Origin of the sequence: Pseudomonas sp. PNPG3 (genome assembly GCF_023093815.1) — a bacterium.
GTDB lineage: Bacteria > Pseudomonadota > Gammaproteobacteria > Pseudomonadales > Pseudomonadaceae > Aquipseudomonas > Aquipseudomonas asiatica.
Genome location: NZ_JALLKV010000001.1, coordinates 57,672 through 111,549, shown reverse-complemented (window position 1 = coordinate 111,549; position 53,878 = coordinate 57,672). Strand labels below are relative to the sequence as shown.

General features: G+C 64.2%; 60 protein-coding genes (1 of these 60 running past the window's edge). 31 read left to right on the top strand and 29 right to left on the bottom strand.

Annotated features, from left to right (window positions below; all coding sequences use genetic code 11):
* The 3 genes from MJ643_RS00555 to MJ643_RS00545 form a co-directional block, all read left to right on the top strand.
* Window positions 1-853 carry the 3' portion of an MFS transporter gene (locus MJ643_RS00555; RefSeq protein WP_013972442.1) on the top strand. The gene continues 455 nt to the left of window position 1, outside the view, so only the last 853 of its 1,308 coding nucleotides appear in the window; its start codon lies off the left edge, out of view; its stop codon occupies window positions 851-853.
* A 145-nt stretch (window positions 854-998) separates the two neighbouring features.
* Window positions 999-2,648 (top strand): VRR-NUC domain-containing protein, encoded by a 1,650-nt coding sequence (locus tag MJ643_RS00550; RefSeq protein WP_038409575.1) that lies wholly within the window; start codon window positions 999-1,001, stop codon window positions 2,646-2,648.
* A complete protein-coding gene (locus tag MJ643_RS00545) occupies window positions 2,645-4,906 on the top strand; it encodes an ATP-dependent DNA helicase (protein WP_247726578.1) in 2,262 nt (753 codons plus the stop codon). Before MJ643_RS00550 ends, MJ643_RS00545 begins: the two co-directional genes overlap by 4 nt.
* 49 nt (window positions 4,907-4,955) lie before the next feature.
* Here the strand turns inward: MJ643_RS00545 and MJ643_RS00540 are convergent, their stop codons facing one another.
* A complete protein-coding gene (locus MJ643_RS00540) occupies window positions 4,956-6,137 on the bottom strand; it encodes an NnrS family protein (protein WP_038409578.1) in 1,182 nt (393 codons plus the stop codon).
* A gap of 213 nt (window positions 6,138-6,350) precedes the next feature.
* Here MJ643_RS00540 and MJ643_RS00535 point away from each other — a divergent pair, with 213 nt between their 5' ends.
* From MJ643_RS00535 to ureG, 9 genes are all read left to right on the top strand, one after another.
* Complete coding sequence (locus MJ643_RS00535; protein ID WP_038409584.1) at window positions 6,351-7,265, top strand: tyrosine-type recombinase/integrase; 915 nt, start codon at window positions 6,351-6,353, stop codon at window positions 7,263-7,265.
* Window positions 7,266-7,851: 586 nt separating this feature from the next.
* Window positions 7,852-8,685, top strand: coding sequence for an urease accessory protein UreD (locus MJ643_RS00530; RefSeq protein WP_013972447.1), 834 nt, complete (start codon window positions 7,852-7,854; stop codon window positions 8,683-8,685).
* Window positions 8,686-8,694: 9 nt separating this feature from the next.
* Window positions 8,695-8,997, top strand: a complete 303-nt coding sequence (locus MJ643_RS00525) for an urease subunit gamma (protein WP_003256923.1) — start codon at window positions 8,695-8,697, stop codon at window positions 8,995-8,997.
* Window positions 8,998-9,016: 19 nt separating this feature from the next.
* Window positions 9,017-9,334, top strand: a complete 318-nt coding sequence (locus MJ643_RS00520) for an urease subunit beta (RefSeq protein WP_015270155.1) — start codon at window positions 9,017-9,019, stop codon at window positions 9,332-9,334.
* Complete coding sequence (gene ureC / locus MJ643_RS00515; RefSeq protein ID WP_038409585.1) at window positions 9,331-11,034, top strand: urease subunit alpha; 1,704 nt, start codon at window positions 9,331-9,333, stop codon at window positions 11,032-11,034. Before MJ643_RS00520 ends, ureC begins: the two co-directional genes overlap by 4 nt.
* A gap of 10 nt (window positions 11,035-11,044) precedes the next feature.
* Complete coding sequence (gene ureE, locus MJ643_RS00510) at window positions 11,045-11,548, top strand: urease accessory protein UreE (RefSeq protein WP_024087024.1); 504 nt, start codon at window positions 11,045-11,047, stop codon at window positions 11,546-11,548.
* Window positions 11,549-11,565: 17 nt separating this feature from the next.
* Window positions 11,566-12,111, top strand: coding sequence for a HupE/UreJ family protein (locus MJ643_RS00505; protein WP_023663411.1), 546 nt, complete (start codon window positions 11,566-11,568; stop codon window positions 12,109-12,111).
* Window positions 12,111-12,785 (top strand): urease accessory UreF family protein, encoded by a 675-nt coding sequence (locus MJ643_RS00500; protein WP_013972452.1) that lies wholly within the window; start codon window positions 12,111-12,113, stop codon window positions 12,783-12,785. Before MJ643_RS00505 ends, MJ643_RS00500 begins: the two co-directional genes overlap by 1 nt.
* An 11-nt stretch (window positions 12,786-12,796) precedes the next feature.
* Entirely contained in the window at window positions 12,797-13,420 is a 624-nt protein-coding gene (gene ureG, locus MJ643_RS00495; protein ID WP_010953755.1) for an urease accessory protein UreG, read from the top strand.
* A 145-nt stretch (window positions 13,421-13,565) separates the two neighbouring features.
* Here the strand turns inward: ureG and MJ643_RS00490 are convergent, their stop codons facing one another.
* The 11 genes from MJ643_RS00490 to mcpP all read right to left on the bottom strand — a co-directional run bounded on the left by MJ643_RS00490 (window position 13,566) and on the right by mcpP (window position 25,469).
* Window positions 13,566-14,294, bottom strand: coding sequence for a thioredoxin family protein (locus tag MJ643_RS00490; protein ID WP_023660795.1), 729 nt, complete (start codon window positions 14,292-14,294; stop codon window positions 13,566-13,568).
* Window positions 14,295-14,388: 94 nt separating this feature from the next.
* Window positions 14,389-16,590 carry an LTA synthase family protein gene (locus MJ643_RS00485; protein ID WP_024087026.1) on the bottom strand — a complete coding sequence of 734 codons (2,202 nt, stop codon included), beginning with the start codon at window positions 16,588-16,590 and terminating at the stop codon, window positions 14,389-14,391.
* Window positions 16,591-16,725: 135 nt separating this feature from the next.
* Entirely contained in the window at window positions 16,726-18,006 is a 1,281-nt protein-coding gene (locus MJ643_RS00480) for a transporter (RefSeq protein WP_024087027.1), read from the bottom strand.
* A 46-nt stretch (window positions 18,007-18,052) separates the two neighbouring features.
* A complete protein-coding gene (locus MJ643_RS00475; protein WP_023660798.1) occupies window positions 18,053-18,805 on the bottom strand; it encodes a hypothetical protein in 753 nt (250 codons plus the stop codon).
* A gap of 46 nt (window positions 18,806-18,851) precedes the next feature.
* Entirely contained in the window at window positions 18,852-19,532 is a 681-nt protein-coding gene (locus MJ643_RS00470) for a C39 family peptidase (RefSeq protein WP_013972457.1), read from the bottom strand.
* Window positions 19,533-19,594: 62 nt separating this feature from the next.
* Window positions 19,595-21,046, bottom strand: coding sequence for a hypothetical protein (locus tag MJ643_RS00465; protein WP_024087028.1), 1,452 nt, complete (start codon window positions 21,044-21,046; stop codon window positions 19,595-19,597).
* A gap of 48 nt (window positions 21,047-21,094) precedes the next feature.
* Window positions 21,095-21,673: a hypothetical protein gene (locus MJ643_RS00460; protein ID WP_013972459.1), complete on the bottom strand. Its 579-nt coding sequence runs from the start codon at window positions 21,671-21,673 to the stop codon at window positions 21,095-21,097.
* 1 nt (window position 21,674) lies between these two features.
* Window positions 21,675-22,109: a hypothetical protein gene (locus tag MJ643_RS00455; protein ID WP_013972460.1), complete on the bottom strand. Its 435-nt coding sequence runs from the start codon at window positions 22,107-22,109 to the stop codon at window positions 21,675-21,677.
* 298 nt (window positions 22,110-22,407) lie between these two features.
* Window positions 22,408-22,977, bottom strand: coding sequence for an AAA family ATPase (locus tag MJ643_RS00450; RefSeq protein ID WP_013972461.1), 570 nt, complete (start codon window positions 22,975-22,977; stop codon window positions 22,408-22,410).
* Window positions 22,974-23,540: a nicotinamide riboside transporter PnuC gene (gene pnuC, locus MJ643_RS00445; protein WP_013972462.1), complete on the bottom strand. Its 567-nt coding sequence runs from the start codon at window positions 23,538-23,540 to the stop codon at window positions 22,974-22,976. The genes MJ643_RS00450 and pnuC overlap by 4 nt, the downstream gene beginning before the upstream one ends.
* Before the next feature lie 294 nt (window positions 23,541-23,834).
* Window positions 23,835-25,469: a methyl-accepting chemotaxis protein McpP gene (gene mcpP, locus MJ643_RS00440; protein ID WP_013972463.1), complete on the bottom strand. Its 1,635-nt coding sequence runs from the start codon at window positions 25,467-25,469 to the stop codon at window positions 23,835-23,837.
* Window positions 25,470-25,768: 299 nt separating this feature from the next.
* Here mcpP and MJ643_RS00435 point away from each other — a divergent pair, with 299 nt between their 5' ends.
* Both MJ643_RS00435 and MJ643_RS00430 read left to right on the top strand, forming a co-directional pair.
* Complete coding sequence (locus tag MJ643_RS00435; protein WP_003258998.1) at window positions 25,769-26,599, top strand: undecaprenyl-diphosphate phosphatase; 831 nt, start codon at window positions 25,769-25,771, stop codon at window positions 26,597-26,599.
* Window positions 26,592-27,005 carry a DUF1294 domain-containing protein gene (locus tag MJ643_RS00430; protein ID WP_023660800.1) on the top strand — a complete coding sequence of 138 codons (414 nt, stop codon included), beginning with the start codon at window positions 26,592-26,594 and terminating at the stop codon, window positions 27,003-27,005. The genes MJ643_RS00435 and MJ643_RS00430 overlap by 8 nt, the downstream gene beginning before the upstream one ends.
* A gap of 121 nt (window positions 27,006-27,126) precedes the next feature.
* Here MJ643_RS00430 and MJ643_RS00425 read toward each other — a convergent pair whose 3' ends face one another.
* Together MJ643_RS00425 and MJ643_RS00420 are read right to left on the bottom strand one after the other, a co-directional pair.
* Window positions 27,127-27,486: an MmcQ/YjbR family DNA-binding protein gene (locus tag MJ643_RS00425; protein ID WP_038409588.1), complete on the bottom strand. Its 360-nt coding sequence runs from the start codon at window positions 27,484-27,486 to the stop codon at window positions 27,127-27,129.
* Window positions 27,479-28,381 (bottom strand): LysR substrate-binding domain-containing protein, encoded by a 903-nt coding sequence (locus MJ643_RS00420; RefSeq protein WP_013972466.1) that lies wholly within the window; start codon window positions 28,379-28,381, stop codon window positions 27,479-27,481. The genes MJ643_RS00425 and MJ643_RS00420 overlap by 8 nt, the downstream gene beginning before the upstream one ends.
* A gap of 133 nt (window positions 28,382-28,514) precedes the next feature.
* On the opposite strand from MJ643_RS00420, the gene MJ643_RS00415 reads away from it, so the two are divergent.
* Window positions 28,515-29,126 carry an FMN-dependent NADH-azoreductase gene (locus tag MJ643_RS00415; RefSeq protein ID WP_003258995.1) on the top strand — a complete coding sequence of 204 codons (612 nt, stop codon included), beginning with the start codon at window positions 28,515-28,517 and terminating at the stop codon, window positions 29,124-29,126.
* 165 nt (window positions 29,127-29,291) lie between these two features.
* Here MJ643_RS00415 and MJ643_RS00410 read toward each other — a convergent pair whose 3' ends face one another.
* From MJ643_RS00410 to MJ643_RS00400, 3 genes are all read right to left on the bottom strand, one after another.
* Window positions 29,292-30,494 (bottom strand): NAD(P)/FAD-dependent oxidoreductase, encoded by a 1,203-nt coding sequence (locus MJ643_RS00410; protein WP_208209332.1) that lies wholly within the window; start codon window positions 30,492-30,494, stop codon window positions 29,292-29,294.
* Between the two features lie 69 nt (window positions 30,495-30,563).
* Window positions 30,564-31,163 carry a cupin domain-containing protein gene (locus MJ643_RS00405; RefSeq protein ID WP_015270174.1) on the bottom strand — a complete coding sequence of 200 codons (600 nt, stop codon included), beginning with the start codon at window positions 31,161-31,163 and terminating at the stop codon, window positions 30,564-30,566.
* Window positions 31,164-31,202: 39 nt separating this feature from the next.
* Window positions 31,203-33,155 (bottom strand): FAD-dependent oxidoreductase, encoded by a 1,953-nt coding sequence (locus tag MJ643_RS00400; protein WP_013972469.1) that lies wholly within the window; start codon window positions 33,153-33,155, stop codon window positions 31,203-31,205.
* A gap of 176 nt (window positions 33,156-33,331) precedes the next feature.
* Between MJ643_RS00400 and MJ643_RS00395 the strand changes: the two genes are divergently transcribed.
* The 6 genes from MJ643_RS00395 (at window position 33,332) to MJ643_RS00370 (ending at window position 37,364) form a co-directional block, all read left to right on the top strand.
* Window positions 33,332-34,375: an ABC transporter substrate-binding protein gene (locus MJ643_RS00395; protein WP_013972470.1), complete on the top strand. Its 1,044-nt coding sequence runs from the start codon at window positions 33,332-33,334 to the stop codon at window positions 34,373-34,375.
* 23 nt (window positions 34,376-34,398) lie between these two features.
* A complete protein-coding gene (locus MJ643_RS00390; protein ID WP_038410432.1) occupies window positions 34,399-35,154 on the top strand; it encodes a class II aldolase/adducin family protein in 756 nt (251 codons plus the stop codon).
* 146 nt (window positions 35,155-35,300) lie between these two features.
* Complete coding sequence (locus tag MJ643_RS00385) at window positions 35,301-36,185, top strand: EamA family transporter (RefSeq protein WP_023663280.1); 885 nt, start codon at window positions 35,301-35,303, stop codon at window positions 36,183-36,185.
* Window positions 36,186-36,264: 79 nt separating this feature from the next.
* Window positions 36,265-36,585 carry a YbjQ family protein gene (locus tag MJ643_RS00380; protein WP_038409594.1) on the top strand — a complete coding sequence of 107 codons (321 nt, stop codon included), beginning with the start codon at window positions 36,265-36,267 and terminating at the stop codon, window positions 36,583-36,585.
* Between the two features lie 138 nt (window positions 36,586-36,723).
* Window positions 36,724-36,912 carry a hypothetical protein gene (locus tag MJ643_RS00375; protein ID WP_023663279.1) on the top strand — a complete coding sequence of 63 codons (189 nt, stop codon included), beginning with the start codon at window positions 36,724-36,726 and terminating at the stop codon, window positions 36,910-36,912.
* A 140-nt stretch (window positions 36,913-37,052) separates the two neighbouring features.
* Window positions 37,053-37,364: a hypothetical protein gene (locus MJ643_RS00370; protein ID WP_023663278.1), complete on the top strand. Its 312-nt coding sequence runs from the start codon at window positions 37,053-37,055 to the stop codon at window positions 37,362-37,364.
* Between the two features lie 46 nt (window positions 37,365-37,410).
* On the opposite strand, the gene MJ643_RS00365 is transcribed toward MJ643_RS00370, so the two are convergent.
* Both MJ643_RS00365 and ampC read right to left on the bottom strand, forming a co-directional pair.
* The gene (locus tag MJ643_RS00365; RefSeq protein ID WP_013972474.1) at window positions 37,411-37,743 is read right to left on the bottom strand and encodes a hypothetical protein; all 333 of its coding nucleotides are present in this window, start codon (window positions 37,741-37,743) and stop codon (window positions 37,411-37,413) included.
* A gap of 301 nt (window positions 37,744-38,044) precedes the next feature.
* On the bottom strand, window positions 38,045-39,187 hold the full coding sequence (gene ampC / locus MJ643_RS00360) for a class C beta-lactamase (protein WP_038409596.1): 1,143 nt from the start codon (window positions 39,185-39,187) through the stop codon (window positions 38,045-38,047).
* Window positions 39,188-39,306: 119 nt separating this feature from the next.
* Here ampC and MJ643_RS00355 point away from each other — a divergent pair, with 119 nt between their 5' ends.
* Window positions 39,307-40,299 (top strand): bile acid:sodium symporter family protein, encoded by a 993-nt coding sequence (locus MJ643_RS00355; RefSeq protein WP_023663275.1) that lies wholly within the window; start codon window positions 39,307-39,309, stop codon window positions 40,297-40,299.
* A 62-nt stretch (window positions 40,300-40,361) separates the two neighbouring features.
* Here MJ643_RS00355 and MJ643_RS00350 read toward each other — a convergent pair whose 3' ends face one another.
* Window positions 40,362-40,955, bottom strand: a complete 594-nt coding sequence (locus MJ643_RS00350; RefSeq protein ID WP_024087033.1) for a DUF4157 domain-containing protein — start codon at window positions 40,953-40,955, stop codon at window positions 40,362-40,364.
* Complete coding sequence (locus MJ643_RS00345) at window positions 40,942-41,505, bottom strand: TetR/AcrR family transcriptional regulator (RefSeq protein WP_038409597.1); 564 nt, start codon at window positions 41,503-41,505, stop codon at window positions 40,942-40,944. The genes MJ643_RS00350 and MJ643_RS00345 overlap by 14 nt, the downstream gene beginning before the upstream one ends.
* An 89-nt stretch (window positions 41,506-41,594) precedes the next feature.
* Between MJ643_RS00345 and MJ643_RS00340 the strand changes: the two genes are divergently transcribed.
* Both MJ643_RS00340 and MJ643_RS00335 read left to right on the top strand, forming a co-directional pair.
* Window positions 41,595-42,326 carry an SDR family oxidoreductase gene (locus tag MJ643_RS00340; protein WP_038409598.1) on the top strand — a complete coding sequence of 244 codons (732 nt, stop codon included), beginning with the start codon at window positions 41,595-41,597 and terminating at the stop codon, window positions 42,324-42,326.
* Window positions 42,327-42,357: 31 nt separating this feature from the next.
* Window positions 42,358-42,969 (top strand): 2-hydroxychromene-2-carboxylate isomerase, encoded by a 612-nt coding sequence (locus tag MJ643_RS00335; RefSeq protein WP_038409603.1) that lies wholly within the window; start codon window positions 42,358-42,360, stop codon window positions 42,967-42,969.
* A gap of 94 nt (window positions 42,970-43,063) precedes the next feature.
* Here the strand turns inward: MJ643_RS00335 and MJ643_RS00330 are convergent, their stop codons facing one another.
* The 4 genes from MJ643_RS00330 to MJ643_RS00315 all read right to left on the bottom strand — a co-directional run bounded on the left by MJ643_RS00330 (window position 43,064) and on the right by MJ643_RS00315 (window position 46,563).
* Complete coding sequence (locus tag MJ643_RS00330) at window positions 43,064-43,609, bottom strand: cupin domain-containing protein (protein WP_003248033.1); 546 nt, start codon at window positions 43,607-43,609, stop codon at window positions 43,064-43,066.
* Between the two features lie 81 nt (window positions 43,610-43,690).
* A complete protein-coding gene (locus tag MJ643_RS00325; protein WP_038409604.1) occupies window positions 43,691-44,896 on the bottom strand; it encodes an MFS transporter in 1,206 nt (401 codons plus the stop codon).
* Window positions 44,897-44,980: 84 nt separating this feature from the next.
* Window positions 44,981-45,514, bottom strand: coding sequence for a cytochrome b (locus MJ643_RS00320; protein WP_013972482.1), 534 nt, complete (start codon window positions 45,512-45,514; stop codon window positions 44,981-44,983).
* A complete protein-coding gene (locus tag MJ643_RS00315; RefSeq protein ID WP_038409605.1) occupies window positions 45,511-46,563 on the bottom strand; it encodes a catalase family peroxidase in 1,053 nt (350 codons plus the stop codon). Before MJ643_RS00315 ends, MJ643_RS00320 begins: the two co-directional genes overlap by 4 nt.
* Before the next feature lie 124 nt (window positions 46,564-46,687).
* Between MJ643_RS00315 and MJ643_RS00310 the strand changes: the two genes are divergently transcribed.
* Window positions 46,688-47,209, top strand: a complete 522-nt coding sequence (locus MJ643_RS00310; RefSeq protein WP_013972484.1) for a sigma-70 family RNA polymerase sigma factor — start codon at window positions 46,688-46,690, stop codon at window positions 47,207-47,209.
* Complete coding sequence (locus tag MJ643_RS00305) at window positions 47,206-47,952, top strand: anti-sigma factor (protein ID WP_038409606.1); 747 nt, start codon at window positions 47,206-47,208, stop codon at window positions 47,950-47,952. Before MJ643_RS00310 ends, MJ643_RS00305 begins: the two co-directional genes overlap by 4 nt.
* Before the next feature lie 107 nt (window positions 47,953-48,059).
* On the opposite strand, the gene MJ643_RS00300 is transcribed toward MJ643_RS00305, so the two are convergent.
* Window positions 48,060-49,067: a GlxA family transcriptional regulator gene (locus MJ643_RS00300; protein ID WP_013972486.1), complete on the bottom strand. Its 1,008-nt coding sequence runs from the start codon at window positions 49,065-49,067 to the stop codon at window positions 48,060-48,062.
* 160 nt (window positions 49,068-49,227) lie between these two features.
* On the opposite strand from MJ643_RS00300, the gene MJ643_RS00295 reads away from it, so the two are divergent.
* Window positions 49,228-49,698 carry a hypothetical protein gene (locus MJ643_RS00295; RefSeq protein ID WP_013972487.1) on the top strand — a complete coding sequence of 157 codons (471 nt, stop codon included), beginning with the start codon at window positions 49,228-49,230 and terminating at the stop codon, window positions 49,696-49,698.
* Between the two features lie 110 nt (window positions 49,699-49,808).
* On the top strand, window positions 49,809-50,021 hold the full coding sequence (locus MJ643_RS00290; RefSeq protein WP_013972488.1) for a PLDc N-terminal domain-containing protein: 213 nt from the start codon (window positions 49,809-49,811) through the stop codon (window positions 50,019-50,021).
* Window positions 50,022-50,065: 44 nt separating this feature from the next.
* Here the strand turns inward: MJ643_RS00290 and MJ643_RS00285 are convergent, their stop codons facing one another.
* On the bottom strand, window positions 50,066-50,389 hold the full coding sequence (locus tag MJ643_RS00285; protein ID WP_015270192.1) for a hypothetical protein: 324 nt from the start codon (window positions 50,387-50,389) through the stop codon (window positions 50,066-50,068).
* Window positions 50,390-50,600: 211 nt separating this feature from the next.
* Here MJ643_RS00285 and MJ643_RS00280 point away from each other — a divergent pair, with 211 nt between their 5' ends.
* Together MJ643_RS00280 and MJ643_RS00275 are read left to right on the top strand one after the other, a co-directional pair.
* Window positions 50,601-51,011, top strand: coding sequence for a RidA family protein (locus MJ643_RS00280; protein WP_023663024.1), 411 nt, complete (start codon window positions 50,601-50,603; stop codon window positions 51,009-51,011).
* Between the two features lie 108 nt (window positions 51,012-51,119).
* On the top strand, window positions 51,120-51,992 hold the full coding sequence (locus MJ643_RS00275) for a DMT family transporter (RefSeq protein WP_038409607.1): 873 nt from the start codon (window positions 51,120-51,122) through the stop codon (window positions 51,990-51,992).
* Here MJ643_RS00275 and MJ643_RS00270 read toward each other — a convergent pair.
* Window positions 51,989-52,708, bottom strand: a complete 720-nt coding sequence (locus MJ643_RS00270) for a TorF family putative porin (RefSeq protein ID WP_023663023.1) — start codon at window positions 52,706-52,708, stop codon at window positions 51,989-51,991. The two genes, MJ643_RS00275 and MJ643_RS00270, sit on opposite strands and share 4 nt — an antisense overlap.
* 81 nt (window positions 52,709-52,789) lie before the next feature.
* On the bottom strand, window positions 52,790-53,041 hold the full coding sequence (locus MJ643_RS00265) for a hypothetical protein (protein WP_013972493.1): 252 nt from the start codon (window positions 53,039-53,041) through the stop codon (window positions 52,790-52,792).
* 122 nt (window positions 53,042-53,163) lie between these two features.
* Here MJ643_RS00265 and MJ643_RS00260 point away from each other — a divergent pair, with 122 nt between their 5' ends.
* Window positions 53,164-53,823, top strand: a complete 660-nt coding sequence (locus MJ643_RS00260; RefSeq protein WP_013972494.1) for a VIT1/CCC1 transporter family protein — start codon at window positions 53,164-53,166, stop codon at window positions 53,821-53,823.
* Window positions 53,824-53,878 lie beyond the last annotated feature (55 nt).

The window sequence follows — 53,878 nt, the reverse complement described above, 5'->3', positions numbered from 1 at the left end:
GCTGTTCATGGTCAACTTCGGCTGGCGCGGCATGTTCATCATCACCGGTGTGATCGGCGTGGTGCTGGCGCTGTGCTGGCTGACCTTCTACAAAAGCAAGGCACGTTACCTGGCGGAGCTTGCTGCCGAGGGCAAGCCGTTGCCGAGTGGGCAGCAGGTGCCTGCAGCCACTGCACATGCGCCGAAGGCCTCGTACTTCGCCGGCTGGCTCGACCTGTTCAAGCACCGCAGTACCTGGGGCGCGGTGCTCGGCTTCATGGGCGTGATCTACATGCTCTGGCTGCACCTGACCTGGCTGCCTGGCTACTTCGAGCGTGAGCACGGCCTGGACCTGTACAAGACTGCCTGGGTAGTGTCGCTGGCCTATGGCTTTGGCGCAGCGGGCACGATCGTTGCCGGGCGCTTCTGCGACTTGCTGGTCAAGCGCGGCATGAGCGTGCTGGCCAGCCGCAAGTTCAGTGTCATCACCGGCCTGGTGCTGGCGGCGCTGTTCACTTTGCCGCTGTCGTTCGTCACCGGCCTGACCGGTTGCATCATCCTGCTGTGCCTGGCGCTGTTCAGCATCAACATGGCCAGTGCCACCGCCTGGATGATTGTCAACACCATCGTCGACAGCCAGCGCGTGGCCTCGTTTGGCTCGATCCAGAACTTCGGCGGCTACATTGCCGGCTCGGTGGCGCCGATCGTCACCGGCTTCAGCATCCAGTATTCGGGCTCGTTCACCACGGCGTTCATGATCAGTGCGGTAGTGGCGCTGTGTTCGGCGGTGGCCTACTTCCTGCTGCTGCAGGCGCCGATTGGCAGTGCCAAGGTCAAGGCGGCGGAGATAATCGGGGCGACGGAACAGGTGTGAATTCCGGGGGGGCGCTTTGCGCCCCAATCGCGACGCAAGGCAGCCCCCAAGCCGATAGCCAATTGTTGAGCGACCCACGGCACTTGCCAGGCATACTGGTCTGTATGTATAACCAGTATCCATTCCAGCCGCCTGACCCCAGCCCGTGATCGCCCATTCCGTCGACGACCCGTTCTACTACCTGCACAACTTCCGCCAGGTGCTGCTGTGGGTCGAACAGCGCTACGAAGACCTGCTCGACGACCAGGAACTCGCTTTCATCCGCACCTTCGGCCAACTGGACGCCCCGGCACAGGCCCTGATGGTGCGCATGGTCATGCGCAAGGGCGAGCTGTTTCGCAGCGACCGCCTTGACTATGCCGAAATCGGCGATACCGGGCAGGCCCTGCAGCCGTTGCTGGCCCTCGGCTGGGTACGGGAGCCCGCGCAACTGGAACTGGAGCAACTGTTCGCCCTGTTGCGCAAGGACGAATTTGCCCGTTGTTTTGCCCCACAGCTGAGCCGCCCTCGCGCCGCCAAGCATGACCTGCTTGCACAGCTGCAACCTCTGGGCCTGCAAGCCCGTTCACTGGTCGAGTGGTTCCCGGACAGCGGCATGCGCATCCTCCATTGGTGCCTGCAACCCTTGTGCGACCGCATGCGCCTGCTGTTCTTCGGCAACCTGTACCAGGACTGGTCGGACTTCGTCCTCGCCGACCTTGGCTTGTTGCGCTACGAACAGGTGCCGTTCAGCCCCGATTCGCGTGCCCTTCAACAACGTGCCGAAGTCGACCTGGCCATGGCCTTGCACAGTTGCGCCGAGCGCCTTGAGCAAGGCGACGACCCGCAGGCGATCCTGGCAGCCATGCAGGGCCTGCACAGCGACAACCCATGGCTGGCCCGGCGCCATGCGCGCCTGCAATTCGCCTTGGGCCAGCAATGCGAGCGTCTGGGCGACTGGGCGCAGGCCATGGCTGTGTACACGCAGTGCAGCCACGCCCAGGCGCGCATCCGCCAGGTGCGGGTGCTGGAGCGCAGCGAGCAGTGGCACCAAGCCCATGCGCTGGCGCTGCAACTGGCCGCGGCACCGGCCAACGCCCTGGAAGTGCAGGCGCTGGAACGCATGTTGCCACGCCTGGCACGCAAGCTCGGTGGCCCGCCACAGCGGCGCCAGCGTGTCGCGCCGCTGGAACTGATCGAGCTGGAGCTGCCCCGGGAACAGGCAGCGCTGGGCGTGGAGGAGGCGGTACGCCAGTACCTGGCCGAAGCCGGTGGGCCGGTGCATTACGTGGAGAACACGCTGTTCAACAGCCTGTTCGGCCTGCTGTGCTGGGAGGCGATCTTCGCCCCGGTGCCTGGCGCCTTCTTCAACCCATTCCAGGCCGCCCCGCAGGACCTGCACGACGGTGATTTCCAGCAACGCCGCAGTGCTCTGTTCGACCGTTGCCTGGGGCGACTCGACGATGGCAGCCATCACAGCGCGATTCTCGACTGCTACACCGCCAAGCAAGGCCTGCAGTCGCCGTTCGTGTTCTGGTCCGTGCTCAGCGAAGAGTTGCTTGAGCAAGCCCTGGCCTGCCTGCCGGCGGCCCATTTGAAACAGTGCTTCCTGCGCCTGCTGCAGGACATCCGAAACAACCGCGCCGGCATGCCCGACCTGATCCAGTTCTGGCCCGAACAGGGCCGCTACCGCATGGTCGAGGTCAAGGGGCCCGGCGACCGCCTGCAGGACAACCAGCTGCGCTGGCTGGAGTTCTGCCGGGCGCACGGTTTGCCTGTCGCGGTGTGCCATGTACGCTGGAGCGAAACGCCTTGAGCTATAGCGTGGCGGTACGGGCCTTGTGCGAGTTCAGCGCCAAGGTAGGCGACCTGGACCTGCGCTTCACCCCATCACCCACCGCTCAGGAGGGGATCGAAGGGCATCGGCGCGTGGTGGCGCGACGCGCCGCGGGCTACGAGTCGGAAATTACCCTCGAAGGCCAGTTCGAAACCCTGAAAGTGCGTGGCCGCGCCGACGGTTACGACCCCACCTGCAACCGCCTGGAAGAGATCAAGACCCACCGTGGCGACCTGTCGCGCCAGCCGGCCAACCATCGCCAGTTGCACTGGGCGCAGGCCAAGGTCTATGGCTGGTTGATGTGCCAGGCTCGGCAACTGCCGGACATCGAGGTGGCGCTGGTGTACCTGGACGTGGACAGCGATGGCCAGACGCTGATCAGTGAACACTGCACGGCAGCCGAACTGCAGGCCTTCTTCGAAACCCAGTGCCAACGCTTTCTGGCTTGGGCACAAGAGCAGGAGCAGCGCCTGGCCGAGCGTAACCAGGGCCTGCAAGCGCTGGGCTTCCCCTATCCGGCGTTCCGCCAGGGCCAGCGACAACTGGCGGAAACCCTGTACAAGGCCGTGAGTACCGGCCGTTGCCTGATGGCCCAGGCCAGTACCGGAATTGGCAAGACCCTCGGTACCTTGTTCCCCCTGCTCAAGGCCATGGTGCCGCAGCAACTGGACAAGCTGTTCTTTCTCACCGCCAAGACCCCGGGCCGGGCCCTGGCCCTGGATGCCATGCGCCAGATCACCCATGCCACGCCGCAGCCGGCCTTGCGCACGCTGGAGCTGATCGCCCGCGACAAAGCCTGCGAGCACCCCGACAAGGCCTGCCATGGCGAATCCTGCCCCTTGGCCGCAGGCTTCTACGACCGCCTGCCGGCCGCGCGCGCTGCGGCGGCAGCGTTGCCCATGCTTGACCGCGCCCAGCTGCGCGAAGTGGCATTGGCGCACCAGGTATGCCCGTATTACCTGGGCCAGGAGATGGCGCGCTGGGTAGACGTGCTGGTGGCTGATTACAACTACTACTTCGATGCCCATGCCTTGTTGTTCGGCCTGACCCAGGCCAACCAGTGGCGGGTCGCGGTGCTGGTGGATGAGGCGCACAACCTGGTCGAGCGCGGCCGCGGCATGTACAGCGCCAGCCTCGACCAGGGGCAGTTGCAGGCCCTGCGCCAGAGCAAACCGCCTGGGCTGGTTAGTGCGCTGGACCGGCTGAACCGGCAGTGGAACGCCCTCTACAAGGAGCAGCGCGCGCCGTACCAGGCCAGCGAGTCGCTGCCAGATGCTTTGCTGCGTGCCCTGCAGCAATGCATCGGGCTGATCCAGGAACAGATGAACCAGGCACCCGCGCAAATGGACCCGCAGGTGCTGCAGTTCTTCTACCAGGCGTTGCAGTTCAGCCGGGTCGCCGAGCTGTTCGACGAGCACTTCCTGTTCGACATCAGCCAGCGCCAGGGGCCACGCAAGCGGCGGCTGGCGACCCTGTGCCTGCGCAATGTCACCCCGGCGCGCCTGTTGGGCTCACGCATGCAGGCGGCGCGCAGCGTGACGCTGTTCTCCGCCACCCTGAGCCCACGGCATTTCTACAGCGACCTGCTGGGCATGCCGGTCGATACCGCCTGGCTGGAAGTGGCCGCGCCGTTTCGCGCCGAACAGCTGGAGGTGCGCATTGCCAGCCACGTATCCACCCGCTACCAGCAACGCCAGGCTTCGCTGGCGCCGATCGTCGAGCTGATTGCCCGGCAGTACGAGCGGATGCCGGGTAATTACCTGGCGTTCTTCAGCAGTTTCGAGTACCTGCAACAGGTGGCCGGGCTGCTGGCCGAGCGGCATCCACAGATACCCATGTGGGCCCAGGAACCGGGCATGGACGAAGCGGCCCGCCAGGGCTTTCTCGATCGCTTTGTGGCGGATGGCCGTGGGGTGGGCTTTGCGGTGCTGGGTGGTGCATTCGGGGAGGGGGTGGACTTGCCGGGCACACGGCTGATCGGCGCGTTTGTCGCCACCCTCGGGCTACCCCAGGTCAACCCGGTCAACGAGCAGTTCAAGCAGCGCCTGGGGCGGCAGTTTGGTGCGGGGTTCGATTACGCCTATCTCTACCCGGGCGTGCGCAAGGTTATCCAGGCGGCAGGCCGGGTCATCCGGGGCGACCAGGACCGTGGAGTTCTGGTCTTGATCGACGAGCGCTTCGCCGAACCCCGAGTGCAGCAGATGTTCCCGGGGTGGTGGCCGGCGCCGGGAGGTTAACGCGGCCCCGGCGATGGGCCGCAAAGCGGCCCCAATCTAGGCATCAAGGCTAGCCCGGCATACCGTCAGCCCGTGGCCGCAGCAGGATGGGCAGGTAGTGGCGCAGGAACAGCAGCAGCGCCAGGCTCCAGCACACCACCGAAAGGCTCACCCCCAGCGGCGTGAACAGCGGCAGCACCACCCGCGCCAGCGTCGCCAGTTGGATCAAGGCAAAGGCCCAGGCAATGCTGGTCGGCACCTGCAGCGGCCTGCCGGTGTGGCCCAGGCTGACCCGTGCCATCATCGCCAGGATCAAGCCGCTCATGGCGCCCACGGTCAGGGCGTGGGTCACCAGGCTCGGGCCCAGCGCCACCCCGGCATGCCACAGCGCCATGCCCAGGCAGGCAATGGCAATCCAGGCATAGGCCAGATGCAGCGACCACAGCAGGGGCACACGCCACAGGCCGCGGTCATGCCACAAGGCCAGGCGGGCTGTATGCAGGGCAAACAAGGTGCCGAACAGCACGGCCAGGCCGATACGCGGCGTATCGGCCAAACCCGAAGCAAAGGCCAGCGGTACCGCCACGCTCAGCAGCAGGCAGGCCCGGTCCAGCCAGGGGCGGGCAGGGGCCGGTGCCATGTTGCCCAGGCCGCGCCGGGTAAAGAACGGGATCACCCGCCCGCCAAGCACGGTCATCATCGCGGCCACCAGCCACAACCCGGCAAACACCCCGCGGCGCTGCCACAATTCGTCCTGGCGCAGCCAGCCGACCAGGGTCAGCCACTGGCAGGCGGCGATCAACAGCACCAGGCCGACGATCGGGTAGTTGTTACGCAAGCGCCGCTGCACGATCGGCCGTGCCAGCGCCAGCCCCACCAGCGGCAGGAAGCTGCCCTCGATCACTACCAGCACGCTGCCCGGTAGTGGCAGGAACCAGCTCACCCGGCCCAGCAGCCAAAGCAGGAACAAGCCCTGTAGCGCGCGCCCGTTCAAGCCTGGGATGCCGCTCCAGTTCTGCACGGCGGTCAGCAGGAAACCCGCGATGATGGCGGCAGCAAAGCCATAGAGCATTTCGTGGCGGTGCCAGGCGAGCATGCCGCCGGGGGGCGTGGGCTCCAGCGCACCGGCCAGTACGCCGCCCCACAACAGCAAGGCGAGCAGCGCAAACAAACTGCCACCCAAGAAGAATGGGCGGAAACCCAGGCCCCAGACGGCCTGGCGTGGGCGTGAATCGATCGGCTGCACAAGCATGGCTGACCTTCGTTCGTTCAGTGGGCTCAATTGGGGTAAGATCACGATCCGTGCCAGCTCCGAACCCCTTGTATATCAAGGTGATGGCACTTCTCCGGGTCCGAATGACATGTGTATTCCGCTGTTATTTGGACCTGTTTGTATGTCGTATTGACTTGCTTCAGGGTCTGGCCGGTTCGCCGCTGGCCAACGCTTCGCTACAGGATTCACGTTTTGTCCGACCTCTCGAAAAATCCGCTGCTGCAGTACATGGCCCGCCTGGCCCCATCCAGCCAGCAAACCATGCGCTACATCCTTCAGGACGCCGCCGATCGGCTGGGTTTTGTCGACTGCAATATCGTCGATGTGCCCTGGCATCGGCTCGAGCCCGGCCATGTGATCGCCCTGGTGGCGGCGCTGCGTGCGGATGGTTACGCCCCCAACAGCTCGTCGCTGTACGTCAACGCCATTCGCGGTGTGATGAACGAAGCCTGGCGCCAGGGCCTGATCGATCACGAGCAGTTGCTGCGCATTCGCGAAGTCAAGCCGGCCACCGGCAGCCGCCTGCCGCCGGGGCGCAACCTGCGCCGCAGCCTGATTCGCGAGCTGATGGATGTGTGCGCGGCCGACTCACGGCCGCAGGGTGTGCGTGACGCGGCCATCATCGCCTTGCTGTACGGCACCGGCATGCGCAAGTCGGAATCGGTGGACATCGACCTGGACCAGGTCGACTTCGAGGCGCGCAGCCTGCAGGTGCTGGGCAAGGGCAACCGCCAGTTGATCAAGTACGCCCCGCCATGGGCGTTCGAGAAGTTGCAGGCGTGGCTGGACCTTCGCCGCCAGGACTTGCCCGCAGGGGCCGAAGACGACCCGTTCCTGTTCAACCGCATCCGCCGTGGCAACCATATAACCCGGGCGCGTATCACCAAGCATGCCATTTACTACATCGCCCGCCAGCGTGGTGCGCAGGTGGGCGTGAAGATCATGCCGCACGACTTCCGTCGCGCGTTCATCACCCGGGTGATCGAAGAGCACGACCTGTCCATTGCCCAGAAGCTGGCGCATCACGCCAATATCCAGACCACCGCCATCTATGACCGGCGTGACGACAACGAACGCCGGCGTGCGGTGGACCGCTTCGATTACTGAGGCCTTGTCGCTGTATAAAGGGCTTGCTCTAACCCTGTGGGAAATCGCCCAGTCCTTTGGGCTGCGCTGTCGCGTAGAGAACTGAATCCGCAAGCAGTACGCGTACCCTGTGGGAGCGGCTTTAGCCGCGAAGAATCCAACGCGGTGCATGGCACCGGCTGCGCCGGTGTTCGCGGCTAAAGCCACTCCTACAGAGTCCCTGCTAATTCAATGAGTTCTGTGCAGTTCTGTGGGAGCGGGTTCACCCGCGAACACGGGCGAAGCCCGTGCCATGCACTGGGTTGGATTCTTCGCGGGTAAACCCGCTCCCACAGAGGCCGTGTCGCAGCATCGGGTAATTTTTGCCTTGGGATCCCAGCACCGAAACAGGGCCGAAGCACGCCCCTGTCTTGTGCGCCATCTCCCTCTATGCCCGATGCCAGAGCGGCCATGGCAAATCCTTCATCTTCGTCCACCTGCGGAGTTGGCCCGCAACCTGCTATATCCAGCCTGCGAATTTGATCGAGTGGTCAGGGCGCGCACGCCATAGCCGTGCGTGCCTGCCACTCTAAACGGCCAGCAGGCCACGGATTTCAGGGGCCGCAGGATGTCGCTCGCGGAGCAGATCGAACAACAACACGACGATGCCGGCTGGAGCGCTCACCTGCAGTTGCGCTTCGTCAAACGCGACAAGGTGACCCGCCTTGGTGCGTGGCGGCATTTCGGACCTCTTTTGGTGCAGCGGCCATTCTATCCCGAAGGTGCACCGTGCCATGTCTACGTGCTGCACCCGCCCGGAGGGATCGTCGCTGGCGACCGCCTGGAGCTGGATATCCAGCTGGAGCCGGGCAGCCACGCGCTGCTGACCATGCCCGGCGCCAGCAAGTTCTACCGCAGCATCGGCCCGACCGCGCGGCTGGTCCAGCGTTTTCACCTGGGCGCCGACAGCACCCTGGAGTGGCTGCCGCAGGACAGCATCTTCTTCTCCGGCGCCCGCGCCAGCCTCGACAGCCGTTTCACCCTCGAAACGGGGGCGCGCCTGCTGGCCTGGGAAACCCTGTGCCTGGGGCGCCCGGTGATGAGCGAACGGTTCGATCACGGAGCCCTCGACAGCCGCTTGCACATCGAACTGCCCGACGAAGTGGGCCTGCACGAGCGCCTGCGCGTCGAAGGCGGGCGCCTGAGCAAGCTTGGCGGGCATCCGCTGCTGGCCACCTTCTGCGCCGCACCCGCCGACCAGGCCGTGCTGGATCTGGTGCGCCCGCTGCTCGACGAGATGGCCAACCCGGCCGGCGCGACCCTGCTCGGGTCGTTGCTGGTGATTCGCGTGCTCGACCATGACAACCAACACCTGCAACGCACCCTGCAACGCCTGTGGCATGTGCTGCGCCCGGCCGTCCTCGGCCTGCCGGCCTGCCCGCCGCGTATCTGGGCCACCTGAGAGAGCGCCATGGAGCTGACCCCGAGAGAGAAAGACAAACTGCTGCTGTTCACCGCCGCGCTGCTGGCGGAGCGGCGCCTGGCCCGTGGCCTGAAACTCAACTACCCGGAAGCGGTGGCGTTGATCAGTGCCGCCGTGCTCGAAGGCGCCCGTGATGGCCGCACCGTCGCCGAGCTGATGAGCCTGGGGCGTGAAGTATTGAGCCGCGAGCAGGTAATGCCTGGCATCGCCGAAATGCTCCACGACGTGCAGGTTGAAGCGACCTTCCCGGATGGCACCAAGCTGGTGACCGTGCATGACCCCATCGTTTGAAATTGCCCAGGAGCCCCGCATGATCCCAGGTGAAATCCAGGTCGCCGCCGGCGACATCGAGCTGAACAGCGGCCGCGCGACAGTAAGCGTCAGCGTGGCCAACCATGGCGACCGGCCGGTGCAGGTCGGCTCGCACTACCACTTTTACGAAGTCAACGAGGCGCTGGTGTTCGAGCGCGCGCCTACGCTGGGCTTTCGTCTGGACATCCCCGCGGGTACCGCCGTGCGCTTCGAGCCTGGTCAGGCGCGTACCGTGCAACTGGTGGCATACGCCGGCAAGCGCGAGGTCTACGGCTTCCAGGGCAAGGTGATGGGCGCGCTGGAGGGCAGGGCATGAGCCGCATTTCCCGCCAGGCCTATGCCGACATGTTCGGCCCCACCGTGGGCGACCGCGTGCGCCTGGCCGACACCGCGCTGTGGGTCGAGGTGGAGCACGACTTCACCATCTATGGCGAAGAGGTAAAGTTCGGTGGCGGCAAGGTCATCCGCGATGGCATGGGGCAGGGCCAGATGCTGGCTGCCGAAGCCATGGACCTGGTACTGACCAACGCCCTGATCATCGACCACTGGGGCATCGTCAAGGCCGATATCGGCATCAAGCACGGGCGTATCGCGGTGATCGGCAAGGCTGGCAACCCCGATGTGCAGCCGGGCGTGAACGTGCCGGTGGGCCCCGGCACCGAGGTGATCGCGGCCGAGGGCAAGATCGTCACCGCCGGTGGTGTCGACTCGCACATCCACTTCATCTGCCCGCAGCAGGTGGACGAGGCGCTGAACAGCGGTGTCACCACCTTCATCGGCGGCGGTACCGGGCCAGCCACCGGCACCAACGCCACCACCTGCACGCCCGGCCCCTGGTACCTGGCGCGCATGCTCCAGGCTGCCGACAGCCTGCCGATCAACATCGGCTTGCTGGGCAAGGGCAACGCCTCGCGGCCGGAAGCGCTGCGCGAGCAGATCGCAGCCGGCGCCGTGGGCCTCAAGCTGCACGAAGACTGGGGTTCGACACCAGCAGCCATCGACTGCTGCCTGGGCGTGGCCGAGGAAATGGACATCCAGGTGGCGATCCACACCGACACCCTCAACGAGTCCGGCTGCATCGAAGACACCCTGTCGGCGATCGGCGACCGCACCATCCACACCTTCCACACCGAGGGTGCTGGTGGCGGTCACGCCCCGGACATCATCCGCGCGGCAGGCCAGGCCAACGTGTTGCCTTCCTCGACCAACCCGACCCTGCCGTACACGGTCAACACCGTGGACGAGCACCTGGACATGCTCATGGTTTGCCACCACCTGGACCCGAGCATCGCCGAAGACGTGGCCTTTGCCGAGTCGCGCATCCGCCGCGAAACCATCGCCGCCGAGGACATTCTCCACGACATGGGCGCCTTTGCCATGACTTCGTCCGACTCCCAGGCCATGGGCCGGGTTGGCGAGGTGGTGCTGCGCACCTGGCAGGTGGCCCACCAGATGAAGCTGCGCCGCGGGCCACTGGCGCCGGACACCAGCTACAGCGACAACTTCCGGGTCAAGCGCTACATCGCCAAGTACACCATCAACCCGGCACTGACCCACGGCATCGGCCACGAAGTGGGCTCGGTGGAAGTTGGCAAACTGGCCGACCTGGTGCTGTGGGCGCCGGCGTTCTTTGCGGTCAAGCCGGCCCTGGTGATCAAGGGCGGAATGATCGTCACCGCGCCCATGGGGGACATCAACGGTTCCATCCCCACGCCGCAACCGGTGCATTACCGCCCGATGTTCGGCGCCCTGGGCGCGGCGCGGCATGCCACGCGCATGACCTTCCTGCCCCAGGCGGCGATGGACCGTGGCGTGGCCGAGGAGTTGAACCTGCGCAGCCTGATCGGCGTGGCCCACGGCTGCCGCCGGGTGCGCAAGCCCGACATGGTCCACAACACTTTGCAGCCGCTGATCGAGGTCGATGCGCAGACCTACCAGGTGCGTGCCGACGGTGAACTGCTGGTCTGCGAACCGGCCCGCGAACTGCCGCTGGCCCAGCGTTACTTCCTGTTCTGAAGGAGCACCGATGATTGTCTTGACCCGCCGTATCACCGAGCCCGGCACGCTGGGCGAAACCGGCACCGTTACCCTGGACGTGGACAGCCGCATCAAGAGCCGCCTGCGGGTGACCCTGGATGATGGTCGCGAGGCCGGGCTGATGCTCGAACGCGGCCACCTGCTGCGCGGAGGCGAACTGCTGGCCGATGCCGAGGGCACCCAGCTGATCCGCGTGCTGGCAGCGCCCGAGGCGGTGTCCACGGTGCGTTGCACCGACCCGCACCTGCTGGCCCGCGCCGCCTATCACCTGGGCAACCGCCATGTACCGCTGCAGATCGAACCCGGCCTGTTGCGCTTCCAGCACGACCACGTGCTGGACGACATGTTGCGTGGCCTGGGCCTGACGGTAGAGGCCGAACAGGCACCGTTCGAGCCTGAAGCGGGCGCCTATCAGAGCGCACCGCACAGCCACAGCCATAGCCACACCCACGGCCACGATCACCCGTTCGTGCGCCTGCCTGCCCATTCCTGAACTGCCTGGAGCAACCGATGAAAAAGACTTTCGCCCTGTTTCTGCTGATGCTGGCTCTGCCTGCCTTCGCCCACCCCGGGCACGACGCCAACCCGCTGCAGGACGGCCTGCTGCACCCGCTGACCGGTCTTGACCACCTGCTGATGCTGCTGGGCACCGGTGTGCTCGCCGCGCTGACCCGGCGCAACCTGACGCTACCCCTGGCAACCCTGGCGGCGATGTTTGGCGGCGCGGTGTGCGGCCACCTGTTCGGCGATGTACTGGGTATGGAAACCCTGATCGCCCTGTCGCTGCTGGTGGCTGCGGGTGCAGTGCTGCTGCCCAGCCGCCAGCTGCTGCTGGCAATGGCCATGCCGGTGTTCGCCCTGTTCCATGGCTGGGCCCATGGCGTGGAAGCCACGCCAAGCGCGTTCTGGCAGTTCAGCGCCGGCTTCGTCACGGTCAGCGGCCTGTTGCTGGCGGCCGGCTTTGCGGTCGGTTGCCTGTTGCGCAGGCATAGCGGCCTGCAGAAGGCCTTTGGCGGCGGCCTGCTGGCCGGCGCCGCGCTGGTACTGGCTGGTTGATGGACAGCGACCTGGCGCTGTTGCGCCTGCTGCAGCTGGCCAGCCCTGGCTTGCCGGTGGGTGGCTTCACCTACTCGCAAGGCCTGGAATGGGCGGTCGAGGCGGGCTGGGTACGGGACGTAGATGGTTTCGCTGCCTGGCAGCGCGAGCAGATCGACGACACCCTGGCCTGCCTCGACTGGCCGGTGCTGGCGCGCTTGTACCACGCCTGCCAGGCCGAGGACGCCGAAGCCTTCTGCCACTGGAGCCGCTTTCTGCTGGCCAACCGTGAAACCGCCGAGCTGCGCCTGGAAGAACAGCAGCGCGGCGCGGCGCTGGCACGGCTGCTGGACGGCTGGCAACTGGGCCAGGCGCCGGCCTGGCGGGCCAGCCTCGAACTCACCCAGCTGGGCGGTATGGCCTGGCTGGCTGCGCATTGGGCGATCCCTCTGCGCCAGTTGGCCCTGGGCCATGGTTTTGCCTGGCTGGAGGGCGCGGTAATGGCCGGGGTCAAGCTGGTGCCGTTCGGCCAGCAGGCCGCCCAGACCTTGCTGCGCGACCTGGGGGCAGGGCTGCCCGCGGCCCTCGACCAGGCACTGGGCCTGGGCGATGACCAGCTTGGCGGCGGCCTGCCGTTGCTGGCCATTGCCTCATCGCGACACGAAACCCAATACACCCGTTTGTTCCGTTCCTGAGGACTGCCTGCATGCAAAGCTATCAACAACCCCTGCGCGTCGGTGTCGGCGGCCCGGTCGGCTCCGGCAAGACGGCGCTGCTCGAAGCCTTGTGCAAGGCCATGCGCGACCATTACCAGATCGCAGTGGTCACCAACGATATCTACACCAAGGAAGACCAGCGCATCCTGACCGAAGCCGGGGCCCTCGAGCCGGAGCGCATCGTCGGCGTGGAAACCGGCGGCTGCCCGCACACGGCGATACGTGAAGACGCCTCGATGAACCTGGCGGCGGTCGAAGCACTGGCGCGCAAATTTGGCAACCTCGAGGTGATCTTTGTCGAAAGCGGCGGTGACAACCTGAGTGCCACCTTCAGCCCTGAGCTGGCCGACCTGACTATCTACGTGATCGACGTGGCCGAAGGCGAGAAGATCCCGCGCAAGGGTGGACCAGGGATTACCAAGTCGGACTTCCTGGTGATCAACAAGACCGACCTGGCGCCCTATGTGGGGGCTTCGCTGGAAGTGATGGAGCGCGATACCCAGCGCATGCGCCCGCAGCGGCCATGGACCTTCAGCAACCTGAAGAAGGGCGAGGGGCTGCAGGCGGTGATCGACTTCATCGTCGAGCGCGGGATGCTGGGTGTGCGCGGGTGATGTAACGGGTTGAACGCAGTCTTGACCATGGCGCAATTCCTGTGGGAGCGGGTTTACCCGCGAACACCGGCGCAGCCGGTGCCACCCACCGCGTTGGCTTCTTCGCGGCTAAAGCCGCTCCCACAGGGATATATGTTGCCTCACGTTATGTATGGCAGCAGTGAGGTTTATCCGGCTGCCCGTCATAACGGTCATGGTGCCGCACCCAGTCCATGGTCCCGGCCTCGTTGCGCCCCAGTGGCGCGATGTCGAGGAAGTTGTAGGTGTTGACCAGGATGTCCAGCCCGCGGGCATAGGTCGAGTAGGTGTGGTACACGCTGCCGTCCTGCTCGCGGTAGAACGCACTCAGCCCGGGAAGCTCGCTTTCATCGCCCTCATATGGCTCATAGTTGTACTGCCGCTGGCCCTCGCTGCCGACGCTGACGCCAAAGTCCTCGTTGAAGCCGCTGCCATGTGACGAATACCAGGGGAACTGCCAGCCCATGCGCCGGCGGAATGCCTGGAACTCGGCATACGGCGCACGCGACACCGCCACCAGCGACACGTCGTGATGGGCCAGGTGCAGGTTGGCGCCGTCAAAGTGGTCGGCCAGGAATGAGCAGCCGTGGCAACCTTCGCTCCAGCCTTCGGCGAACATGAAGTGGTAAACCAGCAGTTGGCTGCGGCCTGCGAACAGGTCGGCCAGGCTCAGTTCGCCGTCCGGTCCCTGGAAGCGATAGTCGTGCTCCACCTTGACCCAGGGCAGGGCGCGACGGGCTGCGGACAGCGCGTCGCGGTGGTGGGTGAAGGCCTTTTCGTGCAGCCACAGCTGCCGGCGGGCCGCCAGCCACTGGCTGCGGGAAACCACCGGGTGCCTGCTTTCGCTCGTGCTCATGGTGTTATCTCCACATTGGGGGGATTCACACACTAGTCGAGCACGGGCGGGTTGAATCGACAGGTCGCGGCGGCCCGGCGATGAGTGGTACCGTTCAGCCCGAATGGGCGATATGCCCTTCGGTCAGCTCATCCGCTGCTTCGTCTTCCCCTGGCAGTGCGGTTATCACACTGAAGTCGCTGATTTCCACCTGGCCACCACCATAGCCCAGCAAATGGAAGGAAAACGCCTTGCGCGCTGTCGGGTTGTCGAAGCTGAACTCCATCTCCAGCGGCTCGTCGGCAGTGACTTTCACTTCGTAAGGCAAGCCCAGCGGTACGTCCTGCTCCAGCTGCTTGGCCTTGAGCTGGATATAGGCTGCGCGCTTGGGGTCCAGTGAACGTACCTTGACCCGTACGCGGGTATGCGAACCCTCGGGCATTTCCAGGTACTGGGCGCCGATCAGGTTGTCGGCCCAGTCATCTTTGATGCGCTTGCGCAGCTGGATCGGCGATGGGCCGCCGAACTGGTAACGCAGGTTGAGCGGTGTCTGCAGCAGGGACTGGTCGAGCACCCCGGCGAGGGCACCGATCTGCTGGCCCAGCAGGTTGTCGCCGGGGCCAAGGTAACGTGCCTGGTCGGTGATGAAGCCCTCGCTGGCGTAACGCCGGCAGCGCTGCTGGAAGTCGCATTCGGTGAACACACCCCGGCCGTCGTGATAGCGCAGCATGCCGTTGGTGTAGGAGATCATTTCACGACCGCTGTCGTAATCGCGGTACAGCGAGCGACCGCCGAGCGCCATGGGGATGGGCAGCGCAAAGTAGTCGAGCAGCGAGGTGGCCAGGTCGATATGGCCGTAGGTGCCCCGCTTGATCCGTGGCAACTGCGCCTGCTCCGGCGCCAGGGTGAGGTTGAAGCCCCAGGACGAGGCCAGGCGCACACCGTCGATGCCGTGGGACTCGTCCGAAGTCACTACCACCAGGGTGTCCTTGAGTACACCCTGGCGTTCGAGGTTGTCGAGAAATGCACCGAGTGCATCGTCCAGGTAGGCGACTGCCGCCTGTTTCGGCGTGTCGTAGCGCTCCATGTACTCGAACGGCGCCGAGTAGGGCTGGTGGGTGCCCACGGTGAGCAGGGTCAGCATCCATGGCTTGTCCTGCTTTTGCAGCTGGCCGACGTAGTCCAGCGCACCCTCGAAGAAGGAGCGATCATCCTTGCCCCAGGGGAAGTCCAGGTAGTTCTTGTTGCGGAACCACTCCTGGCCGTGCACCGAGTCAAAGCCGATGTGCGGCATGATGCGGTCCTTGGCCATGAAGCGCAGGCCGGCACCCTGCAGGTAGTGGGTAGTGAAGCCGGCCTGGCGCAACTGCGCTGGCAGGCAGGCCTGGTTGCGTTCGTTCTGGGTCAGCAGTTCCATGCCCTTGGGCGTGCCGTTGGCCAGCTTGTCATAGTCACCGCAGAGCATCGCGTAAAGGCCACGGATGGTCTGGTGGGTATGCAGCACGTAGTCCGGGGTGTTCATGCCGCGCTCGGCCCACTGGCTGAGCTTTGGCATCAGCTCTTCGTCGAAGCGGCTGTGCAGGGCCTGGCGGTTGGGCCGCAGGTAGGCCCCGGGGATGCCTTCCACGGTGATGATCAGCAGGTTGCGGGCGTTGCCTGGCCCGGCGAGCAGCCGCTGGCCATGCAGGTCGGACTGGGTCAGGCCGGTACTGGCCAGAGGGGTGAAGGTTTGTGTGCGGCCCATCCAGCCTTCGACCTGGCGCTGCAGGTTGCCGGCCCCGGCCGAAAGCAACTGGTGGGTGAGGTTGTATTGCCGCCATTGGTCGGCGTCGGAAGGTACCAGTTGCTGGCTGCCCCAATGGGCGCCAAACAGCAGCAGCGGAATGGCCCAGGCCTTGCGTGGCAGCGGTTGGCTGCGTTGGCTACGGCTGCGCCAGGCGATGGCCAGCCAGCCCAGCAGGCCGGTGCCCATGATCCAGGGCAGCCAGGCATGGGCCAGGCCGCCACCGGTCGAGTTTTCCATGAACTGCGGGTCGAGCAGGTATGTCAGGTCAGCGCTGGTGGGCAAACGGCCGACCGCGCTGACCAGTTCGGCCGAAGCCACCCAGAGGGCCGCCCAGGCCAGCAATACGGGGAGCGCCAACCACCACGGCCGACGGTGCAGCAGCAAGACCAGCAGGCTGCCGAGTGCGAGGTCGGACAGGTAACCGAGCGGGTTGGACCAACCCAGCATGGCGCGCGTACCCAGTGGGATCACCAGTACCAGGGTCGCCAGGGCGACAAGCCGGGTACGTGGGTGGTCTGACAGGTTCTTCACGAAAACATCCCTTTTGCCATTAAATCGTCATGCAACTGTGCTTGATGATAACAGGCCGTGGCATGGAAGGCGGTCCGGGACAAGACTGGTAACCAAAGCCGGGCCCCTTCGCGCGGGCCCGGCCGAGGGCAAGTATCAGAAGTAGTAGGGGAATTTCAGGCTGAAGGAAAAGTCGGGCGCGTCATCGGTCAGACCAATGGACAGGTTGGGCACGATGGTCAGGTTGTCGGTGGCGGCGAAGGTCATGCCGATGTTGAAGTTGGCTGCGTTGTAGTCGCTGTTGGAAATCGACTGCCAGTCACCGCCATCCGGCTTTATCTTGCTCTTGCGGGCGAACTGGTCGGACACCGAGAACGACATGCTCATCTTCTCGTTCAGGGCAAAGGCGATACCGCCGCCGATCTGCCAGGAGTCGCCCAGCTTCACGTCGCCGGGCACCTTGCTGTTGACCTGTGGGCTGATGTCGCTGAACGAGTCTTCCATGTTGTAGGTGTACGACAGGCTGCCGAACAGCACGGCCGGGTCGAACGTCTTGACCAGCGAGATGCCCGGCGTGATAGACCAGACGCCGTTGCCGGTCGGCAGGCTTTCCGGTACCGACAGGTTGTCGTTGCCCTCGACCTGGCGCAGTTTGATGCCATACGGGTCTTTGCCGGTCGGTGCCTTTATGCGCAAGGTAGCGACGGCGTCAGGCCAGGTCTCGTCTTCGTCGAGGAACTTGTAGGCGACGCCGACGTTGACGTCGCCAATTTCCGGGTCGCGGGTTACGGTTTCGTCCGAGGTGCTCGCCCCGGCTCCCCCCGCACCGCCGGAAGAATAAGTGGATTCGCGGTACACCACCGGGACGTTGATGTCGAACTGCCAACGCTGGGCGAGGTTGTAGCGGGCAGTCATGTCCAGGGTCCAGTTATCTGCCTTCACCCGGTCAAGGTTGATACTGCCGAGGAAGATCGAGTCCAGTGCCAGGAAGCCGTTGAGCACCAGCGCCCGAGTATCGTAGTGGGTATAGGTGACACCGGTCTCGAAGCTGAACTTGCCGCCGCCGAAGAAGCCGCTGGCCTCGTCATACAGGTTGGACACGCTCTGTGCCGGTTCGGCGTCGGCGGTCAGCGCCTGGCCATAGGAGCTGCCGGTGGTGCCCGGTGCGCCCGATGCCACCGTCTGTGCGCCCTTGACCCCTTCGGCCGGGGACCTGACCAGGCGTTTGGGCGGTGGTGCTGCCGGGGTTTCCTCGACCTGGCGTACGCGCTGCTCCAGCACCATCAGCGCTTGCTGCTGGGCTTCGTAGCGACGTTTCAGTTCCATCAGTTCCTGCTTGAGGGCCTCAACCTGTGGGTCGGAGGCGGCGTAGAGCAATGTGGCCGGGGCCAAAGTGGTCAAACACACAAAAGCTTTGAGCGATAAAGATCGGTGCATGGAATTGCCGTCCCTGCCGACTACTTTTGATGAGACTGAGCGTAGATCAGTATCCGAATGTGCGAAGACCTTTGAGCTGATCGAGGCTACCGTTCAGCGACGCGGCTGTAGGCACGCTTTCACGCATCACCACATTGAGCGTGGTGACGTTGCTCACCCGGTTGCCATTGCCCAGCAGCGTCGAATTCTGCATCAGGCCACCCTGCGCCAGGCGCTGTACGCTGCTGCCCTGGTTGTTGCTGGCATTGATATTGAACTGCACCCCTACGCCGCTGGCAGACACACTCAGCGCACCTGCGCCGTTTTCGCCCGTCAGCGTCTGGCCGTTGGCCAGTGTTTGGCCCTGAGGCTGCACGGCGGGCGCCTGGTTGGCCTTGGAGACATTGATGGCGACATCGTTGTAGGCGGTGTTGTTGTCGCCAGCGGCGCGTACCACCTGGGTAACACCCTCTGTGGTGTTGAGGCCGGCACCGCCCGTGACGGTACCGGTACCTGGTGCGGTGGTTCCAGCTGACGCTGTGCCAGTGCCGCTTTCGTCGATCAACGACACATAGAATTGCGGTTTGATGGTCGACTGCTGAATCTGCATCGTGCTCGTGGCACCGATCACGTCCCCTTTGGCATTCTGCCAGGTGCTGGACATGACAATGCCGAAACTCACGATCCGCCCCGGCATCACGTAGCGGCCACGCAGGGTCGCCAACTCATGGTCCTTCAGCTCGATGGGCTTGAACGTTTCGGCATGGGTGGGAAGGCTGACGGCCAGGCATGCGATCGCGAGCCAGAATGGGTTCTTCATTGGGGTGCTCCCCGGAGCCTCGTGCTCCTTGTCGTTGCAAGAGTCGTTAGAAGAAGTCGCTTTTGATGAAACCGAAGTCCAGCAGCTCTGCATCCTGCACCGGGGTGAAGTTGTTCACCCGGCCCTTGGCGGTCAGCGGCAGGGGCGGGTCGAGCAGGATGTTGTTCTTGTCGTAGCCTTGGCCGATGACGGCGAAGATGATGCCGTTCCAGCCCTTGAGAAAATCTTCGACCTTGTAGCGCTTGTGACCCAGTACCGGGTCACCGATATACACCCAGCCCTTGTCGACCTTCTGCATGACCACGAAGTGCTTGTAGCCGCGCACGTCCATCAGCACCACGACCGGGATGCGCACGCTGTGCAGGGTCTCGGGTGCCACCCGGTAGCCGCGGGCACGCATCCCCAGGCTTTCCACGTAGCGTTTCATGTCGAGCATCGAGAAGCCTTGCGTGCGCACCAGGTCCTGGTCGGCGTGGGCCAGCATGCCTTCGATGATCTGTTGCTCGTCCACATCCAGCCAGTAGGCCTGGCGCAGGATGGTGGCCAGCGCGGCGGCGCCGCAGCTGAAGTCGGTTTTCTGTTGCACCAGGTCGGCGAACTTGCGCTCGCGTATGCTCTGGATGGGCTTGAACACCACAGCGCCGCCCGGCAGGACGGACAGCGGCATTTGTGCAGCTTCGCTCATGCTGGCCAGGCACAGCAAAAACGCCAGGGCAATGATGCGCATGATCGGATGCCTTCCGGTTCTGTTGAAGAAAGGCCCCCCGAAGGGGGCCTCAAGCACAGCGATCAGAACGAGGTGTTGGAGATGGCCAGCGAGTTGCTCTGCTGGTTGCCCACACCGGCTGCCACGTTCACGCCCAGGTTGCCACTGCCGCCATTCACCGAACCACTAAGGGTTGCAGTGTTGGTAACAGGGTTTGCCCAGCCGGTCGGGGTCAGCACTTGGAAGGACACGGTATTGCTCAAGTCGTAGGCACTGCTTTCGCTGTAGCTCTTCGACACGTCGTTCGACGATTGAGACGATTTCTCGCCAGACTTTTCAAACGCCGATTCCGATGCATTGGCATAGGACGACTCGTGAGCCTTCTCATACGAGGAGTCGCGAGACTTCTCGTAGCTCGATTGGCGAGCCTTGTCATACGACGAGTCGAATGCCTTCTCGAACGACTTGTCGTAAGAGCTTTCCCGCGAGTGGTCGACATCCACATTGAGCGATGCATTGAGCGAGGCATCGAAGCTGTCGGTGCGAGTGCGCTCGTGACGGCCGTAATCGGTGGTCGTGGTGCGGGTCGCATCGGCTGCCGCGGCCAAGGAGGCGCTCAGGCTGGCACTGCTGGACGAACTGGCGTTGCCGGCCATCGAACCACTGGCGTTCCAGCTGTTGGAGCCGCTGGCAGTGGAACTGTGCGAACCACTGGCGTTCATGCTGCTCGAACCGCTGGAGTTCCAGCCACTGGAGCCACTGGAGCTGGCACTTCGCGAGCCGGCCACGCTGAAGCTCGATGACGAGCTGCGGTCGTCGGTCGAATTGAACGTGCCCTCACGCGAGCTGGAACCGCTCTTGGTGGTGGTGATGGTCAGCGTATCCACCCGGTAGGTGCGGTCGGCGCCGTTGTTCACCGTCAGGCCTGGGCCGTTCTGGTCGGCAGAGGCGGTGGCAGTGGCATTGCCCAGCGGGGCACCGGTGTTGGCGATGGCCATGGTGTTCTTCTGCTGGTTCAGGTCGCCGCCAGCGATGTTGATGCCGACGTTACCCTCCGCACCATCGGCCGAGCCGGCCATGACTGCCGAGTTCTGGGTGGACCAGTTGTCGACACGGTTGTTGTTGCTGAACTGGCGAACGTCAGCGGTGGCTTCGGCGGTGCCGAACACGAAGCTGTTGTCCAGGCTGGACTCGGACGATGCATTGGCAATAGCCGCAGCATTGTCCTGCTGGTTGCCGTTACCGGCTGCCACGTTGACACCCACGTTGCCGCTTGCACCTGTGGCCGAGCTGCTCATTTCAGCTTCGTTGATGGTGCCTTGGTTGGTGATGGTGTTACCCGTGCTGCGTTGGCTGTCCATGGCGTTGGCTGTGGCATACACAGGGATCCGGGTGGGAGGAGGGGTGTGATGCCCGTTATTGTGGTGACCATTGTGGTGCCCGCCACGCCGGTCGTTCTGATCAGCTTGTACAGCAACAGCCATGACCGCAGCAATTGCGAAAACCAGAGGCTTGATTGCCATCGAGGGTTTCATGGTGATTCTCCGTACTTTTAGGTTAAGTGTTGTTCTTAACTGGATGGGTCAATCCGCGACCCGGATGCTCAAGGTGTTGGCCATTCGGTTTCCCACCCCGGCACTCTGGTTCAACTGAATCACTCCACGGCTACCGGTGAAGGCCTGGTCACTGGTGGTGACCTGGCGATTGCCAGTTGAAGTGTCAATCGGACCGGAGTTGTTGAGCAGCGCCACGTTCTGTTGCATGAGGACGCTGTCGTCGATGCTTTGCGGCTGGGCACCGAGACTGATGCTCAGTGCGTTCGCTTGCTGGGTGTTGGCGCCGGCGCTCTGGTTGACCCCCAGGGCGCCGCTACCGTTGCTGAAGGCGTCGCCCTGTATGGTCGAGCGCGCGTCCATCGCGGAAGTTGCGGGGGCGTTCAGCCGTTGGCGGATCTGCGTGGTGGCGCCAGCCTCGGGCCCTGCGGCGAAGGCGCGCGCGTTGGCCTGTTGCTGTAGGTCGCCGGCTGCCTGGTTGACCGACAGGTTGCCCTGGTAACGGCTGCCCGAGCTGTCGATGTCGGCGTTGTTGATCACGGGGACCGGGGATTGCGCGAAGGCCGATGTACTGCACAGCGTGACCAGGATCAGCAGCGTGTGCTTCATCTCACTTGCCTCCGGTCAGGATCTGCAGCGGCGCCAGGCCGCGCTGCACACTCGAGTTGACCATGTTCGAGATGCCATTTCCCGAGCCTGTACCGCGGCCACCGGCCAGGTTGGGCAGTTGGGATTGGTTATTGAGGTTGCCGCCCAGGTTGTTGGTCTGCTGGGTAATCAGGGTGCTGATGCCCGCACCGCTGCTGATGTTGGCGAAGTCGCCATCACTCAGTTCGTTGGTTTGCTTGAGGATGTGAGCGGAAGGATTGGCATTGACGGTGGTGGGGTTGGGGTCGGGTCTTAACGGCGGGACCATAGCGTTGCGTGTCTGCACATCACGGGTTATCACGATGATGCCGTTGTCGGCCTGGGCCGTCAGGCTCAACGAACCCAGCACATAGCCCATCAGCAGCAGGTGATAAAGGCGTTTGTCAGTTTTCCTCACGACGGCAACTCCTTCAATGAGCGCTGGCCCTGTTCAGCGATGTGAACGACGGAGCAGAAGGTGTGCCGCTTTCGAGAAGCGGTTTCAGATCAAAAGGTTAAGGTAGGCACCATGACAAGCTGCGGCATATTCTGTCTCAGGGCTGAAACAGGCACCCGCGAGTGGTGCAGGCAAAGTCAGTGCTGGCCTTGATTGGAAGGGTTTTTGCAAGAGTGTTTCAGCGCCTTGACATTACTTTCGACGCCCCGCAAGACCTCATGTTTTCAGGGGCTTCGCCCCACAAGGGTGTGTCAGTGGGTTAACACTCGGTGGGGCAGGATGGCGTATTGCTATCAATGAGCTTAGCGACTGTTTGCAGTGCCAGCAACTGGCGTTGTGGCCAATTGCCCTCAATTATTTTGTACGCTTGCTCATGCCGTTGCAGCCAGTGCAGGCTGTCGTCGAAAAAGCGCTGGCGGTCGCGCAGTTCGGGCTGGCTGCGCTGGCCATCGGCAACCCAATCCACGCCTTGCGGGCTCAGCAGCAGGTGCAGGTGGTAATGCCGCGCCAGCAACGACTGTTCCAGCCAGGCCGGGCAGTCGCCGAACAGGGCGTGGCTCCAGAGCATGTTGCTGAGCAGGTGAGTGTCGAGAATCAGTAGCGACGGTGCCTGCTCACGGGCCTGGTCTTCCCAGGCCAGCTGACCACGAGCGATGGCAGGGATATCGGCATAGCAGGTGTCGCGGCGTTCCTGATCGATGAAGTGGCGCACGTATTCGGCCACCACCACGCCGCCGAAATGCGCCTGGATCACACCGCTCAGCCAGCTCTTGCCGCTGGATTCCGGGCCGCACAGCACCAGTACTTTCATGGATTGTGCCGCGCTCATGGCTGCACCAACGCCGGGTCACGGCGCCATTCCAGCCAGCCGCGCACGGCAATCAGTGTGAGCACGGCGAAGAAACCGGCGGTGAAGTACAACTGCTGGTGCAGGTACTGGCCCACGTAGACGATATCTACCACTACCCACAGCGGCCAGCACTGCAGGCGCTTCTGCGCCATCCACAGTTGTGCCACCAGGCTGAAGCCGGTCAGGGTGGCGTCCAGCCAGGGCAGGGCGGCGTCGGTCCAGGTTGCCATCGCCGCGCCCAAGGTGGCGCTCAACAGCACCCCGCCGGCCAAACCGACGAGCAATGCCGGGCGCTGCAGGCGGGTGACCTGGCGGGCGTCTTCAGCATGGCCCGGGCGCTTCCATTGCCACCAGCCGTAGACCTGCAGGATGGCATAGGCCAGTTGCAGCAACATGCCGGAGTACAGCTTCACCTCGTAGAACAGCCAGCCATAGATCAGCACCATGACCAGACCAATGGGCCAGCACCAGGCGTTCTGCTTGACCGTGAGCCAGACAGCGGTGACGCCGAGGACGGCGGCGATGAGTTCAAGGCCGGACATCGGCGATCCTTGGAGACTACGAGGAGGGGCGCGATTGTAGCTGGTCGGCCAAAGAAGGTGTAGGGCGTTGGGGCCTTTGGGGCCACTCCCATAGGACTGCACATAACTTTGAGTCAGCAGGGATCCTGTGGGAGCGGCTTTAGCCGCGAACACCGGCGCAGCCGGTGCCAAGCACTGCGCTGGGTTCTTCGCGGCTAAAGCCGCTCCCACAGGGTACGCGGATTGCTTGCAATTTCAGTTATCTAGGCGACAGCGCAGCCCAAAGGGCTTGGCCATCTCCCACAGGGGCTGGCCTTATACCCGGAACTGCCGCAACAGCTGCTCCAGCTCTTCGCTCAGCTGCCCCAGCGCCATCCCGGCATCGCTGGACTGCCGCGCCGCATCGGCGGTCTGCTGAGACAACCCGGCAGTATCCAGCACGTTGCGGTTGATCTCTTCTACCACGTGCGACTGCTGCAAGGTGGCGCTGGCGATGGAGGCATTCAACGCCGTGAGGTTGTTCAGTGATTGGTTGATGGCATCCAGGCTGGCACCGGCCTCGCGGGCCTGCTCGACCGTCTGGCGCGAGGCCTCGCTGCTGGTGTCGATGGCTTTGACCGCAGCGTCCGACTGGCTTTGCAGGTGCTCGATCATGGTATGGATCTCGGCAGTCGACTGCGCCGTGCGCTGGGCCAACAGGCGCACCTCGTCGGCGACCACGGCAAAGCCACGGCCCTGCTCTCCGGCCCGCGCCGCCTCGATGGCCGCATTCAACGCCAGCAGGTTGGTCTGTTCGGCGATGGAGCGGATCACATCCAGTACACCACCGATGCGCGTGCTGTGCCCGGCCAGTTCACGGATCACCTGCACGGCCTGGTCGATGGTCAGCGACAGCCGGTCGATCTGCGCCAGGCTGCCGTGAATGGCCTCCTGGCCGTGTGCCACTTGCTGTTGCGCGGTACGCATTTCACCAGCGGCCTGCTCGGCGGTCTTGGCCACGTCTTGCACGGCGTAAGTCACTTCGTTGACCGCAGTGGCCACCTGGTCCATCTGCAGCGACTGTTGGGCGCTGTGCTGCTGCGCGGCACCGGCGTTGTCGCCGACATGCCCGGCGGACCGGGCCAGGGCATGGGCCGCGCCTTGTAACTGGCCGACCACGCCTTGCAGCTTGCCATTGAAGCGGTTGAAGTGCTCGCCCAGGTGGGTGATTTCGTCACGGCCGTGAGTATCCAGGCGTCGAGTCAGGTCGCTTTCTCCACTGGCGATGTTGCCCATGGCCTGCACTGCTTCCTGCAACGGGCGGGCGATGCTGCGCGCAATCAGCATGACCACCAGCGCCATCAGCAGGGCGATGGCCACGCCCACCAGCGAGGCGTCGCGCAACTGGCGGGTGAATTCGGCCTGCACGTCATCGACGTACACGCCTGAGCCGATGATCCAGCCCCAGGGCTTGAACAGCTGGATGTAGGACGTCTTGGCCACCGGCTCGCTGGCACCGGGCTTGGGCCAGCGGTAGTTGACCGGCCCGGCGTCCTGCTGCCGGGCCAGGGCGACCATCTCGTTGAACACGGCAAAGCCGTCGGGGTCGCGGATGGCCGACAGGTCCTGGCCGTCGAGCTTGGGGTTGGCCGGATGCATGATCATCTTCGGCCCCAGGTCGTTGATCCAGAAGTAGTCATCGTGGTCGTAGCGCAGCGCCCGCACCACTTGCAGCGCCTGTTGCTGGGCCGCTTCACGGCTGAGCGTGCCGGCTGCCTCCAGGCCTTGGTAATAGGCCAGCACACCGGCTGCGGTCTGCACCACGTGGCGGGTTTTCTCCGCTTTGGCCTGGTACAGGTCACCGTGGATCTGGCGCAGCATCAGCAGGCCCAATACCACCAGCATGGCCACCGCCACCAAAAGGATCAGCCACAGACGGCGGCTGATAGACATCGATCTCAGGGTTTTCATACCACAGCTCCCGCATTGTTCTTTTTATTCAGGCGCATCCAAGCATGCTTTGCGCGAGGCCCCCACACGACTAATGGCTAAGTGCTATCCATTCAATAGTCTGCAGCAGCTTGTACAAGGTGATTGCGAAGGCGCTCTGCTAGGATTTCGGCTGCGCAAGATGAAACCTTTAGGCGGCGTGAACTTTTCTACTGGCATTACGCCCAACAGTCGCTGTAAAACAGCCGGGCCGCGCGCGGCAATTTCAAGCAAATCAAGAACAAGGGGCCTGCAACGAGCAGTGCTCCATCGGGGGAACGATGGATTTTTGGACTGCCTTCCAGGCAATCATCTTAGGCGTGGTCGAAGGGCTGACGGAGTTTCTGCCAATCTCCAGTACCGGTCACCAGATCATCGTCGCCGACCTGATCGGGTTTGGTGGCGAACGGGCCATGGCTTTCAACATCATCATTCAGCTGGCGGCGATCCTGGCGGTGGTGTGGGAGTTTCGCGGCAAGATCTTCGACGTGGTCTTCGGCCTGACCAGCCAGCCCACGGCGCGGCGTTTCACCGGTAACCTGTTGCTGGCGTTCCTGCCGGCAGTGGTGCTGGGCGTGCTGTTCGCCGACCTGATTCACGAATACCTGTTCAACCCGATCACCGTGGCGGCTGCGCTGGTGGTGGGCGGGGTGATCATGCTCTGGGCCGAGCGCCGCGAGCACCGTGTGGAGGTGGACCACGTGGACGACATGCGCTGGAGCCACGCGCTGAAGATCGGCTTCATCCAATGCCTGGCGATGATCCCGGGCACTTCGCGCTCCGGTTCGACCATTATCGGTGGCCTGCTGTTCGGCCTGTCGCGCAAGGCAGCGACCGAGTTCTCGTTCTTCCTGGCGATGCCAACCATGGTCGGTGCGGCAGTGTATTCGGGCTACAAGTACCGCGACCTGTTCCAGCCTGGTGACCTGCCGGTATTTGCCATTGGTTTCGTGACTTCGTTCATCTTTGCCATGATCGCCGTGCGTGGCCTGCTCAAGTTCATTGCCAACCACAGCTACGCGGCGTTCGCCTGGTATCGCATTGCCTTTGGCCTGCTGATTCTGGCGACCTGGCAGTTCGGCTGGGTCGACTGGGCGACGGCCCATGGCTGAGGTGGCACGGGGGCAAAGGGTGGAGGGCGTACGTAATGTGCGCCTGAAGCTGCTGCTGTTGGGCCTGCTGTGCCTGCTGCCCGCCCTGGGCGCGGCGCGCATGGCCTGGGTCGACCAGGCCTGGTGGCCGCTGGCGTTGTACCCGGCAATGAGCCTGATCAGCCTGCTGCTGTATTGGCAGGATAAACAGCAGGCGCGTACCCAGGCCTGGCGTACGCCCGAGAAGGTGCTGCATGCCAGTGAGCTGCTGGGCGGCTGGCCTGGGGCGCTGCTGGCGCAGCAGCTGTATCGACACAAGACTCGCAAGGTGTCGTACCAGCTGGTGTTCTGGGGGATTGTGCTGGTGCACCAGGTGTTCTGGGCGGACTGGCTGTTTCTTGGCGGGCGGTATCTGCCCTTCAGTTGATATGTGATTGTGCCGGCCCTTTCGCGGGTAAACCCGCTCCTACAGGTACAGCACAAGACTTCAGCCCAGTGGAGAACCCTGTGGGAGCGGGTTTACCCGCGGAAGGGCCAGCACAGGGAATTCACAATAGCAATCCCACCTGCAACCGCTTCGGCAACCGCCGCACCACCAGCTGGTGCGAGCGTTGCAACAGATCACACAGTTCATCACGCCCCAGCGGGTAGGGTGATGCCATGCTGATCCACCGCGCCCGTGCCAGATACGGCGCAGGCCGCACCCCTGGGCGGTCGCAGTAGCCAAGAAACAGTTCGTCGGCCACTTTGAACGATAACCCCGCACCCGCCAGGTCGAGCACCGCGAACATCTTGTTGCCTGCCACGGAGAACACCCGGATGCCGCCCCATTTGTAGTCTCCCCGTGCACCCGGCAGGCTCAGGCAGAACGCTGCCACCTGGGCTTCGCTCATGTTTCGCTCAGACATACTTTTCTCCACAGGCCTCGAACGACGCCGCCAGGTGGTCGATCCATACCCGTACCGCAGGCAGCAAGCCGCGCCGGTGCGGGTACACCGCCTGCAGGTAGCCACCCGGCAGCGACCAGTCCGGCAGCAGGCGCACCAGTTCGCCGCGCGCCAGTTCTTCTTCACAGAACATGCTGGGCAGCGCGGTAAACCCGAGGCCTGCCCGTACAGCAGCATTACGTACTACGAAATCATCGATGGCAAGGCGCGGTTCCAGGGCGATTTCCTGCTGTTTTCCATGGGGGCCGAACAGGCGGAAGTGTACCAGCCGGTCCGCCTCGGCAGCGCCCAGCACCGGCAATGATGCCAGTTGGCCCGGTTCGCGGATGTGGTCGGCGAAACCGGGCGCTGCAACCAGTTGCATCTGCGCCTGGCGCAGGCGGCGGGTGACCAGGGCCGGGTCTTCATCGCCCAGGTCGCGTACGCGCAGGGCCACGTCGATACCTTCGGAAATGAGGTCTACCCGGCGGTTGAGCAGCACCATGTCCAGTTGCACCAGCGGGTACTGCGCAAGAAAGCGGCTGATCACATCCGGCAGAAAGGCGTGGGCCAATGCCACCGGGCACGACACCCGCAAGCGCCCACGCGGTTCGCTGCTCATGCTGGCCACGGCTTCGTCGGCGGCTTCGGCTTCCAGCAGCATGGCCTGGCAGTGATGCAGGTAGCGCTCGCCCACCGCGGTGAGCTTCAGTTGCCGTGTAGTGCGTTGCAGCAGGCGCGTGCCCAGGCGTTCTTCTAGCTCGGCGATACGCCGCGAAAGGCGCGATTTGGGGATGCCCAGCTGGCGGCCGGCTGCGGCGAAACCGCCGGCTTCGACTACTCGGGCGAAGTAGAAAAGGTCGTTGAGGTCTTGCATGGGAATGTCTCACTGTTCCACCAGCAGGACAAATTAACGCATTTTTGCTGCCTTATCAGCCATTGTTGATGTCGGTAGGATTCTCCCCATCGTGATCGCCCAATGTCGCGGTCTTCATTCACAGGAGAATCCCATGAAACTGTTGCACATCGATTCGAGCATCCTGGGCGACAATTCCGCCTCCCGCCAATTGAGCCGTGAAGTGGTCGAAGCCTGGAAAGCCGCCGACCCGAGCGTGGAAGTGGTGTACCGCGACCTGGCCGCTGACGCCATCGCCCACTTCTCCGCGGCTACCCTGGTAGCGGCTGGCACCCCGGAAGACATGCGCGACGCAGCCCAGGCCTTCGAAGCCAAGCTGAGCGCGGAAACCCTGGAAGAGTTCCTGGCTGCCGATGCCGTGGTGATTGGTGCGCCGATGTACAACTTCACCGTGCCGACCCAGCTCAAGGCCTGGATCGACCGCGTTGCCGTCGCCGGCAAGACTTTCCGCTACACCGAAGCCGGCCCGGAAGGCCTGTGCGGCAACAAGAAGGTAGTGCTGGTGTCCACCGCCGGTGGCCTGCACGCTGGCCAGCCGACTGGCGCCGGGCATGAGGACTTCCTCAAGGTATTCCTGGGCTTCATCGGCATCACCGACCTGGAAATCGTCCGCGCCCATGGCCTGGCTTATGGCCCTGAGCACCGCAGCCAGGCGATCGATGCTGCCCAGGCGCAGATTGCCAACGAGCTGTTTGCTGCTGCCTGATCCTGCTGTCTTGCGCAAGCTTCAAAGGCTTGCGCGAACTCTGTGGGAGCGGCCTTGTGTCGCGAAAGGGCCGCAAAGCGGCCCCAGAGATCTCGGTGTAAACGCTGACATCCTGGGGCCGCTACGCGGCCCTTTCGCGACACAAGGCCGCTCCCACAATCAACCTCAGGCCACTGGAATAGCCGGGTCAGCCGCTGCCAGCGCCGCAGCACGTTCGGCCGCCGGCGGATAGATCCACACTGTATTGATCTGCGCCTTCAACGCCTTGGCTTCGGCCTTGTCCTCCGGTGGCGACACCGTGCGTTCCCACCCTTCGGTATACACCGCCCCCCAGGCCCCAAGGTCCAGGCAGGTCACGTACTTGGGCTGGCTGTAGGTCTTCGGTGCCACGCCAATCAGCTCGGCTGCCGCATTGTTGCCCGCATGACGCCCCAGCGGAATCGCATGCTGGCAGGACATCACCGCATGATTGCCAGCCTCGTCGCAGGCGGCGTAGGCCACATCACCCGCCGCGTACACGGCATCATTGCCTTTCACCTTGAGATTGCCATCGACATGCAAGCGGCCCTGACGGTCGCGCTCGCCACTGATCTGTTCGGTGAGCGGGTTGGCCTTGAAGCCCACGGTCCAGATCACCGTGCTGGCGTCGATGCGCTTGCCGTTGTCCAGCACCACGCCGGCAGAATCGACCGAGGCTACCGTGGCACCACAGATCCACTCCACGCCAAGGGCCTCGGAGGCCTGTTCGATGGCTGGGCGGATGCCGTCACCCAGGGCCGCACCAATCCTCGCGCCACGGTCGACCACCACCACGCGCAATGCCGCGTCCTCGCCGAGGATTTCGCGCAGGCGGGCCGGCAGTTCGGTGGCGGTCTCGATGCCGGTAAAACCTCCACCGGCCACCACCACGGTATTGCGCGCCGGTGTGTCGGGCAGGTTGGCCAGTGACTTCAGGTGGGTTTCCAGGCGCGCGGCGCTGTCGAGCTTGTCGACATCGAACACATGCTCGATGCCGACCATGTCGGGCCGGTTGAGCACGCTGCCGCAGGCCATGATCAGGCGGTCGTAGGGCAGGGTGCATTGGGTTCCGCTGCGGGTGCGATAGCCCACACGGCGGGCCGCTTCATCTATATGAAAGGCCGTGCCCTGCACGAAGCGGACGTTGGCGGCATCGAACAGCTCCTGCAACGGCGCGGCCATGGTATGTACGTCGGGTTCGTAGAAGCGCGGGCGCACATGCAGCTCGGCCTGGGGTGCAAGCAAGGTGACCTCGACATCCTTGCGGCCATGGAGGTCAAGCTGGCGGGCGGCGCTGAGCGCGCTCCACAGGCCGGCAAAGCCCGCGCCTATGATCAGGATCTGCTTCATGGTTGTGCTCCTCTAAAGTTCGGTTAACAAGGTAGACCCTGTTGCTGGATGTTGGGGAGCGAGCATGCTTCAGAATGTTGGCGGCGTGATCACCCAGATCACCACGGCATCGACTTCACCGGGGTTGCCGTAGCGGTGCGGTTCCTGGCTCGAGAAGCTGAAACTGTCCCCTTCACCCAGCTGGAAATGCCGCTCGCCCACCCACAGCTCGAAGCTGCCGCTGAGGATGTAGCCGGCCTCTTCACCGTCGTGGCTGTAGCTCTGTTGGCTGTAGCTGCCCGGAGGGAAGCGCGAATGCAGGATTTCCAGCTGACGGTTGGGCTGGGGCGTGAGCAGTTGATCGACGATACCGTCTTCGTAATGCACGCTCAGGCGGCTGTTGCGTCGTACCACATAGCCCTGGTCTTCGGGCGCAGTGATGGCTTCGCTGGCGAAGAACCACTGGATGGTCACCCCCAGGCTGCGGGCGATGTTGAACAGCGCCGGAATCGATGGATAGGAGAGGTTGCGCTCCAGCTGGCTGATGTAGCCGGCGGTCAGCTCACTGTGCGCGGCCAGCTCCGCCAGGGTCATGCCACGGCGCTTGCGCAGGCCGCGAATGCGGCTGCCGAGAAACTGCGGCGCGGCGCCCCCGGCTTCGCTGGCGGGGGGCTGGGGGAGTTGGCTCATGCATGTCGGTCCATCGTAAAAGCCGCAGTATGTACAGCCTCAGAGCGCCCAGGCAACCGTCAGGCCATCGTGAATCGCTTCTTCGGCGGTACGCGGCGCCAGGCAGTCGCCAATGCGGCGCACCTCGACCAGGCCGGCCAGCTCCGTTGCCAGGCGGTCTTCCGGTTGATGGCCCTGGCACAGTACCAGGGTGTCGATTCCTTCGAAGATCATCGGCTCGCCGCTGGCGGTGTGCTGCAGGTACACCGTGTTGTCGTCGCAGCCATACAGGCGGGCATACGGTGTGATGGGAATACCCAGGCGATGCAGCTCGCCGGCCAGTTGGTCGCGCACGTACAGCGGCAGGCTTTCGCCGCAATGGGTGCCATTGACCGCCAGCTGCACTTGGTGGCCGTCGCGTACCAGGCGTTCGGCGATGCCGGGGCCGATCCAGTCGCAGCGCCAGTCGATCACCAGTACCGAGCGGCCCGGTTTTGCTTCACTGCGCAGTATTTGCCAGGCATCCACCACCTGTAGATCACCGGTGCGCTCGAAGGCCGGCCAGTAGGGGGTGGCACCGGTGGCGGCGATCACCAGGTCGGGGCGTTCCCGTTCGACCAGTGCGCGGTCGACCCGGGTGTTGCGCACCACTTCCACGCCCGCCAGGGCCATTTCCCGTTGCAAGTTGGTGCTGGCGCCACCGAACTCGCTGCGCCGTGGCAGCAACTGGGCCAGCAGCACCTGGCCACCGAGCTGCGGGCCAGCCTCGTACAGCGTGACCTGATGCCCGCGCGCAGCGGCCACGGCGGCGGCTTTCATGCCTGCGGGCCCGCCACCGGCCACGAGGATGCGCTTGGGGCGGGTGGTGGGTGGCAGTTGCTCGTACTGCAACTCGCGGCCAGTCTCCGGTCGCTGGATGCAGGAAATGGGCAGGCCGCGGTGGAAATGGCCGATGCAGGCCTGGTTGCAGGCGATACAGGCACGTACGTCCTCGACCTGGCCATGCTCGGTCTTGTTGGGCATCTGCGGGTCGCATATAAGCGCGCGGGTCATGCCGCAGACGTCGGCCTGGCCACGGGCCAGGATCAGTTCGGCTTCCTGGGGCTGGTTGATACGCCCGGTGACGAACAGCGGGATGCCCAGGTGTTGTTTGAAGGTGCCGGCCTCACGGGCCAGGTAGGCCGGTTGAATGGCCATCGGCGGCACGATATGCACGGCGCCGCCGAGGGACGCCGACGTGCCGGCAACGATGTGCAGGTAGTCGAGCTGGCCTTGCAAGGCAACCGCTGCGGCCAGCGATTCGTCCTCGCTCAGCCCCTGGCTGTCGCGCTCGTCGGCACTGATGCGCAGGCCGATGATGAACTGCTCGTCGGTAGCCGCGCGGACGGCGGCCAGCACTTCGCGCAGGAACCGCAGGCGCTGCTCCAGCTCACCGTTGTAGCCATCCGAGCGCTGGTTTACCCGCGGGTTGAGGAACTGCGCAGGCAGGTAGCCATGGCTGGCCACCACTTCAACGCCATCCAGCCCGGCCTGGTGCAGGCGGCGGGCAGCGCTGGCATAGCCCTGGACGATCTCGTCGATCATCGCCTGGTCCAGCGCGCGCGGCATCACCCGGAAGCGTTCATTGGGTACCGCGGACGCCGAGTAGGCCACCGCCAGCAAGCCGTCCGCCGACTCCATGATCTCCCGCCCGGGGTGGAACAGTTGCGACAGCACCACGGTGCCATGCTCATGGCAGGCCTCGGCAAGCTGGCGGTAGCCGTCGATGCAGGCATCGTCGGTGGCCATCAGCACATGCGAGGTGTAGCGAGCACTGTCATGCACCCCGGCCACCTGCAGCACGATCAGGCCGACGCCACCGGCGGCGCGGGCGCGCTGGTAGGCGATGAGCTTGTCGTTGACCAGGTTGTCGGTAGGCAGGCAGGTGTCGTGTCCGGTGGACATGATGCGGTTCTTCAAGCGTTTGCCGCGGATCTGCAAGGCTTCGAACAGATGAGGGAAGGCGGTCTGCATACAGGCGGCTCCGGTGCGATGTTGTTCTTGTTTTTTTATAAAAGTGTAGCGCCAGTAAAAAATCAACTTGTTTTTTTACTGATCGGCGACTAGGTTTTTCTCACCCTCGTGGCGAGGGCGTGACCTCACAACAACAAGAAAACGGGCCCCTCGGGCACCGGCAGGAGGCAACTACGATGCAGGTATTCCCACGTGTAAGCAGCCTTTGCGCAGCGTTGCTGGCCATGGGCCTGGGCAGTGCGCAAGCGGCACCGCAGATGGTGGTGGTCGGCTATGGTGGTGCCGGCCAGAAAGCTCAGGACGAGGCGATCTTCAAACCGTTCAGTGCCCAGGATGGCAGCAAGCTGATCCAGAGCGAGTACAACGGCGAGATGGCACGGATCCAGGTAATGGCCGACACCGGCAATGTCGACTGGGATGTGGTGCAGATCGAAGGGCCTGACCTGATGCGTGGCTGCGACGAGGGCATCTACGAGCAGCTGGACTGGCAGCGCATGGGCCATGCGGATGAACTGATTGCCGATGCCGCACAGGCCTGCGGCTCGGCCGCGCTGGTATGGAGCGTGGCCATTGCCTATGACCGCAGCAAGCTGGCGCAGGCGCCTGCATCGTGGGCCGACTTCTGGGACGTGAACAAGTACCCGGGCAAGCGCGGCCTGCGCAAGCGTGCGGTGTACAACCTGGAGTTCGCCCTGATGGCAGATGGGGTGAAGGTCGAGGATGTGTACCAGGTTCTGGCCACCCCGGCAGGGGTCGAGCGTGCCTTTGCCAAGCTCAGCGAGCTCAAGCCGTATATCCAGTGGTGGGACGCCGGCGCCCAACCTGCCCAGTGGCTGGCGGCGGGAGATGTGGTGATGACCTCGACCTATAGCGGGCGCATCGCCGTGGCGGCCCAGCAGGGCAGCCCGCTGGCGGTGGTCTGGCCTGGCAGCCTTTATGGCATGGATTACTGGGCGATCATCAAAGGCTCGCGGCATGTCGACCAGGCCAAGCGGCTGATTGCCTACGCCAACCAGCCGGACACCCAGGTGCGTTATGTGCAGCAGATTCCCTATGGGCCGACCAACACCCAGGCGGCGGCGAAGCTAGACTCGTCCCTGGCCAGCTGGGTGCCTACTTCGCCGCAGAACCTGCAGGGGGCGTTGGCGATGAATGTGGAATTCTGGGTCGACCATGGCGAAGAGCTGGAACAGCGCTTCAATGCGTGGGCCAGCAAATAGCGTACTGCAAAGGTATAACGATGATGACCACAACGGAACAAAGCCTGCGCCAGGAGCTGGCCGCCTGCTATCGGCTGATCGCCCATTTCCGCATGAGCGACCTGATATTCACCCATATTTCCCTGCGCCTGCCGGGGCCGGAGCACCACTTCCTGATCAATCCGTACGGCTTGCTGTTCGATGAGATCACGGCCTCCAGCCTGGTGAAGATCGACCTGCAGGGCCGGCCGGTTGAAGCGGCGCCGCACCCGGTCAACCCGGCCGGTTTCGTCATCCACAGCGCCATCCATGCTGCCCGCGAGGATGCCCATTGTGTGTTGCACACCCACACCCGGGCAGGTTGTGCGGTGGCGGCGCTGGAATGTGGGCTGCTACCGCTCAACCAGATGTCCATGGAGTTTTATGGCAAGGTGGCATACCACGCCTATGAAGGGATTGCGCTGGACATGGATGAGCAGCGAAGGCTGGTAGCCGACTTGGGCGACAAGCCAGTGATGATTCTGCGCAACCATGGCCTGCTGACTACCGGGCGCAGCGTGGCCGAAGCATTCCTGCGCATGTACTACCTGGAAAAGGCCTGCGAGATCCAGTTGGCGGCGCAGAGTGCGGGGCAGGTGATTTTGCCGCCGGCCGAAGTGTGTCGGCATACCGAGCGGCAGTTCAATGATCCGGGACGGGGGTTGAAGCAGGGCGAGCTGGCGGATCCGGATGCGTTGCAGCTGGCATGGGCGGCATTGTTGCGGATGCTGGAAAAGGTTGCACCTGGATACCGGAGCTGACGCGCTCCACCAATCACCTCGGCAACCCTTGCACGATAACAGTCACTGTTGCGCACCTCTGGGCCGCAACTGTGCTGGTCCCTGTCAAAGGAATAGCCTTATGCTGTAACGAAATATGTCTAGAAAGCTTGAAGAAGGATGTCGCAATGCCACTCAAGGATCTGCTCATCGCCCTGGTGGTGATTGTCGCCTGGGGAGTCAACTTCGTGGTCATCAAGGTTGGCCTCGATGGCTTGCCGCCGATGTTGCTGGGGGCATTGCGCTTCTTGTTGGTGGCGTTCCCGGCGATCTTGCTGGTCAAGCGGCCGAAGTTGCCCTGGCGCTGGCTGATCGCCTACGGCGCGACCATTTCGTTGGGCCAGTTCGCTTTCCTGTTCCAGGCCATGTACAGCGGCATGCCGCCAGGGCTGGCCTCGCTGATCCTGCAATCGCAGGCGTTCTTCACCCTCGGCTTCGCCGCGTTGTTCCTCGGCGAGCGGCTGCGCCTGGCCAGCGTACTGGGGCTGCTGGTGGCCGCCAGCGGCCTGGCGCTTATCGGCAGCGAAGACGGCGGCCATGTACCGATGTTGGCGCTGGTACTGACCCTGTGTGCCGGCGCCATGTGGGGCATGGGCAACATCATCACCCGGCGCTTTGGCTCGGTTGACCTGGTGGCGCTGGTTATCTGGGGCGGGCTGATCCCGCCACTGCCGTTCCTTGCGTTGTCCTGGTGGCTGGAGGGGCCGGAGCGCATCGGCCACGCCATTGCCAATATCAGCTGGAGTTCGGTATTGGCCCTGGCTTACCTGGCGTTTGTCGCCACCATGCTCGGCTACAGCCTGTGGAGCAAGTTGCTGTCGCGCCACCCGGCCGGCAAGGTGGCGCCGTTCTCGCTGCTGGTGCCTGTGATAGGCCTGAGTTCGTCGGCGTTGTTGCTGGGCGAGCGTCTGACCGCGACCCAGGGCTGGGGCGCATTGCTGGTGATGGCCGGGTTGCTGGTGAACGTGTTTGGCGCAAGGCTTGGGCGCCGTTTAAGGGCTGTCAGCGCGTAGCCGCTCCCACAAATGCGCGTTGCAAACAGGGTGCTCTGTTAGAATCGGCCTCTTTTGCCAGGCCAATGGAGCGCACCCCATGATCATTTCCACCACCAGCCAGCTCGAAGGCCGCCCGATTGCCGAATACCTGGGTGTGGTCAGCTCCGAATCGGTGCAGGGCATCAATTTCGTGCGCGATTTCTTTGCACGTTTTCGCGACTTCTTCGGCGGGCGTTCGCAAACCCTGGAAAGCGCACTGCGCGAAGCCCGCGAGCAGGCCACCGAAGAACTGAAGGCGCGGGCACGCCAGTTGCGAGCCGATGCGGTAGTGGGAGTGGATTTCGAGATCAGCATGCCGTCGGTACAGGGCGGCATGGTCGTTGTATTTGCTACTGGTACAGCGGTGCGCCTGAAGTAGAGCGTCTGCCGCTGGTCGGGTCCAAGGCTTCGGTCTGGGCGGTCCGCAAATGACCAGCTAGTCTCACTTTCACAGGTCGCGTTTGGTAGAGCAACTGTTCTGGTTGCCGACGCGTCCGCCACTGGAGGGAGACAGGGCATGAGCGAATCCTTTTTCGAAGACCTGAACGACGCGTTCCCGATCAACAGCCAGGTGCGTTGCGGCCAAGCGGCATTTCGCCTGGGCTTCGCCCACATGACGCTGGATGATTCCGAACAGCTCCAGCCTGCACATCTGCAGCGCAGCAAAAAAGGCCGCTTCATGCCGCGGGTTCCGCTCAGGAAGTGATCCCGCTCCAGCACAACCCCGCCGAATGGCGGGGTTTTTATTGCCATTTCTTGATCCGCCTCATGGCATTGCCGGGTTGCGCTCGCAGGATGGCCAAGGCTGTGGTTTTCTTGCGCGGCATTCCAGCAACGGAGGATTGAATGCTCATGCGAGTCAGGGAAGAGACCTATTGGCAATGGGCCGACGCACAGCTGCACAGCCGCTGCCACGACGAAGCACTCAGTGACGGCACCACGCTCGACGTGCAGGTGCGCCTGTCGCGCCTGGGGGCGACCCAACTGTTTTTGGGGTTGTACGCCGGTGATGGGCGAGCGTTGCTGGAGGAGTATTACCCCGCACGCCCAGGGGAGACCATGACCCGCGCCCTGGTGTGGGGTGTAGACCGCGCCCGGGCGATGGCAACCGGCGCCTTGCCGCTGCCGGAACCCCGCAGCCAGCGGCGCCAGGCATGAAAAAGCCCGGCCTGTGCGGGCCGGGCTCTGGTAAAGGTGGGAACCCTCAGTTGAGCGGTTCGATCACCTTGACTGACTGCTGCTCACGGGCAGCGGGCCATTCTTGTTGCAGGGTCTGCAGAACGCGGCCGACGAACTCGGTGTCGGCGGCGGCCTTCTTGCCGACGTAGCCTTGGCCACGGCGGTAGACCTTGAAGCGGGCACGCATGCTGGGCAGGTGCTCTTCGAATTCATCTTCGACGGTGTTCGGTGGCAGGCGGTCGAGGCGCACTTCACCGGTCTGGCTTACCCACAGCAGATGGTCGTCAAGGCTGTCCTTGCGTACGGCGAACAGCTGGGCCAATTGGTCGATAGTCGGATTGTTGTTCAAGTTCATCATAAAGCCCCCATTACCCATTCGTAGGTGATTTTTCACAGTTGGCGCTACTACGGTGTAGCGCACTACCAAGGCTGCTACAGCAGCATCGCAACAGGGGCTTTCTCACGCTGCCTTTTGGACAGTTTCCCTCTCCACGGACGGCCTGCGTTACCGCGCAGGCCGTCTGGAACACCCTTGCCACCGCTCCCGATCAGGGAGACGGCTTCATCATGCCCAAGGGCGATGAACGGCGTCAACCATTTTGTAGTGAATATTTTTCCTCACTACATTGTGTCGTTTTGTTCGACAATCGCTGCCCGCACTACAGCCCGGAGAGAATGTCGAAGGCTGCGCGCACCCGGGCTTCGTTCGGGTAGTTTCGGTTGGCCAGCAACACCACGGCCAGTTGTTCGGCGGGCACGAACGCGGCGTAGGCGCCGAATCCATTGGTCGAGCCGGTCTTGTTGTACCAGGCTGCCGGCAGCGGCGGCAGGGCTGGTTGCAGGCGTGTGGTTGCCTGCGGTTCACGGATAAGCTGCGGGCCGTTGCCATCGACCAGTGTGGCCAGCGTGACCGGGTAGGGGTAACGCTCCCAGCCCAGGCCCTGGGTCATGGCGCCGACCTGGAAGTAGCCCCGCTGAGTGATGGCGGTGGCTTGTGCCAGCGCCGGTGGCAGCCCCTCCGGCTGCATGTGCAGGCGCACATAGCGCAGCAGGTCGCTGGCGCTGGTCTTGATGCCGTAGGCTTCGTCGGCGTAAGGGCCGGGGCCGACACGCACCGGCTTGTCGGCACTGTCGTAACCTTGGGCATACAACCCCTGGGCGCTGGCCGGGACCTGCAGATAGGTGTTTCGCAGGCCCATCTGTTTCAGCAGGCCCTCGCTCATCAGCGTGGAAAACGGCTGATGCTGCGCGCGGGCGGCCAGGTCACCGAACAAGCCCAGGCTGGGGTTCGAGTAGCAGCGCTGGGTGCCGGGTTTGGCGCGGGGCTGCCAGTGACGGAAGAAATCGACCACCTGCTGCGGCGTCTGCACCGCATCCGGGAACTGCAACGGTAGGCAGTCGGCACTATAGGCGCCCAGCTCCAGCACGCTTGCGTCGCCGATGGGGGCCCCGGCAAGGGCCGGGTGATAGCGCTTGGCCGGGGCATCGAGGTCCAGCTTGCCTTCGGCACTGGCCAATGCGGCCAGGGTGGCGGTGTAGGTCTTGCTCAGCGAACCGATCTCGAACAGCGTGTCGCGGCTGACCGGCACATTGTCGGCCTTGCTGGCCACGCCATAGCTGAAGTAGTGCGCGTGGTTGCGAGCATAGATGGCCACGGCCATGCCGGTGATGCCTTGCTCCTGCATCAGCGGGCGGATGATCTGGTCGACCTTGGCCTGCAACTGGTCGTCGGCCTGGGCGGCACTGTAGCCCAGGTTGAGAGTGATGGCGGCTGCAAGTGCAGCCAGGCGGGAGAGGGGCATGAGCGGGTCCTGTGCTGGAGCGTGTCCGTTGAGCGACACCGGTGGGGGTTCCGGCGTTAGCGGCGAAAAGCCGAAGACCTTATCGTCTGCCCTTGCACAATGACAAGACGGAAACTGTGATGAAGTATTTGCGCATGTTATTCGACAATTTCACCCTGGCCTTGCTCGGGGTGGTGCTGATTGCCACCGTGCTGCCTTGCTCGGGCGACGGCGCAGTGTATTTTGGTTGGCTGACCAACCTGGCCATCGGCCTGCTGTTCTTCCTGCACGGCGCCAAGCTGTCGCGCGAGGCGATCATTGCCGGAGCGGGGCACTGGCGCCTGCACTTGCTGGTGTTCTCCTGCACCTTCGTGCTGTTCCCGCTGCTGGGCCTGGCGTTCAAGCCACTGTTCGTGCCGCTGGTGGGCAACGAACTTTACCTGGGCGTGCTCTACCTGTGTGCCTTGCCGGCTACCGTGCAGTCGGCCATCGCCTTCACTTCGCTGGCGCGTGGTAACGTGCCGGCGGCCATTTGCAGTGCGGCGGCATCCAGCCTGCTGGGTATCTTCCTCACGCCGTTGCTGGTAATGATGTTGCTGGGGGCCAGCGGTGATACTGGTTCTGGTCTGGATGCGGTGCTGAAGATCACCCTGCAGCTGCTGGTGCCGTTCGTGGCCGGGCAGGTCGCCCGGCGCTGGATCGGTGCCTGGGTCAAGCGCAATGCGCGCTGGCTCAAGGTGGTGGACCAGGGTTCGATCCTGCTGGTGGTCTACACCGCGTTCAGCGAGGCGGTGGTCACCGGGCTGTGGCACACGGTATCGCCGCAGCACCTGGCCGGGTTGTTTGCCGTGTGCGGAATCTTGTTGGCGGTGGTGTTGTACGGTACCCGGCTGCTCGGCAAGCTGGCGGGCTTTGACCTGGAGGACCGCATTACCATCCTGTTCGCCGGTTCGAAGAAGAGCCTGGCCACCGGGGTGCCAATGGCGCAGGTGCTGTTCGTCGGCAGTGGCATTGGCGCGATGATCCTGCCGCTGATGCTGTTCCACCAGATTCAGCTGATGGTCTGTGCGGTGCTGGCGCAGCGTTATGCCAGCCGTGAGCAGGTGGCTGAAGAAGCTTCGGCGGCGTCCTGACACCTGGTTTGGCCACTGATGCGGTCGCCGCTCCTACACGGCGACCGCGCAATGACCAGAAATTATCTGGCCTGCCCTGAACCACGCTCGCGCAGCGCCTTGCCTACCTCGGCCTCGATCTTGTAGGCCGGCGCTTCCAGGTCGTCGTAGTTGCGCGTGTAGCGCCGGGCGAACTCTTCCACACCCAGCTGCTGATACTGCTGCACATGCTTGAGCTCATGTGCCCACAACGCCACGTTGTCCTCGGCATCGGCGGGGCGGCGGAAAATGATCGTGTCGATCAGCGTCACGGCGTTCACATCGGGGTTCTGCAGCAGCGCATTGGCCGCGCTCATTTGCTGTTCGTCACCCACCCGGAAGCGCGCCGCGTCGAGCACGGCAAAGTCGTACCAAGGTTCGAGTTGCGCACGGATATGCAACGGGATCGGCTCGACGCCGCTGGCGGTGGCTTCGTCGCGGGCCTGCTGCAAGGCGTAGGTCAGACTGGACGAAGCCAGTACTTCCACGTCCTTGAAAATCTGCCCGGCCTGGCCGGGGTCGATGGGCGCACAGAAACATCCCATCAGGCACACCTGGTATTGCCCTGGCGGGCAGGCCTGTTCGGCGAGTGCAGGCAAGCTCATCAGTAGCCCCAGCAGTAGACTAATCCGCTTCATGCAGGGCCTTCTCGACAAAGTGGCGGCTGGCGTCCAGTACCTGCGACTGCACGCTTTCCGTGGCCAGCATGCGCCCGACCAGCAAGGCACCGACGCACTGGCTGATCAGCACCCAGGCCAATTCGCTGTCTTCCAGGGTCGCGCTCCAGGCCTGGTGCAGCTCCAACAGCCAATGCTCGGCCACTGCACGCACCGGTGCTTCGGCCCGGGCAATCTCCACCCCCAATGGCGGCAGCGGGCAGCCACCCTCGGCATTGTGCAGGTGGGCCAGGCTTAGGTACTGCTGCAGGCAACGGCCCAGGCGTTCGCGACTGGCGCCCTGGTTGGCCAGGCGCGCCAGTGGGCTGTTGCACAATTCCTGCCGCACTACCTCGGTGAACAGGTCGTCCTTGGACGGGAAGTGGTTGTAGAAGGCTCCGCCGGTCAGGCCGATCGCCTTCATCAGCCCGGCTACGCCGGTGCTGGAAAAGCCCCCGCGTTTGGCCAGCGCGCCGCTGCTGGCCAGCAGCCGCTCGCGGGTTTGCTGTTTGTGTTCGTTGGTGTAACGCATTCAGTTGCCTCTGCAGGCGGGCTTGACGGTGGCGGCGATCATAACATAGCGTTCGTTTACTAAACGATCATTTACTAATAGAGGCTGGCATGACAGAACAACAAAAAGTGGTGCTCGTGATTGGCGCGGGGGATGCTACCGGCGGCGAGATCGCCAAGCGCTTTGCCCGTGAGGGCTACATTGCTTGTGTTACCCGGCGCCAGGCTGCCAAGTTGCAGCCGCTGCTGGACGAAATCCGTGCTGCCGGCGGCCAGGCCCACGGGTTTGGCTCCGATGCGCGCAAGGAGGAGGAGGTGGCGGCGCTGGTCGAAACCATCGAGCGTGATATCGGCCCGATCGAAGCGTTTGTGTTCAATATCGGTGCCAATGTGCCCTGTAGCATTCTTGAGGAAACCCCGCGCAAATACTTCAAGATCTGGGAGATGGCCTGTTTTGCCGGTTTCCTTACCGCCCAGGCGGTGGCCCGGCGCATGGTCCAGCGCGAGCGTGGCACCATCCTGTTCACCGGCGCCACCGCTGGCACTCGTGGCGCGGCGGGCTTTGCGGCATTCGCCGGGGCCAAGCACGCTTTGCGCGCCCTGGCCCAGAGCATGGCGCGCGAGCTGGGGCCGCGGAACATCCATGTCGCCCACGTGGTGGTTGACGGAGCCATCGACACCGCCTTCATCCGTGACACTTTCCCCGAGCGCTACGCCCTCAAGGACCAGGATGGCATCCTCGACCCGGCCCACATCGCCGACAGCTACTGGTTCCTGCATGCCCAGCCCCGCGACGCCTGGACCTTCGAGCTGGACCTGCGCCCCTGGATGGAACGTTGGTAAGCCCCTTTTACCGAGCAAGGACCGTAACCACATGAACAAGACTGTCGATTTCTTTTTTGACCTGGGCAGCCCGGCCAGCTATCTGGCCTGGACCCAACTGCCTGGCCTGTGTGCGCGCCAGGGTGCCACGCTGCGTTACCGGCCGATGCTGCTGGGCGGGGTTTTCCAGGCCACCGGCAACGCCTCGCCGGTGATGATCCCGGCCAAGGGCCGCTACATGTTCACCGACCTGGCGCGCTTCGCCGAGCGCTACGGGGTACCGTTCGGGTTGCCGCCGGGGTTCCCGGTCAATACCTTGACCCTGATGCGCGGGGCAATGGGCATCCAGCTGCGTTCGCCGGAGCGCTTCGAGGCGTTGCTGGCGGTGCTGTTCAATGGTCTGTTTGCTCAGCGCCGCAACCTGGGCGACAACGCCGTCCTCGACGACACGCTGAGCCAGGGCGGCTTCGACCCGCAGGCATTTCGCGCGCTGGCGGGTGACGACGAGGTGAAGTCCGCGCTCAGGCACGCGACCGAAGCTGCAGTGGAGCGCGGGGTGTTCGGCGCGCCGACCTGTTTTGTCGGTGGCGAGATGTTCTTCGGGCAGGACCGTTTGGACTTTGTTGAGGAGGCCCTGCGTCAGGGCGCCGGCAGCCCTACCTGAAGGCGCCTCTCCCACAGGGTTGGCGCGTTTCCTGTGGGAGCGGCTTCAGCCGCGAACACCGGCAAAGCCGGTGCCATCTCCATGCATAAAGCAGTCAGAAGTTCGCCGGGGTGTTGGCGCTGATGATTTCGGCCTCGTCCGGGCCGATGTTCTTGAAACTGTGCGGCAGGGTAGTGGGGATGTAGTAACCGTCGCCCGAGTTGAGCACGCTCACCTGGCCATCGACCCACAACTCGACGGTGCCGCGTGTGACCAGGCCACACTCCTCACCCTCGGCATGCACGATCGGCTCGCCCGAATCGGCACCCGGTGCATACAGTTCACGCAGCATGCGCATCTGCCGGCCTTCGACGCTGGCGCCAACCAGCAGCATGCGCAGGCCGTTGCGGCCCAGGTCTGGCTGCTCGCCGCCACGGAACACGTAGCGCTCTTCGCGCACCGGCTCGTCGAAACTGAAGAACTCCGCCAGGCTCATCGGAATGCCTTCGAGCAGTTTTTTCAGGGAGCTGACCGAAGGGCTGACGCGATTCTGCTCGATCTGCGAGATCGTCGAATTGGTCAGCCCGCTGCGGCGGGCCAGTTCCCGTTGGGAGAGGTTGTTGCGTTCACGCACCAGTTTGAGTCGCGTCCCCGTGTCCATAGCCGCCTTGTAATCAGAGGTGTCAATAATAATGAGCGATGCGCATTAAAACACACTCTGCGCGCTTGCGCGCTGTGCTTGTCAGGCCCGCTGATCGCGCGGCATCGGCCATGACCCGACCAGCAGCAACAGCGCCGCCACCGCCAGGAATGGCAAGCGTGGATCGACGGCATAAACCAAGGTGCCGGCCAGCGGCCCGATCACTGCGCCCATGCCCTGGGCAGCACCGATGGAGCCGGCTGTGGCGCCTTGCTCGGAGGCGTGCATGGCATTGGCCGCCAGCGCCGAAAACGCCGGGAAGACAAAGCCCATGCCCGCCGCCGCGACAAAGTAGCAAGCCCACAGCCAGGGCGCCGTGGTGGCCAGCGAGCCGCAGGCAAAGCCCAGGGCCGAAACTGTGGCGCCGACCCGGATCATCTTCAACGGCGGCCATTCCAGCTGGCGCAGCAGCACCTGCGCCAGGATCAGCGCCACACCCACCGTGGTCAGGGCGATGCCAGCGGCCTGCGCAGCCTCGGCAGGGCCCAGGTGCAGGCGGTCGAGGGCAAAGAAACCGACGATGATCTGCGATACCGTGACGCTGAGCATGGCGCTGAACGCCACCAGCAAGGGCCGACGCAGGCGTGGGTCGTTCAGGCGCACCGGGCTGGGAGCATGGCTGTGCGGCAGCGCCTGCGGCTTCAGGGTGAACAGCAGGACCAGAAAGGCACTGGCCGGCAGCAGCGACATGATGTGGAACGGCAGGCTCAGGCCATGCCGCGCCAGCAGCGCTGCCAGCGCCGGCCCCACCACCAGGCCGACGGCGTTGGCCGCCCCCAGCGAGGCCATGGCCCGGGCCCGGCGTTGCGGTTCGACATGGTCGGCGATCAGCGCATTGCAGCCCACCGGGATGGCAGCATAGAAGGCGCCGATACAGCCGCGCGCGACCATCAGGCCGATGAAGGCCAGGGTCGCCCCCGGTAGCCAGCGCAGCGCACCTTCTACGAACAGGCACAGCAGCCAGTAGGCCAGGGTGAAGCCGGCGCTGCCCAGCAGCAGGATGCGCCGACGGCCCAGACGGTCTGCGGCGCGCCCCCAAGGCCGGGCCAGCAGCACCCAGACCACGCCCGCCACGGTCACGGCGGCACCGGCTTGCCAGGTGGCCATGCCGAGCTGGCGGGCGATCGGGCCGATCAGGGCGACGAAGGCCATCATCGACATGGTGCAGGCCATGTTGGCCAGCAGCAGGGGGCGCAAGTCCAGAGTACTGGCGGGTGCGAGTGTGGCAGGATCCTTTGCGACATTCATAGGGCAGTCCAGGGCGGTACGGCAAATAGAAAGCCGATCTTGTTGGGAATCGTTATCGGTGTCGAGCCCCCGGGCTGCCGAGTGTCATTGGCTGCGGCGCAGCGGGCCAGGCCACATGCTACGCAACACGCCATCGCGGCGCACCCACGCGTGCATCAAGGCCGCACCCACATGCACCAGCACCGTGGCGAACAGCAAGTAGCCAGCCCAGCCATGGGCCTGGCGCAGTACTGCATACAGTTGCAGGTCATGGGGGGCAATGGCCGGCAAGCCCAGGGGGCGGGGGTAGCCACCGGCCGACAGCATGGCCCAGCCCAGCAGCGGCATGGCAAGCATCAGTCCGTAGAGCACCAGGTGCGAAGCCCCGGCGCCCCAGCGTTGCAGTGCAGGCAGGTCGCGCGGCAGGGCTGGGTGGGGCAGGGCCAGGCGAACGGCGATGCGCAGCAGCACCAGCACCAGCAGGGCCAGGCCGGTTGCCTTGTGCAACCCGATCAGCACGGGGTGGCGCGGCGACAGGTCGGCGACCATGCTCACACCGATGAACAACATGGCCAGGATCAGCACGGCCATCAGCCAGTGCAACAGGCGGGCGAGGGGGTGGAAGGCGTCGGTTTTCATGGGTGGGCTCCGGTGTCGAGCGATTCGCGGCTGCGGCGGTTGAAGGATTCCGAGTAGGCGGCCGAACGGGCGGCGAGAATCGGGTCGGCAGAGGCCTGGATGCCCCGGGGTAGAATCAGCGGGTCGAAGTTGATGTCGCGGCAGGCCCCTTGCTCGGGGCCGTCGACCTGTTCCAGTACCAGCGTGCCGGCGTCCACGCTGCGTCGGTCGGCAGGCCACGGGCTGGCAGGGTCGTCCACTGCATCGCCGGGTTCCGCCAGTACCAGGCGCAGCGTCCAGCGCAGCGGGGCCTGGGCCAGCCGTTGCTGCAGGTCGTGCTGCAGGAACTGTTTGTCATCGACTTGGGCAGGCAGGGCGGCAAACGCTGTCTGCGGCTCCAGTTGCCAACGCACGGGGTGGGACACGCCGCTTGCGTCGATCAGGCGGAAGGCGTTGATGCTGTGGTACTGCGTGCTGGCGAAGCTGTTGCTGGGCTTGTACCCCGCCGCCCATTGGCGAAACGCCGCGCTTTCCGGGTGGGCGGCGAAAAACGCCTGCAGTTTGCCCGGGTCCGGTTTGCCGGTGGCCGGGTCGGGTGCCCCCGCCAGTACCTGTTCATAGAAGGCTTGTGGCGTGCTTACCGCCAGCACCGGCGGGTTGTTCATGCCGGTACGCCAGACTTGCCCGTCGTCGGTGCTCAACTCGATGGCCAGGCTGCGCACCGGTATGCCGGTATCCGGCGCGAACGGGTTGGCGCCGCCGATGGCGAAGCGGCCGATCACTGGCACCCGCGGCTGGCTGAACGCCCGCGCCGTGGACAGGCTGACGGCCTGCCCGCTGGGCTGGAAGTAGCCGCTGACGCACAGGCCCTTGGCGTGGTTCTTACGGTAACCCGGGTAATGCCCGGCCTGGGCTTCGAAGGTGTCGATGATGCGTTGTGGGGTCAGGCGGGTATCGCCAACCCAGCCGGCGGCATAGGCAAAGGCCGCGCCCGCGCCCAGCATCACGACGCCGATGGCGGCCAGGCGCAGGGCCTTGGCCGGGCCGTGCAGGGGTGAGTTCATGGTCATTGTCCGGTTCAGTGAAGGTGCCGGTACGACGGCGCAGAGAAAAACTTATTCCCTTGCCGGGAATAGATTTTCCTCGCAGGCGTCTGCCTCTTACACTGACAACCCCAGAGGCCGGGACCTTGCCATGCATGATCTGGACGACCACCAGTGGCGCGAGCTGCTGGCCCGCCTGCGCCGCTTTGCCGTGTGGCTGACCCGCGAGCCGGGCAGCGCCGACGACCTGGTACAGGCAACGGTCGAGCGGGCCTTGAGCCGGCGCGACCAGCAACGTGATGCCGATGCCCTGCGGGCCTGGCTGTTCACCATCCTTTATCGGCTGTTCCTCGATGGAAAGCGCCGTGAGCGCCTGCACGCGCGATGGCTGTCCTGGTTCGGCCGCGGCGAGCGCGATGACGAGCCGGTTGGTGGCAACCTCGAGGCCATTGTCCTGGCCCAGGCCGACCTGCAGGCTTTCGCCCGGCTCACGGCAGAACAGCGTGCGTTGTTGCTGCTGGTCAGCATTGAAGGTTTGAGCTACAAGGAGGCCGCCCAGGCCCTGGGCATCCCAATCGGCACTGTGATGTCGCGCCTGTCACGCGCCCGCAATGCCTTGCGCGAACTGACCGAGGGCAGCCCCCAGCCCCCGGCCTTGCGGAGACTGAAATGACGCGCCTGATCCCCAGCGAAGACGAACTGCACGCTTATGTCGACGAGCGCCTGGAGCCTGCGCGCCGGGCCGAGGTTCAAGCCTGGCTGGCGGCCAACCCGCAGGCTGCGGCCAAGGTCGAGGGTTGGCGTGCCGACGCCCGCCGCCTGCGTACGGCGCTGGCCGGGTTTGGCGAAGTGCCGGTGCAGCTGGACCTGGGGCAGTTGCGCAGGCAAGTGCGCCAACGCCGCCAGCGCCGCTGGGCCACGGCGGCGGTGCTGCTGCTGGCGTTTGGCGTAGGTGGCCTGGGAGGTTGGCAGGTGCGCGATGCGACCTTGGCGCGTGCCGAGCTGCCAATGGCCGATGCCGTCCAGGCGCACCGCTTGTTTGCCGGTAGCCAGACGTTGGATATCCAGGCCAGCGACCCAGGCCAGTTGCGCGACTGGCTGGGGCGCCACTTCAGCCGCGTTGGCCACTTGCCGGACCTGGCGGGCTACGGCTTCAAACCGGTGGGCGCGCGCCTGCTAAGCAACGAGCAGGGGCCGGCGGCATTGCTGGTGTTCGAGGATGGCAAGGGCCAGCGCATCAGCCTGTTCCTGCGCTCACCAGGTGATCATTATCGGCGCATGCCGGACGGGCAGCGCGTGGACGGGCAGCTGGAGGCGCGGTACTGGTCGCATGGGGCCTACAACTTTGCTCTGGTCAGCGCGGTGGACGATTTGCGTGGGGCGGGGGTGGGGGAGGCGTTGCGCTTGGGTTTGTGAGCCCGCTCTCGCCGGGATCGCGCGTGGATGCTGTGGTGATCCTGTGGGAGCGGGCGCGCCCGCGAAGAGGCCTCGCCAGGCCACACATTCCTGCCATTTTCCCCTGCTCACTCGCCCAACCGCTGCTCACGCGACGGCGGGTAGCCAAAGTAAGCCGCATAGCATTTGCTGAAGTGCGACACCGAAACAAACCCGCAGGCCACTGCCACCTCCATCACCGACAGGTCGGAATACTGCAGTAGGCGGCGGCTTTTGGTGACGCGCAACTCCATGTAGTAACGCCGCGGCGAAGTGCCCAGCTGGGCCTGGAACAGGCGGTCGATCTGTCGGCGCGAGCGCCCGCTGTAGGCGGCCAACTGGTCGAGGCTGAGGGTTTCCTCGAGGTTGTTCTCCATCAGCTCGACGATGGTGCGCAGGTGCAGGCTCATGGACTTCTTCGCGCCCGGGCCGACCTGACGATAGCGGGCACCGGAGAACGACAGGATCTCCTCGACGCCTTCGGCCAGGCCGTCGCCATACAGCCGGCGCACCAGGCCGAGCATCAGCTCCATGGCACCATTGGGGCTGGCAGCGCTGAGGCGGTCGCGGTCGAGAGTGAAGCTGGCTGGGGTGATCCGCGTCTGCGGGCTGCGCTCGGACAGGCTGGCGCGTTGCTCGGGGTGGATACTGCAGCCATAGTCGTCCAGCACCCCTGCGCGGCCGAGGAACCACGCGCCGTTCCACAAGCCGCCCAGGGCCATGCCGTGGGCCGCGCAATCGCCCAGCAGGCGGTCAAGCTCGGGGTACTTCAATGGCGTGCGCAGGCCGCCACAGATCACCAGCAGGTCCAACTCCTTCAGGGCCTCGGCGGATAACTCGGTAGCCACCAACTCCAACCCCAGGTCGCTGAGCACGCGGTCGCCTGCAAGCGACAGTGGGGTGAATCGAAAGCTGTCGGCGCGCAGCAGGTTGGCCGTGACCAGCACGTCCATGGCCACGGTGAAGCTGGCCATGGAGAAGTGTTCGAGCAATACGAAATCGACCCGATAGGGGGCTTGGGCATTGGCGCTGGTGGACTTCAGCCGCAGCATGTTGCTGGTACTGGTCTTCTTGCTGAACTGGCGTGGCGTGGGCACTCTGGACTCCGCTTCCTGGCTGGCCTTGAGAGTGTGGCGGGTGGCCGGGGGAAAGACAATCTCCTAGGTGGCCGTGTCGTATTCCAGGTCGTGTTCAGGCAACCTGTCTGGCTTGGCCCGTTGCCGCTATGCTGATGCTCCTGTCACTGAGGATACCTTGATGAAGTACGCCGCTGCCCTGTTGCTTTGCCTGATGCCATTGTTGGCCAATGCCCTGGAGCAGGGCGACAAGCTCGCCCCGTGGACGCTGCTCGACCAGTACGACCAGGCCTATAGTCTCGCCGCCGGCACGCACATCCTGCTGGTGGCGCGCGACATGGATGGTGCAAAGCTGGTGAAGGCGGCGTTGGCCGAACAGCCCAAGGGTTACCTGGAGGCGCGCGATGCGGTGTTCGTTGCCGACATCCAGCGCATGCCGGCGCTGATCAGCAAGCTGTTCGCCATCCCCGCCATGCGCGATTACAACTACCGCGTACTGCTCGACCGCGACGGGCGCGTGGCCAGCCGTTATCCAGGGCAGGATGGCCAGGTGCAGTGGTTGCAACTGGAGCAGGGCAAGCTGGTGAGCCAGCGGGCATTTGCCGATGCACCGGCGTTGAAGGCGGCGTTGGAAGCTGCACCACGGCATTGAGAGCTGTCACTGCTCCCTGTAGGAGTGGTGCCATGCCGCCAGCCAAATCAATCTGAACCCTCGGCAGCCTCTGCAACCCAACCCATTACATGCCAAATGGGAGAGCGCTCATGGAAATCGGAACGATCTGGATCATCGTCGCGGCCTTTGTAATCCTGCTGGAAATCTGGGCCATCTGGCACATCATCGGCAGTGACCGGCGCGCCGAGCGCAAGATGCTGTGGATCGTCTTCGTGGTCTACGCACCGTTCCCCGGCTTGCTGTTCTGGGCCTGGCGCGGGCCTCGGGCGGTGAAGGGCAGGGCGGTACTGCAGGAAAAATGATGGAGAACGGCCTCAGGCGCGGGGGCGCCTGAGGCCGTCGATGTTCACTTGGGCAGGATATCGAAGCGAATGGCTGACCCCAGCCCGTCCACCATCAGGCAACCGTAGAACTTCACGGTCGACAGCACACACAGATGCTTGAGCGCTTCATGGATGTAATCGTGAAGCAGCTTTTCGGCATCGCGCCTGCGGTCTGCGAGCGTGGTGCTGCTGAGAGTGATCACCCCGAGCAAGGTGGTTTCAATGTGTTCGACGGTGTCCAGGCCAATTTTTTCGCGCAGGTGCAGGCGCGCCTTTGCCGCATCGTCTTCATCTCGTGCGGTTTTGGGCTTGATGGTATAAGCCAGCTGAAAATCATATTTGCTCATCGCTTTATCCTTGATACGTGCAGGCCTCCATGCCGGGCCTCGCAATCTAGCGCCTGGCAGCCACCGCGCATACAAACGCGTGGTTCACGCAAGCCAGCGCGCTGTGCGAAACGTCCTACGCAGGCAAGCCCGTTTTTACGATGCATGCTTGACCTCGAGTTAACTCAAGGTTCGATACTCCGTCCCTCTTCCAACTGATCGAGGGTTTACCGTGAGCCATTCAACCGCGTTCCAGCTGAGCAACCCCGAAGGCCTGTACGACCCCAGCGGCAATGCCTACTCTCATGTCGCCGAGGTTCATGCCGATAGCCGCCTGTTGTTCATCGCCGGCCAGGGCGGGGAGGACCGCAACGGGCAGCTGTCGCCGCTGTTCGCCGAGCAGGCGCGCCAGGCACTGGCCAACCTTGAGATTGCCCTGGCGTCGAAAGGCGCCAGCTTGGCCCATGTGTTCAAGCTGACCCTGCTGATCGTCGAGCATTCCGAAATGCGACTGCATGAATGGGTAGCCGAGGCTGACAGGGCCTGGGGCCGTTGCATGAAACCGACCTGCACGCTGATACCGGTACCCCGGTTGGCGCTGGACGGCATGCTGGTGGAGATCGAGGCAGTGGCGGCTGTATAGGTCCGGGCGATTCGGTGGTGGCGGCAGATAAGCGCTATGTTGTATATCGGTGCTGGCCCAACCAGCACGGCCGCTATAACAACAATTGACCTCAAAGGTGACCACACCATGAGCACCGGCACCACCACGCTTGCCGACCCCAAGGCTCGGGCCTGGATCTGGCCGGCACTTTTCAGCCTGGTGGCCTTCGCTGCCAACTCGGTATTCTGCCGGCTCGCGCTGAAGGATGGGGCCATCGACCCAGCCTCCTTCACCGTGGTGCGCCTGGCCAGTGGTGCACTGTTCCTGCTGCTGTTGATCCGCCTGCGAAAACCCGCGCTTGCCATGGGGGGTAGCTGGCGCGGCGGCTTGGCCCTGTTCCTCTATGCATTCCTGTTTTCTGCGGCATATCTGCAACTGGGCGCAGGCGCGGGTGCGTTGCTGCTGTTCGGCGCGGTGCAGATCACCATGTTCGGCTTCGCCTGGTACAAAGGCGAACAAATCACCGCGCGGATGCTGCTGGGCATGCTGATCGCCTTCGTCGGCCTGCTGGTGCTGCTGTTGCCCGGTACTGCGGCGCCACCTTTTGCCAGCGCCTTGCTGATGGCCCTGTCTGGCGTGGCCTGGGGCGTTTACACGCTGCTGGGCAAAGGTTCACCCAGGCCGCTGGCCGACACTGCCGGCAATTTCACCCGGAGCCTGCCGTGCCTGGTGCTGCTGGCGCCGATGCTGTTGCTGGGCGCCGACTTGCACCTGAGCCCGCTCGGCGTGCTGTATGCGCTGGGTTCTGGTGTGCTGGCGTCCGGTGCTGGCTATGCCGTGTGGTACGGCGTGGTCAGGCAAGTCAGCGCGCAGCAGGCGGCGACCATGCAGCTCAGCGTCCCGGTGATCGCGGCGTTGGGCGGGGTTGGCCTGATCGGCGAGCCATTGTCGTTGCGCTTGCTGGTGGCCTGCGTGGTGGTGCTGGGCGGTATCGCCCTGGCGCTGGCGTCGCGCCGTTAAAAGAAACGGCGTTGCGCCTTGAGCGTGACCATGCTGTCGCAATAGGTGTTGATGCCCGAATACGCATCACACCCGCCACCACTGAGGTTTGAGTTGCTGTAGACCAGGTTCAGGTCGATGCCGAGCCAAGGCCGGGATAGTTCCAGCGACCAATCGGAAAAGGCATTCACCTCGCTGCCATCACCAATGGTGAATGGCGTACCTAGGCGGTGATGGGCGAGCTTGACGCTCAGGTCGACATCAAACAGCGGCAGTTGGCCGAAGTCGGCGAATAGCGTGGCGGTGCGGTTGTCGGGATTGTCGCGCAGCGCTCCACCGAAACGGCTGCCCAGCACCGAAACACCACCGTACAGGGCATAGCTGTCGGGGCCCGCAACGTTTGGCTGACTATAATGGATCAACCCCACCTCGTAGCCCAGGCTACTGTCGAACCGGTGCTTGTAGCCCAGGTAACTGTCCAGCCGCAGGGTGGAGTCGGGCGTCACGCCCATGCTCGGGGCGTACTGGCCAAGGTACCAGCCGCTGGGGTGGCTGAAGTCGAGGCCACCGTGGAACGCACCGATGGCGCTGGGCGATATCAGCCCCTGGGCCATACTGCGTGAGGGGGTGGTGCCGAGTGTAAAGTCGAAGTCGCCCAGTTCGCGTTTGATCTGTTGGGCCAGCAGCATGGGGCTGAACAGCAGGGCAGCACTCAGCAACAGAAGGGGCCTGGTCATGGTCTCCGTCCTGGAAGGCTTGCGGTTGAGCGGTAAAGCATACCTGTGCAGATAACGTGAGGGAACCGCCGGCTAGCCCATTCAGCCTTTGGTCGAACGGTCGGCGTCTGCAGCTTCGGTCACCACGGGCAGGTTGCCGGCACGCTGGATTACCCGCCGTTGCTGCTCGTAATCTTCCAGCGACAGGCCACGGCGTTGCAAGGCTTCCAGTTGCAGTTGACGGGTTTCTTCGGCGGTGTAGGGACGCAGTTCGGGGTGGCTGGCACAGCCGCTGGTGATGGCGATGGCAATGACGGCAAGGGTGGCGGACAGCAGGCGGGCCAAGGTGTTCATCAGATAGCTCCAGGGGCCGGTGTGGTGGGCGGCGAGTCGATGGAGCTAGGTTATTCGGCCATGTCGTTCGGCAGAAATTGCCATTCTCGATAGTGATTATCGATGGTTCCTGGGAGGGTGCGATGGGGCAAGACGAGCAACCGCGAAAATGGGGCGTGCTGGAACCGATCGACCGGATCACCGAAGTCATCTTCGGCCTGTTGATGGCGATGACCTTCATCGGCTCGCTGAGCGTGGCCACGGCAGGGCGCGAAGACGCGCGGCTGATGCTGATTGCCGCACTCGGCTGCAACCTGGCCTGGGGCCTGGCCGATGCCGTCATCTACCTGCTGCGTACCTGGACCGAACGTACCCGCAGCCGGACCTTGCTGGCCCGCTTGCAAGCAGGTGATATCAACCAGGGGCGCAGGCTGATTGCCGATACGCTGCCAGAGCGCATCGGCCTGGCACTGGATGAAGACGGGCTGGAGATGCTGCGTGGGCGCATGCTGCGTGATGCTGGCCGCCCGCTGCCGGCACGCCTGGGGCTGGATGATTTCAAGGCGGCGCTGGCCACTTTCCTGCTGGTGGTACTGGCAACTTTCCCGATGGTCATTCCGTTCCTGCTGATCGAGACCACCGGTACGGCCATCCGTGTATCGAACCTGGTCGCCCTGGCCATGCTCTTCCTTGCGGGCTGGCTGCTGGCACGCTATTCCGGTGGCCGCGCCCTGTTGACCGGCGTGGTTCTGGCGGTAGTCGGGGCGTTGCTGATCGTGGCGATCATCGCCTTGGGCGGTTGAGCACCGCCCGCTCAGTATTTCATGTCGCGGGCGCGCTCACGGCCTTGCTGTGGAT

What these genes read in the sequence shown, in the direction of transcription:
- MJ643_RS00540 (WP_038409578.1), bottom strand. Translation starts at nt 6,137, where the DNA reads ATGCTTGTGCAGCCGATCGATTCACGCCCACGCCAGGCCGTCTGGGGC.
- MJ643_RS00530 (WP_013972447.1), top strand. Translation starts at nt 7,852, where the DNA reads ATGTCGCTCGCGGAGCAGATCGAACAACAACACGACGATGCCGGCTGG.
- MJ643_RS00525 (WP_003256923.1), top strand. Translation starts at nt 8,695, where the DNA reads ATGGAGCTGACCCCGAGAGAGAAAGACAAACTGCTGCTGTTCACCGCC.
- MJ643_RS00520 (WP_015270155.1), top strand. Translation starts at nt 9,017, where the DNA reads ATGATCCCAGGTGAAATCCAGGTCGCCGCCGGCGACATCGAGCTGAAC.
- ureC (WP_038409585.1), top strand. Translation starts at nt 9,331, where the DNA reads ATGAGCCGCATTTCCCGCCAGGCCTATGCCGACATGTTCGGCCCCACC.
- ureE (WP_024087024.1), top strand. Translation starts at nt 11,045, where the DNA reads ATGATTGTCTTGACCCGCCGTATCACCGAGCCCGGCACGCTGGGCGAA.
- MJ643_RS00505 (WP_023663411.1), top strand. Translation starts at nt 11,566, where the DNA reads ATGAAAAAGACTTTCGCCCTGTTTCTGCTGATGCTGGCTCTGCCTGCC.
- MJ643_RS00500 (WP_013972452.1), top strand. Translation starts at nt 12,111, where the DNA reads ATGGACAGCGACCTGGCGCTGTTGCGCCTGCTGCAGCTGGCCAGCCCT.
- ureG (WP_010953755.1), top strand. Translation starts at nt 12,797, where the DNA reads ATGCAAAGCTATCAACAACCCCTGCGCGTCGGTGTCGGCGGCCCGGTC.
- MJ643_RS00490 (WP_023660795.1), bottom strand. Translation starts at nt 14,294, where the DNA reads ATGAGCACGAGCGAAAGCAGGCACCCGGTGGTTTCCCGCAGCCAGTGG.
- MJ643_RS00480 (WP_024087027.1), bottom strand. Translation starts at nt 18,006, where the DNA reads ATGCACCGATCTTTATCGCTCAAAGCTTTTGTGTGTTTGACCACTTTG.
- MJ643_RS00475 (WP_023660798.1), bottom strand. Translation starts at nt 18,805, where the DNA reads ATGAAGAACCCATTCTGGCTCGCGATCGCATGCCTGGCCGTCAGCCTT.
- MJ643_RS00470 (WP_013972457.1), bottom strand. Translation starts at nt 19,532, where the DNA reads ATGCGCATCATTGCCCTGGCGTTTTTGCTGTGCCTGGCCAGCATGAGC.
- MJ643_RS00465 (WP_024087028.1), bottom strand. Translation starts at nt 21,046, where the DNA reads ATGAAACCCTCGATGGCAATCAAGCCTCTGGTTTTCGCAATTGCTGCG.
- MJ643_RS00460 (WP_013972459.1), bottom strand. Translation starts at nt 21,673, where the DNA reads ATGAAGCACACGCTGCTGATCCTGGTCACGCTGTGCAGTACATCGGCC.
- MJ643_RS00450 (WP_013972461.1), bottom strand. Translation starts at nt 22,977, where the DNA reads ATGAGCGCGGCACAATCCATGAAAGTACTGGTGCTGTGCGGCCCGGAA.
- pnuC (WP_013972462.1), bottom strand. Translation starts at nt 23,540, where the DNA reads ATGTCCGGCCTTGAACTCATCGCCGCCGTCCTCGGCGTCACCGCTGTC.
- mcpP (WP_013972463.1), bottom strand. Translation starts at nt 25,469, where the DNA reads ATGAAAACCCTGAGATCGATGTCTATCAGCCGCCGTCTGTGGCTGATC.
- MJ643_RS00435 (WP_003258998.1), top strand. Translation starts at nt 25,769, where the DNA reads ATGGATTTTTGGACTGCCTTCCAGGCAATCATCTTAGGCGTGGTCGAA.
- MJ643_RS00430 (WP_023660800.1), top strand. Translation starts at nt 26,592, where the DNA reads ATGGCTGAGGTGGCACGGGGGCAAAGGGTGGAGGGCGTACGTAATGTG.
- MJ643_RS00425 (WP_038409588.1), bottom strand. Translation starts at nt 27,486, where the DNA reads ATGTCTGAGCGAAACATGAGCGAAGCCCAGGTGGCAGCGTTCTGCCTG.
- MJ643_RS00420 (WP_013972466.1), bottom strand. Translation starts at nt 28,381, where the DNA reads ATGCAAGACCTCAACGACCTTTTCTACTTCGCCCGAGTAGTCGAAGCC.
- MJ643_RS00415 (WP_003258995.1), top strand. Translation starts at nt 28,515, where the DNA reads ATGAAACTGTTGCACATCGATTCGAGCATCCTGGGCGACAATTCCGCC.
- MJ643_RS00410 (WP_208209332.1), bottom strand. Translation starts at nt 30,494, where the DNA reads ATGAAGCAGATCCTGATCATAGGCGCGGGCTTTGCCGGCCTGTGGAGC.
- MJ643_RS00405 (WP_015270174.1), bottom strand. Translation starts at nt 31,163, where the DNA reads ATGAGCCAACTCCCCCAGCCCCCCGCCAGCGAAGCCGGGGGCGCCGCG.
- MJ643_RS00400 (WP_013972469.1), bottom strand. Translation starts at nt 33,155, where the DNA reads ATGCAGACCGCCTTCCCTCATCTGTTCGAAGCCTTGCAGATCCGCGGC.
- MJ643_RS00395 (WP_013972470.1), top strand. Translation starts at nt 33,332, where the DNA reads ATGCAGGTATTCCCACGTGTAAGCAGCCTTTGCGCAGCGTTGCTGGCC.
- MJ643_RS00390 (WP_038410432.1), top strand. Translation starts at nt 34,399, where the DNA reads ATGACCACAACGGAACAAAGCCTGCGCCAGGAGCTGGCCGCCTGCTAT.
- MJ643_RS00385 (WP_023663280.1), top strand. Translation starts at nt 35,301, where the DNA reads ATGCCACTCAAGGATCTGCTCATCGCCCTGGTGGTGATTGTCGCCTGG.
- MJ643_RS00380 (WP_038409594.1), top strand. Translation starts at nt 36,265, where the DNA reads ATGATCATTTCCACCACCAGCCAGCTCGAAGGCCGCCCGATTGCCGAA.
- MJ643_RS00375 (WP_023663279.1), top strand. Translation starts at nt 36,724, where the DNA reads ATGAGCGAATCCTTTTTCGAAGACCTGAACGACGCGTTCCCGATCAAC.
- MJ643_RS00370 (WP_023663278.1), top strand. Translation starts at nt 37,053, where the DNA reads ATGCTCATGCGAGTCAGGGAAGAGACCTATTGGCAATGGGCCGACGCA.
- MJ643_RS00365 (WP_013972474.1), bottom strand. Translation starts at nt 37,743, where the DNA reads ATGATGAACTTGAACAACAATCCGACTATCGACCAATTGGCCCAGCTG.
- ampC (WP_038409596.1), bottom strand. Translation starts at nt 39,187, where the DNA reads ATGCCCCTCTCCCGCCTGGCTGCACTTGCAGCCGCCATCACTCTCAAC.
- MJ643_RS00355 (WP_023663275.1), top strand. Translation starts at nt 39,307, where the DNA reads ATGAAGTATTTGCGCATGTTATTCGACAATTTCACCCTGGCCTTGCTC.
- MJ643_RS00350 (WP_024087033.1), bottom strand. Translation starts at nt 40,955, where the DNA reads ATGAAGCGGATTAGTCTACTGCTGGGGCTACTGATGAGCTTGCCTGCA.
- MJ643_RS00345 (WP_038409597.1), bottom strand. Translation starts at nt 41,505, where the DNA reads ATGCGTTACACCAACGAACACAAACAGCAAACCCGCGAGCGGCTGCTG.
- MJ643_RS00340 (WP_038409598.1), top strand. Translation starts at nt 41,595, where the DNA reads ATGACAGAACAACAAAAAGTGGTGCTCGTGATTGGCGCGGGGGATGCT.
- MJ643_RS00335 (WP_038409603.1), top strand. Translation starts at nt 42,358, where the DNA reads ATGAACAAGACTGTCGATTTCTTTTTTGACCTGGGCAGCCCGGCCAGC.
- MJ643_RS00330 (WP_003248033.1), bottom strand. Translation starts at nt 43,609, where the DNA reads ATGGACACGGGGACGCGACTCAAACTGGTGCGTGAACGCAACAACCTC.
- MJ643_RS00325 (WP_038409604.1), bottom strand. Translation starts at nt 44,896, where the DNA reads ATGAATGTCGCAAAGGATCCTGCCACACTCGCACCCGCCAGTACTCTG.
- MJ643_RS00320 (WP_013972482.1), bottom strand. Translation starts at nt 45,514, where the DNA reads ATGAAAACCGACGCCTTCCACCCCCTCGCCCGCCTGTTGCACTGGCTG.
- MJ643_RS00315 (WP_038409605.1), bottom strand. Translation starts at nt 46,563, where the DNA reads ATGACCATGAACTCACCCCTGCACGGCCCGGCCAAGGCCCTGCGCCTG.
- MJ643_RS00310 (WP_013972484.1), top strand. Translation starts at nt 46,688, where the DNA reads ATGCATGATCTGGACGACCACCAGTGGCGCGAGCTGCTGGCCCGCCTG.
- MJ643_RS00305 (WP_038409606.1), top strand. Translation starts at nt 47,206, where the DNA reads ATGACGCGCCTGATCCCCAGCGAAGACGAACTGCACGCTTATGTCGAC.
- MJ643_RS00295 (WP_013972487.1), top strand. Translation starts at nt 49,228, where the DNA reads ATGAAGTACGCCGCTGCCCTGTTGCTTTGCCTGATGCCATTGTTGGCC.
- MJ643_RS00290 (WP_013972488.1), top strand. Translation starts at nt 49,809, where the DNA reads ATGGAAATCGGAACGATCTGGATCATCGTCGCGGCCTTTGTAATCCTG.
- MJ643_RS00285 (WP_015270192.1), bottom strand. Translation starts at nt 50,389, where the DNA reads ATGAGCAAATATGATTTTCAGCTGGCTTATACCATCAAGCCCAAAACC.
- MJ643_RS00275 (WP_038409607.1), top strand. Translation starts at nt 51,120, where the DNA reads ATGAGCACCGGCACCACCACGCTTGCCGACCCCAAGGCTCGGGCCTGG.
- MJ643_RS00270 (WP_023663023.1), bottom strand. Translation starts at nt 52,708, where the DNA reads ATGACCAGGCCCCTTCTGTTGCTGAGTGCTGCCCTGCTGTTCAGCCCC.
- MJ643_RS00265 (WP_013972493.1), bottom strand. Translation starts at nt 53,041, where the DNA reads ATGAACACCTTGGCCCGCCTGCTGTCCGCCACCCTTGCCGTCATTGCC.
- MJ643_RS00260 (WP_013972494.1), top strand. Translation starts at nt 53,164, where the DNA reads ATGGGGCAAGACGAGCAACCGCGAAAATGGGGCGTGCTGGAACCGATC.